Origin of the sequence: Corynebacterium sp. KPL1814 (genome assembly GCF_000478175.1) — a bacterium.
In the GTDB taxonomy this organism is placed as follows: domain Bacteria; phylum Actinomycetota; class Actinomycetes; order Mycobacteriales; family Mycobacteriaceae; genus Corynebacterium.
Genome location: NZ_KI515777.1, coordinates 1 through 57,222, shown reverse-complemented (window position 1 = coordinate 57,222; position 57,222 = coordinate 1). Strand labels below are relative to the sequence as shown.

The following is a 57,222-nucleotide window of genomic DNA, read 5'->3' as shown; positions in this document are numbered from 1 at the left end:
CCGCTGGCTACCCTGCACCCGGAATACTCCCAGGTAGATGATCCAGAACGCATGGTGGAACTGGCCCGGGAGATCGCTGCCGAGCTCGTGGTCATCGGCCCTGAGGTGCCGCTGGTCGCCGGCGTGGCGGATGCGCTGCGCGCAGCAGGCATCGCCGTCTTTGGGCCGAATAAGGACGCGGCCCAAATTGAAGGCTCCAAGGCCTTTGCCAAGGAAGTCATGGAAGCCGCTGGGGTCAAGACGGCCCGCGCGGAGCAGCTGCGCCCAGGCGCTAGCGATACCGATATTGAGGCCGCGCTGGATAATTTTGGCCCGCAGTTCGTGGTCAAAGATGATGGGCTGGCAGGTGGCAAGGGCGTGGTAGTCACCGGCGAGCGCGCCGCCGCCCGCGCGCATGTAGATGCGGTCTTAGGCGCCGGCAATCCGGTGCTCTTGGAATCGTTCCTCGACGGCCCCGAGGTATCGCTATTTTGCCTTGTCGATGGCGAGACCGTCGTGCCGCTGTTGCCCGCCCAGGACCACAAGCGCGCCTACGATAACGACGAAGGCCCCAATACCGGCGGCATGGGCGCGTACACACCGCTGCCGTGGCTGGGCAAGGACGACGTGCAGCGCATCGTCGACGAGGTATGTACCCCGGTTGCCAAGGAAATGGTGCGCCGCGGCACCCCCTATTCCGGCCTGCTCTATGCCGGGCTAGCTTGGGGCGACGAGGGCCCAGCGGTGGTGGAATTTAACTGTCGCTTTGGTGACCCAGAAACCCAAGCGGTGCTCTCGCTCCTACAGTCCCCGCTGGCGCAAGCGCTCAACGCCACTGCCACCGGCACGCTGGCAGAACTCGAGCCCCTTCAGTGGGAAGATGGCTATGCCATCACCGTGGTCATGGCAGCCGAGGGATACCCCGCCTCGCCCCGCAAGGGCGATGCCATCACGGGCGAGGGCCTCGAGGATCCAGAGCGCGTGCTGCACGCCGGCACGAAACGCTCCAATGGGGTATTCCAAAGCAATGGTGGCCGCGTGCTCAACGTGCTGGGCAAGGGAGACACGCTAGATGCCGCGCGCGAGAATGCCTACGCCACCGCTCAGGGCATTGAATTTGCGGGAGGGTTTGTCCGTGGGGACATTGGCAAGCGTGCGGCAGCCGGTGAAATTTCTATCTAGCAAGTAGCCACGGGGGAGGGCAGGCATGGAATAATAAGCCACGTGGCTGAGAAGAAGAATATCCCCAACGTCCTGTCCTCCCGTTATGCTTCTGCGGAGCTTGCCAATATTTGGAGCGCGGAGCATAAAATCATCCTCGAGCGCAAGCTGTGGATCGCCGTGATGCACGCCCAGAAGAACCTGGGCGTGGACATCCCCGCCAAGGCCATTAGCGCGTATGAAGCCGTTATCGAGGACGTGAACCTCGAATCCATTGCTGAGCGCGAGCGCGTCACCCGCCACGATGTGAAGGCCCGCATCGAAGAATTCAATGCGCTGGCCGGCTACGAGCACATCCACAAGGGCATGACCAGCCGCGATCTCACCGAGAACGTGGAGCAGCTGCAGATCCACACCTCGCTGGAAATCATCCGGGATAAGGCCATCGCCGTGGTCTCGCGCATCGGCCGCCACGCCGCCGAGTACCAATCCCTGGTCATGGCCGGGCGCTCGCACAACGTGGCCGCGCAGGCCACCACGCTGGGCAAGCGCTTTGCCACCGCCGGCGATGAAATGCTGCTGGCCATCGAGCGCGTGGAAGACCTGCTGTCGCACTACCCGCTGCGCGGCATCAAGGGCCCCATGGGTACCTCGCAGGACATGCTGGATCTCATGGGCGGTTCCGAGGATAAGCTCGCCTCCCTAGAGACCAATATTGCGGATTACCTGGGCTTCCGCCGCATCTTCAACTCCGTGGGCCAGGTGTACCCGCGCTCGCTGGATTTCGATGCCATCTCCTGCCTCGTCTCCCTGGGCACCGCCCCGGCATCGCTTGCCACCACCATCCGCCTGATGGCCGGCAACGAGACCGTCACCGAGGGCTTCAAGGAAGGCCAGGTGGGCTCGTCCGCCATGCCGCATAAGATGAACGCCCGCTCCTGCGAGCGCGTGACCGGCCTGCAGGTCATCCTGCGTGGCTACCTCACCATGGCCGCAGACCTCGCCGGCAGCCAGTGGAACGAGGGCGATGTCTCCTGCTCGGTGGTGCGACGCGTGGCGCTTCCCGATGCCTTCTTTGCCATCGACGGCCAATTCGAAACCTTCCTTACCGTGCTCGATGAATTCGGAGCCTTCCCCGCCATGATCGACCGCGAGCTGGAGCGCTACCTGCCCTTCCTCGCCACCACCCGCATCCTCATGGCGGCGGTGCGCGCCGGGGTGGGCCGCGAGACCGCCCACGAGGTCATCAAGGAAAACGCCGTGGCCGTGGCCCTGAATATGCGCGAAAACGGCGGCAACCAGGACTTGGTCCAGCGCCTTGCCGCAGATGACCGCCTGCCCATGGACGAGGCCGAGCTCGAAAGGGTCCTCGAGGATAAGCACGCCTTCATCGGCGCCGCCGAATCCCAAGTCTCCCAGGTCCTAAACCGCATCAAGGCCCTTGTGGGCGAGCACCCCAAGGCCGCGGCTTATACACCGGGCGAAATCCTTTAGCGCTGTGCGCGGGCTTACGTTCCCGCGCACGCCCGCGCGTTATGATGAAGACCATGCGTCCTGAGCTTTCTTCTTATACCCATGTAGCCTCCGGTAAAGTCCGCGATATTTACGATGTGGATGACACCACCCTGCTGATGGTGGTCTCTGACCGCATCTCCGCCTACGACTTTGCCTTGGAACCGGCCATCCCTGATAAGGGCCGAGTTCTCACGGCTACCTCGAAGTTCTTCTTCGATGCCATCGACTTTCCCAACCACCTCGCCGGGCCCCTCGATGATGAGCGCATTCCGGAAGAATGCTTGGGTCGCGCCATGGTGGTCAAGAAGCTAGACATGCTGCCCTTCGAGTGCGTGGCGCGCGGTTTCCTTACCGGCTCCGGCTTGAAGGAATACCAGGCAGACGGCACCGTCTGTGGCATCGAGCTGCCCGCAGGCCTTGTCGAGGCCTCCCGCCTGCCCGAACCCATTTTCACCCCTGCTACGAAGGCGGAGCAGGGCGATCACGATGAGAACGTCTCTTTCGAACACGTGGCAGATAAGCTCGGCCGCGAGCGCTCCGAGGAGCTACGCGCGGCTACCTTGCGCATTTACGCCAAGGCAGCCCAGCTGGCGGAGGAGAAGGGCATCATCTTGGCCGATACCAAATTCGAGTTCGGCCTCGATGCGGATGGCACGCTCGTGCTTGCCGATGAAGTCCTCACCCCCGATTCCTCCCGCTACTGGCCCGCAGATTCCTACGTGGAAGGCGAGGTCCAGCCCTCCTTTGATAAGCAGTACGTGCGCGATTGGCTGACTTCTGATGCCTCCGGCTGGGATAAGTCCTCTGAGACCACCCCGCCCGCGCTTCCCGATGACGTCGTTTCCGCCACCCGCCTGCGCTATATCGAGGCCTACGAAAAGCTATCGGGTGAGCGCTTCGCGGACTTCCTTGCGCCGCGTTCCTAGCCGCCCAGGCCGGTCTAGGCCGGATAGGGCAACCGCGCGTTAGCTGGTTGCCCACGGCTGTTGCCCGCCGCTGGGGCATAACCGGTGACGCGTACAGTGGTAGGGCATGAGTGATGAAAAGACGACCGCACCGGTAGCCCCAGTCCACCCCGTAAAGCGCGAATTTCACGGCCGCGAATTCGTGGATAATTACGAGTGGCTACGCGATAAGCAATCGCAGGAAACCCTGGATTACCTCAATGCCGAAAACGATTACACGGCGGCGCATACCGGGCACTTGGATGCGATGACGGAGAATATCTTCCAAGAGATTAAATCCCGCATTAAACAAACCGATATGTCCGTGCCAGCCCGCCGCGGTAAGTACTGGTACTACGGCCGCTCCGAGGAGGGCAAGAACTACGGCTATTCCTGCCGCATCCCGGTAGAAGAAGGCAGCGATCCCTGGACCGCACCGGTGATTCCGGAAGAAGGAAGCCCAGAAGGCGAAGAAATTATCTTGGACGCCAATGCCCTGGCAGAGGGAAGGGACTTCTTCGCCCTTGGTGCGGCCTCCATCTCAGATTCCGGCCGCTACTTGGCCTATTCCGTGGACTTCGCTGGCGATGAGCGCTTTGAACTGTCCATTAAGGACCTCGATACCGGAGAGCTGCTGGACGATCACCTCACCGGCATTTTCTACGGCGCTACCTGGGCAGGCGACGGCTATATCTTTTACTCCACGGTGGATGATGCCTGGCGCCCGGATGCGGTGTGGCGCCATAAGGTAGGCACCGAGCAATCCGCGGATGTGCGCGTCTTCCATGAGGAGGATGAGCACTTTAACGTGGGCATCGGCAGTGCCCGCTCCGATAAATACCTCTTCATTGGGGTGGGGTCGAAGATTACCTCGGAAGCCTGGGTGCTAGATACGGACAACCCAGAAGGCGAATTCCGCCCGCTGTGGACGCGCGAGACCGGCGTTGACTACGACGTAGACCATGCCGTGGTGGGCGGCGAAGACTACTGGATTGTCACCCACAATGCCACCGGCCCGAACTTCGCGGTGGGCTATGCCAAGGTCGATGAGGATCTTCCCGCCCTGCGCGAACTGCCGGAGCTTTTGGCACACGATGACACCACCCGAATCGAGGGCGTGGACACCTACCGCGACCACATGGTGGTGGGCTACCGCCGCGGTGGCATCGGCCGCGCCGCCATCATGCGCGTTGGCGATGACTTCGGGGAATTCGAAGAACTCAACTTCAACGAGGAACTCTTTACCGTCGCCGTGGACGGCAACCCGGAATGGGACGCGCCGGTAGTCCGCGTGAACTACGTGTCCTATATCCAGCCCGCGCAGCTTTTTGATTACCGCGTGGATACCGGCGAGTACACGCTGCTAAAGGAACAGGAAGTCCCCGGCGGCTATGTTCCGGATGATTACGTGGCCTACCGCATCTGGTCGACCGCCAGCGATGGCACCAAGATCCCAGTCTCCGTGGTGCACCGTTCTGACTTGGACCGCACCAAACCCAATCCGACGCTGCTGTATGGCTACGGCTCCTACGAGGCCAGCATGGACCCGTACTTCTCCGCGACCCGGCTATCGCTCATGGACCGCGGCATGATTTATGCGGTTGCCCACGTGCGCGGCGGCGGCGAGATGGGCCGTCAGTGGTACGACGACGGCAAGATGCTGCAGAAGAAAAACACCTTCACCGATTTCATCGCTGTGGCTGATGACCTCATCGAGCGCCGCGTGACCACCCCGGACCAAATGGTGGCCGAAGGTGGATCCGCCGGCGGCATGCTCATGGGCGCCGTGGCGAATATGGCACCTGACCGCTTTACCGCTATCCAAGCCGTGGTCCCCTTCGTGGACCCGCTGACCTCGATGCTCATGCCAGAGCTTCCCCTTACCGTTCCCGAGTGGGAAGAGTGGGGCGATCCGTACCACGATCCGGAATACTACGACTACATGAAGTCCTACTCTCCCTACGAGAATGTTGAGGCCAAGGACTATCCGGACATCTTGGCTATCACCTCGCTGAATGATACCCGCGTGCTGTATGTGGAACCGGCGAAGTGGATTGCGCAGCTGCGCGCTACCGCCACCGGCGGCGAGTTCCTGCTCAAGACGGAAATGGCCGCCGGGCATGGTGGCGTATCCGGCCGCTACGATAAGTGGCGCCAAAACGCCTTCGAATACGCCTGGACCATCAATAAGGCCACCGGTCTTACGGAATAACCGCGCAGCACGGTCACGCGCTGGCCGGCACCCTGGCCTGCGTTCTGGCCAGCGCGCGGATCTGGCGGTACTGTGCGATAATTTGAGCTATGACTAGCCACCTTCTGGTTTCTATCTCCAGTATTTTTGAGGACACTCGGAAGCAGGCTACAAGCTTCCTGTCGGTTCTGGACCGGGAGGAAATTCCCGTCTCCCTGCTCATCGCCCCGCACATTGATGGCAATTGGCACCTGGCCAAGGACAAGGACACTCAACAGTGGCTGAAGGATCAGGCGGCCGCGGGCCGTCCGCTTATCCTCAATGGTTTTGACCAGGCAGTCCAAGGCCGCCGCGCGGAGTTTGCCAACCTCAATTCGCATGAGGCGAAGCTGCGCCTAGCCGGTGCGACCCGGCAGATGGCGCAGATTGGTTTCGAACCTACCATCTTCGCGCCCCCGCGCTGGCGCATGTCTCCCGGAACGTTGCAGGTCCTGCCCAAATTCCCCTTTGAGGCGGCGGCTTCTACCCGCGGCATCCTGGAGGTGCCCACCGGCAAATTCCACCAAGCCCGCAACCTTTCTTTTGGTGAGGGCTTCGGTTCCGCCAAGTGGTGGCGTAAAAACATCATCCGCGCGGCCGAGCGCTCCGCCGAGCGCGGCAATACCGTGCGTCTTTCCGTCTCCGCCCGCAACCTAGATGACCGCAAGGTCATCAAGGACTTTGTAAAGGCAGCCCGCCGCGCCCTCGACGCGGGCGCTACTCCCGCTGATTACAGCATTTACCTGCCGCGTTAGTCCGGTGGAGGCCTCATAGTAGATCACATGAAACGAACAGATGAACTAACAACGCAACAGGCGGCAGACCTTCTGAATGTCTCTCGGCCGCGAGTCATCGAGCTCATGGACGAAGGAGCCCTGGAGGGACATACAGAATACGCCCACCGGCATCTGTATGCCTCCAGCGTGCAGGGCTATAAACGCCAGAGAGACCTTGAGCAGCGTGCTGCTGCAGACGAGCTCGCGGTGCTTTCTGACGAGATGGGCTTATACGAGTAGGCGCTCCTACTTGCTCAGGCCGTTGATGAAGTCCTTCGCCTGCTGGGGGAGCATGCCCCAGATACCAGCGGGGATGATCTTCTGCAGGTTGCCGGTGGCCGCCATGAAGCCGGGGATAGCGAGCAGGCCGGCCAGGATGGCAAAGCCGATAATGGCGCCGGTGCCCCAGGAGCTAGAGCCGAACCCGAAGCCTGGGCCATCGGTGTTGTCGTCCTGGTTGGCATCGTTGCCCTGATCGCCGTCGTCGGTGGATTCATCCTCGCCGAGCGTGAAGCCGACCTTGACGGGGTCGTGGTCAGAGGCACGGAAGGGGGAATCGTCGTAGAAATCTACGGCGTTGTAGTTGCGGCGGGAGTACTCAAAGGCGACGGGCTCGTCGGCGTTGATGTTCCACACTTGGGCATCGTCAAGCGCGCCCGAAGCAACCTCATTGGCTAGGACGTGGTCCAAGGTGCCGAGCAGGCCGCCGAACTGGTAGGAGGTATCGGCGCCGTACTTTTCGGCAGGCACGGTAAAGCCATCATTGCGGAAGACATCGAGCGCGGTTTCATGGGTGTAGGTATTGAAATCACCCAGAGCGAAAAGCGGCTTATCTTTCCAATCGTCCTGCTTGTGCAGGGCATCGAGCACGGCCTGGGCTTGGGCATTGCGGACGTTGGGGTTATTGCCCTGGCCATCGCCGGAATCCTCGTCGCCCTTGGCCACCGAGCCCTTGGACTTGAAGTGGTTGGCCACGGCGACGAAGGACTCGTCATCGCTATTGAGCGGCTGGAATTCCTGGGCCAGCGGCTCGCGGGCGGTGCCGGAAAAGCGCGGATCCTGGAAGATGCGGGATTCGCCCACGGGCTTGACCACGTCCTTGTGATAAATGAACGCAGTGCGGATGACATCGGGGTGCTCAGGGACCTGTTCCTTGGACGGGGAGGGCACGAAGGCCCACTTCTCGGAGCCCGCGGCCTCGTTGAGTTTTTCGGTCAGGCGTTTCAGTGCCTTATCGCGCTGGTTAAAGTCCCCGGTGACGGCGTAGCCATCTTCGATTTCGGAAAGGCCGATGACATCGGCATCGAGGCCATTGATGGCGGCGACGATCTTGCGCTCTTGGTCCTTTAAGGCGGATTCGGTATAGGCGCCGCGGGTCTTGCCGCGGTTGACGGTGACCTTATTTCCTTCGCGGTCGGTATAGGCGCTGCCGCCGAATTCCTCGCCCAGGGAGGTGAAGTAATTCAGCACGTTGAAGGCGCCGATGGTGTATTCGCCCTTGACGTCATCAACGGCGTGCAGCTCCGCATCGCGGGATTCTTCCCAGGAGATGGGGAGATCGGTGCCGGCGGTCTCACCTGTGACCGGCTCGGTGGGCTGGAAGCGCCACTGATCGTGGGAGTAGCCCACGATGACTGGGTGCTGGAATTCCACGGTATCGGTGGTGCGCAGGGACTTGATGGTCTTGCCGCCATCTTGGGCGATATAGGGCAGTGGGGTGTCCTTATCGGTCCTTAAATAATCGCGGGTGCGGCCATCATCTAAGGTAACGAGCTTTTCCGCGTTGTCCTTGGCCAGTTTTTGCAGATCGGAATTGGGGTCGGTGGAAGGGGAGTGGACATCGGAAGGCTGGCGGAAGGCCTCATCGCCCGGGGCGAGGCCGACCTCGCCGTATTGGTTGAGCGAGTAGTTATTGGTCACGGTGTGCGTGCCGGGCTGGATGAGCATGTGCTCAAAGGACTCGCGGGCGCTGTCGCCCTGGAGCAGCTCATCCACGGCGAGCGGGGTGACCTCCTCCAGCGCGGTATCGAGCTGCTTGAGGGAAGAAGCGCTGACCTGGGTGGCGCCGTAATACTCGGAAACCTGGCCGGTGACCTCTACGGAATCACCGATGCTGGGGTATTTATCGGCGCCCTTTTTACCCATGTGGACAAATAGCGCCTGGGAGGCATCGGTGGCTTCTTTGCCGGTGCCGCCGGTCTGGATGGTAAAGCCGTTGAGCCCGCCCTCGCTCCACACGCCGGTGACAACGCCCTGGGTAGCAACGTTTTGGCCCTCGAGCGGGGAGGTATCGCCGGGGCCTTGGATTTCCGCAATCGGGGTTATGCCTTCGGGCGCGGGAAGATTCTCAGAACCTGCGGAATTATCGGAGCCACCCGGCTGCGGGGCCGGGGACTCGTTGCCAGAGTTGGTAGGAGACGGTGCACCGATGGTGAAGTCTGCGGAGTTGTCATCGGTATCGGCGCCCGCCGCGTTGCGGGAAGCAGAGGTGTCATTAGACAGCGAGCCGGTGGCAGCTCCTTCAGACTTGGAGGCGGCGCCGTAACCTACTAGGTCAATGGTGTTGCCGGTGGCATCGGCAAGCTGCACCGAGCCCTTCGTGCCGGACATATTGACCTTGCCTTGCGCATCCGGGGTGGGAAGAGCCTGGGCCTGACCATTGCCGGCCGCACCCTGCACCAGGTAGTAACCGTGGGGAGCAATGGTGCCAGACAGGGTTATCTTGCCGCCGCTACTGCCGTTGGAGGCGAAGTACTCCACGGACCAGCCGGTGAGATCGATTGCAGCATCGGTGGGGTTATAAAGCTCGATGAAATCATTGGAAAAGCTCGCACCCCTTATTTCCGCCACCGCCGTAGACCTCAGAGATGACCGCGGTGGAATTATCCGGGGCGGCCAAGGCGGTAGGCACCGCGACGGATAGGGAGAGGGTGGAGAAACTGGCAGCGAGGGCTACCCTGCCAAGGCGGCGAAGAGCCATAGAAGTCACCTTAATCATAGAGAAAGTTGTCATGGACGCCTTTTATTTTTACTCGCTGAACAATCGGTGTACCCAGGGTCGCAATCGGTGGGGTGTGCGCGAGCAGGCGGTGAAACCTGGGTGCCGCGCAAAATTCGTTTTCCTGTTGGTCGTGATTTACGCGGAGTTTGCATTACCGGGGTGAAAACCCTGCAGTGGGGGTATATCTAGGGATTGGGCGGGGGTATGACTACACTGAATCGGGCAGACCTAAGCCCCATACAGTAAGGCAAAAATTTCATGGCTCGTGTAGTTGTCAATGTCATGCCCAAGGCGGAAATTCTGGATCCGCAGGGCCAAGCTGTCGTCCGCGCATTGGGTCGCATCGGAGTATCCGGTGTCAGCGATGTGCGCCAAGGAAAGCGCTTCGAACTCGAGGTAGATGATTCCGTTACCGCAGAGGAACTGGATAAGGTGGCAGAAACGCTGCTGGCTAATACCGTCATCGAGGACTACGAGGTTACGCAGCTGGAGGTCAAGTAAGTGACCGCAAAAATCGGAGTAATCACCTTCCCCGGCACCCTGGATGATGTGGATGCCGCCCGCGCGGCCCGCACCGCCGGCGCCGAGGTCATTAACCTCTGGCACGCAGATGCTGATCTGCACGGCGTGGACGCGGTAGTCGTGCCGGGCGGTTTTTCCTATGGTGACTACCTGCGCTCGGGCGCTATTTCGGCGCTCGCCCCCGTCATGCGCAGCGTCATCGACCGCGCCAAGGCGGGAATGCCGGTGCTCGGCATTTGCAATGGTTTCCAAATCTTGACTGAAGCAGGCCTCTTACCGGGCGCATTGACCCGGAATAAGGGCCTGCATTTTCATTGCACCGATACTTACCTGGAGGTGGAGCACTCCACCACGGCCTGGACCAGCGAGTTTGAAAAGGGCCAAAAGATTTTGGTGCCCGCCAAGCACGGTGAGGGCCGCTTCCAAGCAGGCGATGACGATATCGCCCGCATCGAGGGCGAAGGCCGCGTGGTCTTCCGCTATACCGATAATTACAACGGCTCCATCAATGGCATTGCTGGGGTAAGCGATGAGACCGGCCGGATTGTGGGCCTCATGCCGCACCCCGAGCACGCCATTGACCCGCTGACCGGCCCATCCACCGACGGATTGGGACTATTCGTATCCGCCATCAAGGCCGTCGCGGAAGCGCCGGCGGTTTAAGGAGGCCACCTACATGACCGTTTCTAATGACACCGTAGACAAGGCGCAGTCCACCCCGGATGAGCAGCAGCCGTACGTTGAGCTCGGCCTGAAGGATGACGAATACCAGCGCATCCACGATATTCTGGGCCGGCGCCCCACCGACGCGGAGCTGACCATGTACTCCGTGATGTGGTCCGAGCACTGCTCCTATAAGTCCTCCAAGACGCACCTGCGCTACTTTGGTGAGACCATGACGGAGGAGATGGGGGAGAAGATCCTCGCCGGCATTGGTGAAAACGCCGGCGTGGTGGACATCGGCGATGGCAATGCGGTGACCTTCCGCGTGGAATCGCACAACCACCCCTCCTACGTGGAGCCCTACCAAGGCGCGGCCACCGGCGTGGGCGGCATCGTCCGCGACATCATGGCCATGGGTGCGCGCCCGATTGCCGTGATGGATCAGCTGCGCTTTGGGCCTGCCGATGCCCCCGATACCAAGCGCGTGCTACCCGGCGTCGTCTCCGGCGTGGGCGGCTACGGCAACTCCTTGGGCCTGCCCAATATTGGCGGAGAAACCGTCTTTGATGAAACCTATGCGGGAAACCCGCTGGTCAATGCCCTGTGTGTGGGCACGCTCAAGGTCGATGACCTCAAGCTCGCCTTCGCCTCCGGCACTGGCAATAAGGTCATGCTCTTCGGTTCCCGCACCGGCCTGGATGGCATCGGCGGCGTATCCGTACTGGCCTCCGATACCTTTGAAGACGGCGCGGAGCGCAAGCTTCCTGCCGTGCAGGTGGGCGACCCCTTCGCGGAAAAGGTGCTTATCGAATGCTGCCTGGACCTCTACCACGCCGGTGTTGTGGTGGGCATCCAGGACTTGGGCGGTGCCGGCCTGGCGTGTGCCACCTCTGAGCTGGCCGCGTCCGGCGATGGCGGCATGGAGGTCAACCTCGATGCCGTGCCGCTGCGCGCGGAAAACATGACCGCCGCGGAAATCCTCGCCTCCGAGTCCCAGGAGCGCATGTGCGCCGTCGTGGCACCGGAAAACGTGGAGAAGTTCCGCGAAATCTGTGAGCACTGGGAGGTCACCTGTGCCGAAATCGGTGAGGTTAGTGAGGGTGACCACCTGGTCATTCGCCACCAGGGCGAGGTCGTCGTCGATGCCCCAGCTGGCACCATCGCAGATGAAGCGCCCGTCTACGAGCGCCCCTACGCCCGCCCCGAGTGGCAGGATGAGCTGCAGAAATACCAGGGCACGGACAAGCGCGGCCTGGTGGAATCCCTGCAGAAGCTCGTCTCTTCGCCTTCGCTGTGCTCGCGCGATTTCATCATGAATCAGTACGACCGCTACGTGCGCGGCAATACCGTCCAGTCCCATCACGCGGACGCGGGCGTGCTGCGCATCGATGAGGAGACCGGCCGCGGCGTCGCCGTTTCCGCCGATGCTTCTGGCCGCTACACCAAGCTGGACCCGAACATGGGCGCGCGCCTGGCCCTGGCGGAGGCCTACCGCAACGTCGCGGTCACCGGCGCCAAGCCCGTCGCGATTACCAATTGCCTGAACTACGGTTCGCCGGAAAACCCGGACGTGATGTGGCAATTCCGCGAATCCGTGCATGGGCTTGCCGATGCCGCCGTGGAACTGTCCATCCCCGTCTCCGGCGGCAACGTCTCCTTCTACAACCAGACCGGCTCCGAGCCCATCCTGCCCACCCCGGTCGTAGGCGTGCTTGGCGTTATCGACGATGTGCACCAGGCCATTGGCAATAACCTGGGCACCGTCAATGAGAAGGAAGTCCTCATCGCCTTGGGCGAGACCAAGGATGAGTTCGGCGGTTCCATCTGGCAGCTGGTGAGCGCCGAGGGCGCCGACAAGGACAACCTCAACGGCCTGCCACCCCAGGTGGACATGGCCAATGAGAAGCGCCTCGCGGACTTCTTCCACGGCAACGATCTGCTCACCGCCGCACACGATGTCTCCGAGGGTGGCCTTGCCGTCGCCGCCTTTGAGATGGCCAAGCGCGCCGGTGCGCTTGCCGATGCCGCCGGCCTCGGCCTCGACCTCGATCTCACCGCCGTGCACGAGGACGCCTTCACCGCGGCCTTCTCCGAGTCCGCTTCCCGCGCGCTCGTGGCCACCACCGCTGACCGCGCCGATAAGGTGCTTGCCCGTGCGGCAGAGCTCGGCATCCCCGCGGCCATCGTGGGCGAGACCACCGAAACCGGTGCCCTTACCCTGGGCGGCGAATCCGTGGCCATCTCCCAGCTGGTTGAGGCATGGTCTGCCACCTTGCCTGACCTCTTCGGTCACGCCGTGGGTGCCAACTCCGTTGTGGAGTAAGCCAGCCCCTGTCACCGCTTAGCTCAAGCCCGGCTTTGGCCGGGCTTGAGGAGCATTTAGACTATCTTCGGTGATCGGGGCCGTTGCCCAATGAGCATCGCCCTTTCTCTCTGTCTCGAATCGAAATTTTTATATTAGGAGTCCCATGAGCGCGCATTCCCGCCATCAAGCCTCCGCGCCCGCATCAACAGTGCTGCGGTGGTATCACCATTGTATTGGGTTGGTGTTTGGCCTCGTGGTTGCCGTAATTTCTGCCGGAAAACTGAATTACGGTGACTGGGGTGCGCTATGGATTGCTGGATTGCTCGTTCGCGATGGAAATCGGGAGCATTTATATAGAATCGATGAACGCGATTTCGCACTGCCACGTGGTGATGTGTGGTTAGACACCATCGCCCACTCTGATGTCACTGAGTTCCCGCACCCTTATGTTCACATCCCATTTCTCGCGGATGTGATGAGCTTGGTCGTGCGGGTCATGAGTTTTGATGTCTCCGTGATATTGCTCGCGATTGCTTCCGGTTGGGCGTTGGTGGTGCTGATAGTCTCCGCCTGGTTCTTGTGGTTTGAAGAAGAGATACCAACCATGGCCTTGCTTTTTGGAATCCTCTTGGGCTGGGCATCGGTAGCTTTTCAATCATCGTTGCTACTTGGCCAGACGAGCCCGCTGATTTTTGCGGGAGTTGCCTACGGCCTTGCTGCTGCTCGCGTGCACCCAGTGCGCGCGGGAATTGCACTAGGACTTGTATCTGCAGTGAAGCTAACCCCCATTATCCTCGTGCTCATCTGCGTGGTTTTCCCGCGGGCGCGCAAAACGGGAGTGGTAGCACTCGGGACAGGAGCCGTTGCTGTGCTCTACTCAATCGTCGTTTCTGGCTGGAACGTGTTTACCTCGTGGTGGGATACCCTTCAGGACATCAAGGCGGCAATAATGGTCGCTCCTGTCAACGGATCGATTGCTTCCCAATTGAGTACCAACCGCGTTGAAGATGACAGCATTCTTGTCACCATCGTCCATGATCCTTCACTGGCTGCCAGCCTTATTCCGCCTTTTGTAGCCCTGGCATTGATTGCGCTGGTTATTGTTACCGCTTTGCGGTCACAGGAGCCGTGGCGCATTGCTGCCGTCGGCATCTTTACGGTTCTTACGGCTACCGCCAATATCTTGTGGGACCATTACGTCTTGTGTGCCGTATTGCCACTGCTAGGCGTTCTGGCCCGCGGGCAGAATCGTATCATTTATGTTGTGCCGGTCTTGGGGCTCTTCTTCTTCCCACCACTGGCCAAGGCAGATTCTGATATGTGGTTGTCGTGGTCCTCGTTGATCGTCTTGGTGGGTTTTGTCATCGCACTGTGTATCGCGGAGCTAAGCCGGAAGGACGCCCTGCCTCTGCGGGACCGCCGCCTTTCCTTCAAAAAGGCGAGTTAGTAGGCGGCTTTTCTCCACTAAATCCGCCACCACGCACCTCCGGAACCGAGGACTTGAAGATCGTTGCCCGGCTGCTCTCCGCCCGATGATGGTGGCACCCACTCAGTGATGGTGTATGTCCGCGGCGGTCAGGCGGTGCTGAATGCGCTTGCCGATGCCGCCGGCCTCGGCCTCGATCTCTCCGCCGTGGACGAGGATGCCTCCATCGCGGCCATCGTGGGTGAGACTTCTGAAACCGAGGCGCTTTCCTTAGGCAGCGAATCCGTGGCCATCTCCCAGCTGGTTGAGGCATGGTTCTCCACCTTGCGTGAGCTCTTCGGCTACGCCGTCGTGGGCGCTAATTCTGTTGTGGGGTAAGCCGGCCTCTAGCATCGCCTAGCTCAAGCCTGGCTTTAAGCCGGGCTTTTTGCTTTCAAGCCTGTGCAACGTAGGTACTCAATCCGTCTTTACTTGTATCCCTCTGGTTGATACAAGTAAAGAAAGAGGCCAAGGGTAGAGGGGTTCGGTGCCGAAATGAAAGCTGTAGAAATTCTGGCGTGGCTAGAATCCTTAGCGGCAAATCAGTGGGGCATTATCACTACGGCTCAGGCTCAACGCGAAGGTATTTCTCGCCTCCACATAAATCGCTTGGCAGGGAGCGAGATCCTAACGCGCGCACGCAGAGGCATCTACCTTCTTCCCTCAGTTCAGCTTGGTCCATTAACGGATGTCAGGGAAGCTTGGATATCCCTTGAACCAAATCTATTTGCGGTAGAACGTATAGAAGCCGACAATAAGATCGTTGTGTCTCATGAGTCCGCAGCACTTATCCATAGCATTGGTGATTTGATTCCGAATACACAGACTTTCTCGGCTTCTTTGCGGAAACAAACCAGTCAGAATGATATCCACATTTATGACGATCGTGAAATAGGGGTCGGGGATATAGAAAATATCGACGGATTGCTCGTAACCTCAGTAGAAAAGACGGTGGAGGACCTGGCCTCCCAAATAATGGAATTCAATTATTTGGCGACTCTCGTCGTAGACTCCTTGCGAAAAGAAGGCGTTCGATTAAAGAGCTTGGCAAAGCGGCTTGAACCAGTGTCAGCAGCCTATGGATTCAATTCTGGTAACGATCTTTTGGCTGCGTGTTGGGAAGAAGCAGGGGCTGACGAAGATAATGAAGAGTTCCGAGATCGCTTCTTCATCAGCGCGGGCACTGGTGTGGAGACAAGGAGTTTTAGAGACTCTCGTTAGCCGCAGAGTGCAGTGAAACGGCATAGAAGAAAATGCGCCCACTGGAGCTGCAATCACCACCACGAATTCCCAGAAACGAGGACTAACGTTGCCGGTATGAAGATCGTTGCCCGGTTGCTGTCCGTCCCGCTTGCGCTTGTCGCTTTCCTCGCACTGTGGCTTGCGGTGGCGCCGTTTACGCCGCATATTCCCTATTGGGGCGCGGGTGCGCTCATCGGCCCGCAGTATGTCGGTCCGGTTGTTATCTTTTCCCTATTTCTCCTAGTCCTTGCGGTGCTAGGAAGGTTCGGCTCCCGCAGCTTCTACGTGCCAGGCGCGTTTGCGGCGGTTGCGTTCATTGCAGGCATAGCGCTTTTTGGGACGCAGATTCACGCCGCGAAGGAGCAGGGGACCGACGTAGATATTCGCGCTGCGTTGAGTTGGGCTGGTGTAGAAAGCACCGACGAGGGTCCTGATCACACGGTGGCCTACGATTCTTTCCACGGCGAGGACCTGGATATGGATATTTATAAGCCCAATGATGGCGGCACCCACCCCGTCATGATGTATGTCCACGGCGGCGGCTGGGATCAGATGAACAAGCACTCCCAGGCGTTCAATATGCGGCAGATGGCGCAACGCGGCTACCTCGTATTATCCATCGATTACACGCTGTCCAGCTGGGATCAGCCCACGTGGAAGGTGGCAGCGGGGCAGGTGGGATGCGCGATGAATTGGGCCCACGCCCACGCAGTGGATTATGACGGCGACCCGGAGCGCTTCTTTATGTACGGCGAATCCGCCGGCGGCCAGTTGGTGCTGAATGCGACTGCCGATGCCGCCGCGCACCCCAACCAGCTGCCTTCCGCCGATTGCCCCGGCACGCCGGCCGTTCCCCGCGCCGTGTATGTGGATTCACCGGCCCTCGATGTCCGCCACATCTATGATTCTGACGATCCCTATGCCGCGCAGGGTTCCCGCGATACCGTGCAGAAATACCTGGGTGGAACGCCCGAGGAATATCCAGACCGCGCGGATTTCGTTACCTCGGCTACGCACCTTACTTCGGACATGCCGCCCATCAAGATTGTCCGCAGTGACAACGATCGCCTCGTCCCGCCGGAAAGCTATGACGACTTTCGCCGCATAGCGCATGAAAAGAACATCGACCTGAGCGAGTACGTGCGTCCTCACGCTGACCACGCATCCGCCCTCAGCGCCCACGGAGTGTGGAATCAGCACTTGCTCCAAGCGATGCCCCAATTCTTCGCCGAGCACGATCCGCAAGCTTCTTAGGCTCCCGAAACCCCTGGGGTTATGCGTGGCTTACTTGACTGACCTTGAAGTGCTCGGAAGCGGTTTTGACGGCTCCAAAAGCAGCCCAAGTGACGTGGAGGAGAAGCAAAACAAGCAAGGCGGCGCTGACAGTATCCATCCAGCCCAGGCCCCACGCCAGCGCCGCGGGCTGCGTGGACAGGGTGTGAGTGCCGAGGCAGCAGGTGCCCACGGGGAAGGTGCTGGCCCACCAGCTGGGGTTAAAAGACATTGGGGTGTTTCCAAGAGCGGTACCCCAATGCTTGGCGATGGCATAGACCGACAGCGGCACGCCGAAGCTCAGCATCACTACACCATAGATCATGGCGCGGAAATGCCATTGGTCACCGGCGAGTAGCTGTGCTGCCGCGGTGGACTGGCCGACCAACCCCAGTGGAATCCAAGCGGTGGCGGCGAAGTTAATGGGAACCTTGGGGAAAGTACGCCGGTAAACGAAGGCGAATATCGGCATTCCCGTAACCCAAGCCAAGACGAAGCAGAACACGCCGATGCCGTGGATGACCGAGCTCCACTCGCCAGCGTGCGTTGCCAGCTGTGCCGAAGCAGTGGCGGAAACCATAGGTGCCACCAGCGGAAGCCCTAAGGCAAAGGCGGGATTAGTGGGATGATTGAAGAGAAGATACTTTACATACTTTAAGCAGGTAATCACGCTGAGGACGGTTCCCACGGCCCAACACACAGCGTGAATTGACCAGGCATCAAAGATGAGGGAGTAGGCGCTGCCCAAGGCAAGGATGCCCATGGAAACCATGCCCCATGCAGGCATGTCGTCGGAATGAAAACCTGGATTTCGGTACTTAATGAATCCCGCCGTGAGCGCCAAGAAGACAAGAGTCGCCACGCCGAGCATGATTTCGGCAGGGAGGCGCCCAATCACCGGGCTTAAGTGCGTATCGATGAGGGATGAGGAGATCGATAGTCCCATGAGTCCTCCCGCCCAGGCAGGCCCTAGCGGAGGAATTTTCATGTCATTCCGAACTTTTAACATTTCAGGTTATTTGCTTCCTCATGCTCGTGGGAGACTGCGCAATCCGAACGGAATTCCAATGAATAAATATACTCCTACAAGGGTCGATGATGGAGATCGGGCTTTACCCATGCGTTAATGGAAACCATGTGGCTCGTAGATGGGATGGATTCTGGCGAAGAGGATTAGATTCTCCTTTTCCTTGAAGCTCTTTACTCCCCTCAGTAGACTTATGGTAACGTAACTTAGCTCTGGTGGGAGAAAGAAGTATCGCTGTGGCTCAGATACACGCTGAAGGAACAAAAGAGGCGGGGGAGCATCCCTTGAAAGAAGGCTTGGTGCAGCGCACCTATTGGATGGCGGATCGCGGCGAGCGGCCGCTGACCCGTGGATGGGGTCATGCGCTGGCGGCGTTGCTATCGGTGATCGCCTCCACCGTTCTCATCACGTATGCGTGGATGACGCTGCACTGGTGGCAGGGTCTAGGCGTTACCGTCTATGGCCTAGGATTGGTAGGGCTTTTTGGCGTCTCGGCGCTGTACCACCGCTATCCGTGGCCTAGCCCCCGAGCGGTGCAATGGTGGCGGCGGGCGGACCACGCCACGATTGCGGTATTCATTGCCGCCACATACACCCCGTTGTGTTTGATTGCGTTATCCCCAGCGCAGGCAGCATGGATGCTCGCCATTGCGTGGGCGGGCGCGATCTTGGGCGTGATTTTGAACCTAGTGTGGATTGAGCACCCGCGGTGGCTCGATGTTGTGGTGTACCTAGCGCTGGGCTGGTTGGTGCTGCCGCTACTACCCACGCTGTGGAGTGATGCCGGCGCAGCAGTGGTCTGGCTATTGCTGGCCGGCGGCGTGGTTTACTCCGTAGGTGCGCTGGTCTATGGCTTTAAGTGGCCTGGGCGCAATGCGCGCTACTACGGCTATCACGAGCACTTCCACACCGCGACCATCGCGGCGGCAGTGGTGCACCTCGTGGCGGTATGGCAAGTGGTCGTTGGCGCTGCCTAGACCGTAATTGCCGTGTTATTGAACAGGGCGGCATGCGCCAGGATGATCAATCCTTGCCGCAAATCCGTCTGGTTAACGGTCAGCGAGAATCCGGAAAGTCTCCCACCAGTCTTGTTCGATTTCCTTGGCCTGTGGTGTGGCTAAAACTTCATCCACATCCCCGTTGAGGTCAACATTAGGCAAAAGAACTTCTGCTGGTTGTAGCGGAGGTCGCGGGGTGGGCTCGCCGGAGATCATCGCCTGGGAGAACTCTTGGAGGAGCTCGTTCCAGGCAAGGCCATGACTCAAGTCAGAAAGCCGGGTCGATTCAACTCCGCCGTAAAACGCGATGATGCTATCTACTACTGCACGTTCGTATGTGCTGAGATTGTCGGACAGGCCACCGGGAACATAGGGGACCGGCCAGGGCTCTTTGGTCCCTGCTACCTGCCAGGTTTGAGTGCGCAGTTCGCGGGAAACAGGGCCATGTCGCCACGCTTGAAACTCCGGCTGGAATAATGGGCGACCCGTCCACGCCAGATGCCAGCCTTGGGAGAAGTAGCACAGCTTGTACAGCTTGAGCTTGTCCACATTGGGAATGCGCTCAGTAATGTACTGTCCAACGTCGAAAATTTCTGCCATGCTCTCCTCCTTTCAGTGTCGCGCTAAAGTATACGGCCTCATTCTGCAGTGGGAAAGAGCTTCTGTGCATCCGTTCCCGTGGCAACTGCGGCTGCGAGCAGCATGCGGGCTTGGGGTGCGCGGAGGTTGCCGGAGGGGATGACGCCGGCATCGGCAAGCGTGGCACCGCCACCGGCGCCGCCGTAGATGCCCTCAACGGGCCCGTGATCCACGCGGGTAGTAAGCACGACGGGAACGGACTTGGCGGCTTCCACGGCGGCATTAGCCAGATCGGGGCCGATATTTCCTGAACCCATGCCCTCAATGACGATGGCCTGTGCGCCCTTGGCCAAGGATTGCTCAATGAGATCCGCTGGGGCGCCGGGGTAGGCGGCGATGATGTCCACGCGGACATCGCCAAGCGGAGCGTACTTCAGCGGATCGGGGCGTTCTGGGAATTTCTCCTGGCTGTTGGTAGCAAAGCCATCGGCCTTTTCCGTATCAGATTTGAACGCGCCGCGGGCGGGGATAACCTTGCCGCCAAAGGCGATGAATGCGCCGTGGCCGGCATAGTCCGGGTTGGTGACAGTCTCTACCGCGGTAGCGAGGTTTTCTGGGCCGTCTGGATCATCGTCATCGAACGGGCGCATTGCGCCGGTGAGTACGACGGGTTTATCGCTGTCGTGGAAAGTATCGAGCGCAATGGCGGTTTCTTCCATGGAATCGGTGCCGTGGGTGACGATTACGCCATCGACGTCATCGCGCTCTAGCTGCTCTTGTACGGCGGTGATGATTTTATCGGTATCGGCCAAGGTCATCGCGGAAGAATCCAGGTTGGCAATGTCTTTGACCTCAAGTTCCAACTTGTCTTTGTTGAACTCGGAGTACAGCGGGTCCACCAAGTCAGAGCCCTTGACGGTGGGCACCACCGCGCCCTTGTCATCGTGGGTGCTGGCGATGGTGCCGCCGGTAGAAAGCACCACCACATGCCCCTCGATTTCGGAGCGCTGCTTGGCGTGGGAGCCGCTTGATTTGGTGGAAGTGGTGGAAGAGCTTGTGGCGGAGCTGCTGGCGCTGCTGGAGCTGGTAGCGGAACTAGAACTCGATGCCGTGGAAGATGCTTCTGAGGTCTTTTCCGCGGAGGTAGAAGAAGAGGTAGTCGTCGGCGTAGCCGAAGCCTCATCTTTATCCTCCTGGTTGGCCGGGTTCTGGCAGGAGGCCAGCAGCAGTGCGGAGGCAACTAAAGCGGCGGAGTACTGCACCTTGCGGCGCAGGCGTGGGTTAGACATATCAACTCATTTCTCTAGCGTGGTCTCTGTAACCAATTTAATACCACGCTGGTGCGCGGGCGCCGCGCAAAAGAAAATGTGCTGAAAAATTAATCCACGTGCTGGTAGTGCGGTGCCACGATGAGCGGCTTCGGGGAATATTCGCCGCGCAGCTCGCGCAAGATATTGGCGTGCTCGGCCAAGCGGATATCTTCTTCCGTCTGTGGGGTAAAGGTGCGCGCGGTCAGCGGCTGCCCGTCGCGGTCCAGGGCAATATAGGCCACGGTGGCGTGAATGGCGGTGTTGAGGTTATCGCGGCCGCCGCGGGGATCGCCGGCGCGGACGTGGATGGACATCTGCATGGAGCGGCGGTCCGTGCGCATCATGCGGGCATCGACCTCAATGAGATCGCCGATGGAAATGGGCTTATAAAAGCGGATGCCACCGGCATAGACGGCGACGGTGCGCTCGCCGGACCACTCCATGGTGCAGGCGGTGCCGGCCTCGTCGATCCACTGCATCGCGGTGCCGCCATGCACCTTGCCGCCCCAGTTGACGTCGGTGGGCTTGGCCAAAAAGCGGTTGACCATGCGCGGGGCATCGGAAGGCCCATCGTAGGTCTGCTTATCCATCTCGAGCTCGATGGCCTTGCGCAGCTCGATGCGGGATTTCGCGGCCTCGGCCACGCGCAGGTGCTCATCGGTATCGGGCACGAAGGTGGGCACCGGGGTGGTCTTATCGCTTTCGGGGTCCTTGGCCACGAAGATGACTAGGCAATCGCAAGCGCGGGTGAAAATGCCCTCGCGGGGATCAGCAGACAGCACTTCGTTGATGATGTGCATGGAGGACCGGCCGGTCATCGCGATGCGCGAGCGCACCTCCACGATGTGCCCGGAGGGAATGGGCCGGGTGAAGTGGATATGGCCCACATAGGCGGTCACGCAGTACTGCCCGGACCACTGCACGGCGCAGGCGTAGGCGGCCTTATCGATCCACTCCAGCACGCGTCCGCCATTGATGCCGGGGGCGCCGGCCATGGTGACATCGGTTGGCGATGCCATAAAGCGCAGCGTCAGGGTAGGGGACTTTTGGGTTTCCGCAGCAGCGTCAGTAGGTGACATAAACAATAAGATAACAGTAGCTATGCTGTGGCTATGCCTAAACCCGTAGATCCCGCCGCCACGCGCGCGGCCGTCATCGCCATCAAGGACTGGATTCAGGACCCGGACGGGCAACAAAAGCCAGGCAGGGCCCTGCTTGCCGATGCCGTCCGTCGCACCGCCCGCACCCTCGAGGCCGACGCGCCGGGGCATTCGGTGGAGCTGCGCGTACCCCCATTTGTTGCGGTGCAGTGCATTGAAGGCCCCCGTCACACGCGCGGCACCCCACCCAATGTGGTGGAAATGGATGCGGAGACCTGGCTGCGTTTGGCCACCGGTGTCACGGACTGGGACGAGGTCAAAAACACAGGTCGCGTTGATGCTTCCGGGTCGCGTTCAGGGGAGATTGCACAGTGGCTGCCGATTATTCCGTTAGTTTTCGACGGCCCAACGCGCTAATATAAACGCCGTGGTAGAAGTACATACTCCTAGTATCACTGACCTTGACGATCGTAACGAGGAGGAACCCCGCGAAGAGTGTGGCGTCTTTGGCGTCTGGGCTCCCGGGGAGGAAGTCTCCAAACTTACCTACTTTGGCCTTTTTGCTCTCCAGCACCGCGGCCAAGAAGCCGCCGGCATTGCGGTGGGCGATGATGACCGCATCGTCGTCTTCAAAGACATGGGCCTAGTGGCCAATATTTTCGATGAATCGACCCTTTCTGCCTTAAACGGCAATGTGGCGGTGGGCCATACGCGCTATTCCACGGCCGGTGGCAAGGAATGGTCCAACGTGCAGCCAATGTTTTCCACCTCCTCTACGGGCGTGGATATTGCCTTGGGCCACAACGGCAACCTGGTCAATTACCTCGAGCTGCGCGCAGAGGCCGTCGAGCGCGGCCTGATTAAGCCGCACGAGGAATCGGTTTCTGACTCGATGTGCTTGTCCATGCTGCTTGCCGATGGCGTCGATGACACCACCTCCGTCTTCGACTCCGCCCGCGAGCTCCTGCCGCGGGTGAAGGGCGCATTCTGCTTGACCTTTACCGATGGCCACACCATGTACGCCGCGCGCGACCCGCAAGGCGTGCGCCCGCTGGTGCTGGGCCGACTGGCCAAGGGCTGGGTCGTTGCCTCCGAAACCTGCGCGTTGGATATCTGTGGCGCGCAATTTATTCGCGAAATCGAGCCGGGCGAGCTCGTCGCCATCGATGAGGCGGGCATCCGCTCTGAAAACTTCGCGCCCGTCAAGCGCAGCGGCTGCGTTTTCGAGTACGTGTACTTGGCCCGCCCGGATAGCGATATCAAGGGCCGCTCCGTCAACGCCTCCCGCGTGGAGATCGGCCGCCGCCTGGCCCGCGAATACCCGGTTGAGGATGCAGACCTGGTCATCCCCGTACCGGAATCCGGCAACCCGGCCGCGGTGGGCTACGCCCGCGAATCCGGCATCACCTTCGCCCACGGCTTGGTGAAAAACGCGTATGTGGGCCGCACCTTTATTCAGCCCACGCAGACCCTGCGCCAGCTGGGTATCCGGCTAAAGCTCAACCCGTTGCGCGAGGTCATCGACGGCAAAAAGCTCGTCGTGGTGGATGATTCCATCGTGCGAGGCAATACCCAGCACGCGCTTATCCGCATGCTGCGCGAGGCCGGCGCCGCCGAGGTCCACGTGCGGATTGCCTCCCCGCCGGTGAAGTGGCCGTGCTTTTACGGCATCGACTTCGCTTCGCCCGGCGAGCTCATTGCCAACGCCAGTCCGTCCGATGACCCGGAAGAGATTTGCTCCACCATCTGCGAGACCATCGGCGCTGACTCTTTGGGCTTTGTCTCCATCGATGAAATGGTCGCCGCCACAGAGCAGCCTCGCTCCGAGCTGTGCACCGCCTGCTTCTCCGGCGATTACCCCCTTGGCCTTCCCGCCGGAAACCCCAATGCCGATGCCGTGCGCACCCTGCTCGGAACCCAATAAAAACACTTAAGGAACTTTCAAAAACATGAGTGACAACACCTACGCCGCAGCCGGCGTCAATATCGAAGAAGGCGACCGCGCGGTAAGCCTATTTGCCCCACACGCCAAGCGCGCCACCCGCCCGGAGGTCATGGGCGGCCTCGGCGGCTTTGCGGGGCTCTTCAAGCTGGGCGATTACAAGGAACCCATCCTCGCCGCTGGCTCCGATGGCGTGGGCACCAAGCTCGCCGTTGCGCAGGCCATGGATAAGCACGACACCATCGGCATCGATCTGGTGGCCATGTGCGTCGATGACCTAGTCGTCTGCGGCGCCGAGCCACTATTCCTGCAGGACTACATCGCCGTGGGCAAGGTCGTGCCGGAAAAGGTAGCCGAGGTAGTTAAGGGCATTGCCGAGGGCTGCGTGCAGGCAGGCGCTGCGCTGCTCGGCGGCGAGACCGCCGAACACCCAGGCATGATGGGGGAGAACGAATACGACGTCTCCGCTACCGCCGTCGGCGTGGTTGAGGCCGATGGCGTGTTGGGCCCAGACAACGTGCGCGAGGGCGATGTACTCATCGCCATGGGCTCGTCTGGGCTGCACTCCAATGGCTACTCGCTCGCGCGCCACGTCTTGCTGGAGCAGGCGGGCATGCCGCTAGACGGGTACGTGGAAGAGCTCGGCCGCCCGCTAGGGGAGGAGCTTTTGGAACCCACTCGCATCTACGCCAAGGAATGCTTGGCGCTGGCGCAGGAATGCTCCGTATCCACCTTCTGCCACGTCACCGGCGGCGGGTTGGCCGGCAATCTGGAGCGCGTTATTCCAGAGGGCCTGAGCGCTGAGGTCAACCGCTCCACGTGGAATCCGGGCCAGATCTTTAAGCTCATCTCGTCCATGGGCAAGGTCGAGCTGGCGGAGATGGAAAAGACCTTCAACATGGGCGTGGGCATGATTGCCGTGGTCAATCCGGAGGACCGTGACCGCGCCTTGGCCATGCTCACCGCCCGCCACATCGACGCGTGGGAGCTGGGCAGCGTCCGCGAAGCAGACGGCGAAGAACCGCGCGTTATCATGCAGGGCGAACACTCAAACTTCTAGGTACAAGAGGAAGGCCTTAGGTTAAAAACCTAAGGCCTTTTGTGGATTTATCCGGCGAGCGGAAGATTAGCGCTCGTCGTCGTTGTCCTCATCCCATTCGTCGACATACTCGGCGTAGGGATCATCCTCTTCGTAGTCGTGGGAGTCACCCTCCTGCTGAGCAGCGAGTTCCCGCTGAAGGGACTCGATATCCATCTCGGGTGAGTTGTACTTGAGCTGGCGTGCAACTTTGGTCTGCTTTGCCTTAGCGCGTCCGCGTCCCATGTGCATGACCCCCTTGGGCTAGTAGGGCGCTCCAGGGATTCTTGGGCGCCCCATCGGCTTGTCAATTGTGTATCTTCCTGTAAGACACAATAGCGCGTGTGACGAAAAAATTCCGCACCGGCCCCCCGATGAGTGGAAAATCTACCGCCCGCGCAGCCGGTTTACCGCCTCGCGCCCGGCCTTGGGGCCCTCATCTTCGGGGATGGAGGATGCATCAATCGACGCCGCGGTATCGCCGATTTCCAATGTGCCTGCATCCAGCGCAGAACGCTTTACTAGACCCAAGGCGATGGGGCCGAAGTCGCAGTCATCCACGATGGTTCCAATGCGACCTACCTTACGGCCATTGAATGTAATGTCATCGCCCACATTCGGCCTCTCCGGCGCGGATCCGTCCAAGTGGAGGAGCACCAAGAGGCGAGGAGAGCGGCCCAGGTTCTCCACGCGGGCCACGGTTTCCTGGCCGCGGTAGCAGCCCTTATTCAGGTGTACGTGGGCGGGGTTAGCATCGCTGCGGCTAATCCACTGCGGAACCTCGTGCGGGATGGATTTCTTATCCAAATCTGCGGCGAGCTCCGGCTCGCGGGCGCGCACGCGCTCGGCGGTAAAGGCCATGAGCCCGGCAAGCCGCGCGCCCTCTGCCTCTAGGGCGGCCATGGATTCCACCAACTGTTCGCGCGGAATGCCCAGGTCAATGCGCCTGATTCCCGGCCACTGCACCTCGCGGGAAAAGACTACGGTGGGTGGGGTGGGAATATCGGGTTCACCCAGCAATGTCACGATCGCGATATCTGCTTCTTCGACCGTGACCTCGGACCAAAAGACCATCTTGGTTAAAAAGTCTTGGGCAGACTCGAACTGCGCGGCGGGCAGGTCGAGGTAGAAGTCCTCGCCCGCGCGGGTGATATCCATGTGGTGCAAAATGTGGCCTTGGATATCCAGGTCGAGGGCACCGGCGGAGAAGCCGGAGGGGGCATCGTCAAGCTTCTGCGAGAGCAGGTTATTAAGAAACCCCGGCGCATCAGCACCGCTGACGCGCAGCACGCGGCGCTGCGAGCGGTCGATGGCTATGGTCTCGGTCTCGGCCGCACGCTGTTCCCCGAGGGGATTGCCATAGTGCCAGGCCACACCTTGGGCATCGAGTACAGTCGCGTCCTGGTGCTCGGCGGCACCGGCGCGTTGAAGAAGTGGCGAAGAATAACTCACATCTACCGATGGTAGGGCATAATCGAATCTATGAAACCCTCCCCGCGAAAAGAGCCGGTCATCTACGTCGTGGAACCTTTTGGTGGGTCGGTGCGCAAGCATTCGCCCTCCCTGCCGCTGGTCTATGCTGATGATGCCGCCGTGACCCGCGGCGATGGCATCTTTGAATCGCTTTTGGTTCGCGGCGGTAAGGCGGCCAACCTTGCCCGCCACGCGCAGCGCTTCCGCGATTCGGCGCGGGCGCTCGACTTACCGGAGCCGCCGATGGATAAGTGGGAAGAGGCGACCCGGCTGGCGATTGCGGATTATTGCGGCGCCGATGCCGAGCTTCCCGATGCCAAATGCACCTGGACCTATACCCGCGGCCGGGCTTCGACCGGCGTGCCCACAGCGTGGGTGACGGTGCAGCCGCTTGGCGATGCCCCTCTTCGCCAACGCACCACCGGCGTCACCGTCATGACGAGCCCGCGCCTGTGGCACGTGGCCGAAGAGCTACCGGCCAAGACGCTCAACTACGCCGCGACGATGGCGATGCTGCGCATGGCCAAGGACAAGGGGTACGATGATCTCATCCTGACGGATCCGGATACCGGCGAAATCTTAGAGGGCGCTACCTCTACCGTGGTGGCGGTGCGGGGAAAGAAGCTGCGCACTGCCGCCGGCCGCGGCATTTTGCCCGGCACCACGCAGGCAGCGCTCTTTGATTACGCCCAGGATCGCGGCTATCGCTGCAAGGCCAAGCCGCTGACGGTGGAGTACTTAGAAAAATCCGACTCGGTGTGGTTGGTCTCTTCCGTGCGCGTAGCGGTGCGGGTGACCAAGCTGAATGAAAAAACGTTAAAAGCCCCGGATAATGAGGAAGAAATCCGGGGGCTTATTGATGCCGCGCTAGGGGCCTAGCCAGCTGCTTAGCCTGCGATGCGGGTGAGCTCGGCGGACATATAGGGGCGCATCTCGCCATCGACCATGCGCTCGTCTACCCAACCCAGGTTGTTATTGGGCATGAGTCCGTACATGCGCTTGCCGGGGCCCAGGTTCTTCGGGCCGGTCTCGGTGACCATGGTGGAGGCGGATTCGAGCTGCCAAGCGCGCTCGTTGAAGGGCTCGCCGTAGAAGATTTCCACGATGCCGGTAGAAGAGGTGTAGGTGACCTCGATTTCATCCTTGGCGGAGATGCGCCAGAAACCGGTCTCGCGGGTAGACGGGCCCTGCGGCTTGCCCTCGGTATCGATCTTCCAGGTGCGCGAGCTAAAGGTCAGGTAATTCTCGCCGTCGTGGGCGACGACCAGCTGCTGGCCAAAGGTGTATTCGCTGCCATCGGTGTCGTGGGCTTGGCCCTCGCCCTGCCAGACGCCGACGAGGGGGAGGAGTCCTAGCAATCCATCGTGCAGCGACGGGCCCTGGCGCAGGTTGGCGGTATCGGCGGGAACGGGGGCATCGCCAAGCTCGATGGCGGGGATATTGTGGCTGGCCGCATCCTTCCACTGCTCGGCGGCCTGATTGACCGCATCATTGCCATTGAGCGCGCCGGAGGTGTTTTCCGGGTGGGACGCAGCGGCGGTCTCGACGTTCGGGGTATTGGTATTCTCGTTATTTTCGCTCATGGGCGTCCAGCCTAGTCGTGCCGGGGGTGCTTTAACTACTAGACTGGTCCGTTGTGCATGCGCTGATGATTTCCAATCCCAATTCGACCTCGCAATCCAACGGGCTCTTTCGCCAGATCGTGCCCGCCCTGCGGGCCGTAGAAGGCATGCACCTATTGGTGAAATTCACCCATTACCCAGGGCATGCAGAAGACATCGTTCGGGGGATAACCAGGGATGATTATGATGTCATCATTGCCGTGGGCGGCGATGGCACCGTCAACGAGATTGTCAATGGCCTGCTGGGCCCAGCCGGTGAAGATATCCCCAGCCCGCACGAGGTGCCGGCGCTCGCCGTCATCCCCACCGGGTCCGCGAATGTCTTCGTCCGTGCCCTCGGCTTTCCCAATACGCCGGTCGAGGCCACCCACGTTTTGGCCCGCATGCTAGAGCGCGATCTGCGCCGCACCATTTACCTGGGCACCTGGAACGAACGCTGGTTTGCCGTCAACGCCGGTTTTGGCATGGATGCGGACGTCCTCGCGCGCGTGGACCGCGCCCGTGAACAAGGCTTTTCCGCCACCCCGCTGCGCTACCTCAACGTGGCCATTCGGGCTTGGTTGCGGGCTCGCCGCAACCCGCCACAGATCACGGTGCACGCGGAATCCCGCTTGGGGCAGACGCTTCATAAGAAGGATTTCCCACTCTTGTTTACGTCTAATACCAACCCCTGGACTTTCTTGGGCCCCTTGCCGGTGGTGACCAACCCGCGCAATTCCTTTGATGAGGGGCTGGCGCTTTTCGGCCTAGAAAAGCTCAGTGGCGTGCGTGGGGTCATCGGCCTGCTGCACCTCTTTGGTGCCGATAAGCACGGCTGGCTCAAGCGGCTGGTGAAGGAGAAGACCCTAGGCTTTGATGATGCCAAGCGCGTCGAACTCGATTGCCACTCCCCGCAGCGCTTCCAGGCCGATGGCGAATCCGAGGGGACCTTCCGCCACGTGACGCTGACCTCTGTGGCCGATGCCATCGAGGTCTACGCGCCGCAAGACAGGCGGCAGGTGGCCCAGCGCTCCGTGCAGGAAGTGCTGCGGGACTTTATTCGCCTTCGTTAGGATTCGTCCTCATCTGGGGCAGGACCTACCTTATTGGCGGTATCGGCCGCCTTCTTTTCGGCCTCTTCAACGGCCCGTTGCTCCGAACCCTCGATTTCCAGCGGGGATAGCTGAGCCATCTGGACCTTGATATTGCGGCGCTGGACCTCAAAGTAAAGGGTTCCGCCCTGCAGCCTTACCATCGTGGCCTGCGCCGGCAGCGGGAGCTCGCGCGTATCGAAGTTGAGGGAAAACGCCTCCTTGAGGCGCGGATCATCGGTGCCGTAGACCTCCATGCGAAACTCCGGGCCCACTAGCCGCAGCGTGACCATCGCGGTGGACTTTTCCTTATCGCCGGGCAGGGTGCCGGTAAGCTCTGCCTCGGCAGAAACGCCGCCGGAGGGCGAAATATCATCCGGGTTGGCAATGGAGAGATCGGTAATGCCCAGAAGGCGCCCTAACGCCACGCCGTCCAGGGAAATGCCGCGCGAATATGTGGATACGGGCGCGCCTTCAATATCGCCGTTTACTACCTGCTCAGGGGTAACGGTGATATCGCGCAGCACGGTCGAGGCATTGACCATGCCCAGCTTGGGAACCTCCACGTCGAGCGCCTTGACCTGCAAGTAGGGGATTTCTTTAGAGCCTGCCGCCAACAGGTACGGGGTGCCGCCGATATACACCTGGGGGGAGTTTTCCAGCCGCGAGTTCTCCTTTACCTCCTGGGCAATCTTGTGCTCAGAATGCATGGCCACGCAGGCATCGGCCACCCATGCGGCAAAGACCACGCCCACCAGGATGAGGACGTGGACAATGCGCCGGTCGACTTTGACTACACTCACGCCTTCAAATTTAGCCTACGTATTATGGACACCATGAATATCACCGAAGAAAACCTCCCCGCCTCCCCAGAGCTGGCGGGCAGCCTGGAAGAACTGGCAGCGCACGCGGAAAAGGCCGATGGTATCGCCCCGCTTTCGGAGCAATTCCTCAACGGCCTGCGCGATGAGCGCCTGCACCATAAGCACTTGGTTGCCTGGCTGGACGGCGAACCCATTGGCGCATCGAGTCGCGAGGATTCCACCGCGGAACTTTTTATTGCCCCAGACTATCGCGGCACGGGCTATGGCACCGCGCTTTACGATGCCACCGCTAACGCCACCACCAATCTCGAGACCTGGGCACATGGCAATGGCAAACCGGCTCAAGCCTTGGCTGAATCCCGCGACTTGAATGTCACCCGCACCCTTGTGGTCATGGGCATCGATGGCAGCGATCTAGATAGCGCGGCGCACGTAGGCGAGCTGCCGCTGCAGGCCGCTAATTACAGCGAGGCGGTGGACAAGTGGGGCAAGGACACCGTGGAAAGCGAGTGGCTGCGCGTTAATAACGAGGCCTTTTCTTGGCACCCAGAGCAAGGCGGCTGGGATTTAGAGCGCCTGCACCGCGGCATGGAGGCCGAGTGGTTTGATCCCCGGGATGTCTTGTTCTTCTGGGACGAGAAAGAGCAGGGGCACCCGACCCTGGCCGGTTTCCACTGGACCAAGTGGCACGAGGAGGAAGATCCCGGTTTTGGCGAGGTCTACGTGGTGGGCCTTGCGGAGGCGTACCGCGGCCAAAAATTAGGCGGACCATTGCTGCAGATTGGCCTGCGCCGCATGGTAGAAAAGGGAGCTCAGCGGGTTATTTTGTACGTGGAAGCGGACAATGAACCGGCACTGAAGGCCTACAAGCGCCTAGGCTTTTCCGTTGATGAAGAGCATGTCGTCTGGGGCTAGTGTGATTAAGGTCATGTCAACTTTCTAGCTTGTTCATTAATTGTTTACCTCACGGCACCCTGCTGGTTAATTCCTCCGGTTAGCTTTACTGATTGTGAGAAAGCCGCACCTGCGCACCTGCACCCCGCTTCCGAAGAGCGGACGTGGGATGTAAGTTCCCCTTTTTTATGGGGATGCGGTTTCCTCGGACAATCAATCTCTGATCTGCACCGGAAAGGGTTTTCCCGTGATTCGCAACTTCAAGCGCTCTGCCGCTATCTTCGGCCTCGTGGTCGCTACCTCTACCGCTCTCGTAGCTTGTTCTGAGGACACCTCCTCTGACTCCTCGGGTTCCTCCGACGGCAGCGGCGTCGCTGGCGAGCTTGTTGGTGAGGGCGCATCCTCCCAGCAGAACGCAATGTCCTACTTCGGCACCGCCTTCGCAGAGGACAACCCAGACGCAAACCTGTCCTACACCGCTTCCGGTTCCGGTAAGGGTGTTGAGGCTTTCATCAACGGCCAGGCAGACTTCGCTGGTTCTGACTCCCCGTTGAAGGAAGACGACGGCCAGATTGAGGCCGCCAAGGAGCGTTGCGATGGCAACGACGCATGGCACCTGCCTTCCACCATCGGCCCGGTTGCCATTGCTTATAACCTGGGTGACCAAGAGATCAACCTCTCCACCGATACCATTGCCAAGATCTTCAAGGGCGAGATCAAGAAGTGGAACGACGAGGCCATCGCCGCTGATAACGAGGGCGCAGACCTGCCGGACACCGACATCCACGTCATCTTCCGCTCTGACGAGTCCGGTACCTCCGATAACTTCCAGAAGTTCCTGAACGCCTCCACCGGTAACTGGGACGGCGAAGGCAAGCAGTTCCCTGACGCTGTAGGTGAGGGCGCAAACGGTTCCTCCGGCGTTGCTGACCAGGTAGCAAACATCGAGGGTGCTATCACCTACGTTGAGGCCGGCTTCGCTGACCAGAAGGAAGCTGACGGCGTCAAGAAGGCCAAGATCGACTTTGGCAACGGCCCGGTTGAGCTGAATGACGACACCGTCAACAAGGCACTGGAGAACCTGGAGTTCAAGGACACCGCTTCTGAGAACGACATGGTCGTTGACTCCAAGGCTCTCTTCGCTTCCGATGTTGAGGGTGCATACCCGCTCATCCTGACCACCTACAACATCGTCTGCTCCGCTGGCTACGATGACGAGACCGCTGAATTGGTCAAGACCTTCTTCAACGACGTTCTGGATCACCAGGATGACCAGTTGGCAGAGCAGGGCTTCATCCCAGTTAAGGGTGACCACCTTGACCGCCTGAAGAGCGCTGTTGACGCACTGCAGTAACGCGTAAACCCCGCTTTACCTCGCGAAATCACATTCCGCCCGCCCCCACTGCCGCCCTCGAGACGCGCTTTGGGGGCGCAGGCATGTACATCGCATGTCCCTTTGTTCCACTTCAAATAAGGATTAATACGTCTCATGGCAGACAATAATCTCACCCAGGCATCGACCTCGGAGGCCCTTCCCGTCTCTGGCGCCGAACAGCCTCATACCCGTGGCGATAATGAGACTGACTTGGCTACCTCCAGCTCCGGTAGCTCCGTCAAGCGCCCCGGTGACCGCATTTTCGAATTCCTCTCCACGGCCTCTGCCACGCTGATTACCGTGATGATCGCGGCGATTGCCGCCTTCCTCATCTGGCGTGCCGTCCCCGCGCTCAGCGTGAACGAGAATGGCCTACTGGGCTTTTTCACCCACGGTGAACGCTGGGAGACCACCGATACTTCTGCGATGAAGTTCGGTATCCCGACCATGTTCGGCACCACCGTCCTCATCTCGGTATTCGCGCTGATTCTGGCCATGCCAGTCGCGCTTGCGATTGCCATCTTCTTGTCCAACTACGCCCCGGCCCGCTTGGTTAAGCCACTGGGTTTCTTGGTGGACATGCTGGCCGCAGTGCCGTCCATCGTCTACGGCCTGTGGGGTTGGCAGGTCCTTGGCCCAGCCCTGTCCAGTTTCTACACCTGGATGGAGTCCTGGGCCGGTGGGTTCTTCCTGTTTACTCATTACGATAATTCGCCCGCCTTTGCTACCGGCCGCAACCTCTTCACCGGTGGCATCGTGCTCGCCGTGATGATTTTGCCGATTATCGCCGCCACCGCCCGCGAGGTCTTCGTGCAAACGCCTCCGGGCCAGATCGAGTCCGCCTTGGCACTGGGCGCTACGCGCTGGGAAGTCATCCGCATGACCGTCCTGCCCTTCGGCATGTCCGGCTACGTCGCCGGCTCCATGCTGGGCTTGGGCCGCGCTCTGGGTGAGACCATGGCGCTGTACATGGTGGTCTCGCCCCTGGTGGACTTCCGCTTCTCGCTTTTCGATGGCGGTACCACTTTCGCCACGGCCATCGCCCTCGCGGCCGCCGAGTTCGGTAACGAGACGCGCGCCGGTGCCTATATCGCCGCCGGTTTGATGCTGTTCTTGCTGACGTTTGTCGTCAACGCCATTGCCCGCGCCATCGTGAAGAGCAAGTAAGGAAGGACAACAATGACTACTACGACAAATAACAAGCCCGCCTCCGCTGGTGGGGCAACCTTCCTGGACATCTCCGGTTCCCGCAAGGCGGCTAATAGCATTGCCACCGTCGTTGTATGGGGCGCTATGGCTTTGGCGATGGTCCCTCTGATCTGGGTGCTGTGGGAGCTCATTGCTCGCGGTAGCGGCGTGATTTTCTCCGCTGACTGGTGGACGCTGTCCCAGCGTGGCGTGATGAATAGCGCCGAAGGCGGCGGTGCCGCCCACGCCATCGTCGGTACCTTCGTGCAAACCGCCCTGGCTTCCATCCTCTCCATCCCGATCGGTATCTTCACCGCCATCTACTTGGTGGAATACTCTAAGGGTGGCTGGCTCGGCCGCATCACCACGTTCATGGTGGACATCCTGTCCGGCGTGCCCTCCATCGTGGCCGCGCTATTCATCTTCGCCATGTGGATCACGCTCTTCGGCTTTGGACGTTCCGGCTTTGCCGTCGCCCTGTCCTTGGTCCTATTGATGATCCCCATCGTGGTGCGCAATACCGAAGAGATGCTGCGCGTGGTTCCCATGGACCTTCGCGAGGCCTCCTATGCCCTCGGCGTGCCCAAGTGGAAGACCATTGCACGCATCGTGCTGCCGACAGCCCTGTCCGGCATCGTGACCGGCATCATGCTGGCCATTGCTCGCGTGATGGGTGAATCCTCGCCAGTGCTGGTCTTGGTTGGTTCCTCCTCGGTCATCAACTGGGATGCGTTTAAGGGCTCGCAGTCCTCACTGCCGCTGATGATGCTTGATATGTACAAGGCGGGCGCGCAGCCTGCCGTGCTGGATAAGCTGTGGGGCGCAGCGCTGACGCTGGTTATCCTCATCGCCATCCTCAATATTGCGGCGCGAGTAATTTCCGCGAAGTTCTCGGTCAAGAAATAGCCGCACACGATTCCGCCACTTTTACACCCCTCAAGAGGAGAAACCTCCACAATGTCTAAGCTCGAGCTCAATGACGTCGATATTTTCTACGGCGATTTTCACGCCGTACAGAACGTAAATATGCAGATCCCGGCACAGGCCGTGACCGCCTTCATCGGCCCGTCCGGCTGCGGTAAGTCCACCGTGCTGCGCACCTTGAACCGCATGCACGAGGTCATCCCTGGTGCATCCGTCAAGGGCGAGATCCTGCTCGATGGCACCAATATCTACGGGCCCAAGGTCGACCCAGTTTCCGTGCGCAATACCATCGGCATGGTATTCCAGAAGGCTAACCCATTTCCCACCATGTCCATCGAGGACAACGTGGTTGCTGGCCTGAAGCTGTCTGGTGAAAAGAATAAGAAGAAGCTCAAGGAAGTAGCCGAACAGTCCCTGCGCGGCGCTAACCTCTGGGACGAGGTCAAGGACCGCCTGGATAAGCCGGGCGGCGGCCTCTCCGGCGGTCAGCAGCAGCGCCTGTGCATCGCCCGCGCGATTGCCGTGGAACCAGAAGTGCTGCTGATGGACGAGCCCTGCTCTGCTCTGGACCCGATTTCCACCTTGGCCGTGGAGGATCTTATCCACGAGCTGAAGGAAAACTTCACGATCGTCATCGTGACCCACAACATGCAGCAGGCCGCCCGCGTGTCCGATAAGACCGGCTTCTTCTCCCTAGAAGCTACCGGCAAGCCGGGACACCTGGTGGAGTTCGATGAAACCACCCGAATCTTTGAGAACCCTTCCCAGAAGGAAACCGAAGACTACATCTCTGGCCGCTTCGGCTAAAGGTAGACTCTGATTGTCCGAAAAGGGCGGTACCTCCAGCGCAGGAAGGTACCGCCCTTGTGGCAGTTTTATTAGCGTTTATTAGCGGCGGAATTGGCGCTCTAATTCGCTCATGCGGGCCTCGAACTCGGCGTCCTTTTGGTCCTCTTGGAGCTTTCTTTCAAACTCTTCTGGCAATAGGCCGGTGGCAAAGTAAATGATGCGCCCAGCCACGGAGACGCAGTGGTCCGCGTAGCGCTCGTAGTAGCGGGTAATCTGCGCCGTCTCTACGGCCTGGCGCACTGTTCCTTCCCAGTCGCGCTGGGTGAGGATGCGCAGCAGGTGGTGGTTAATATCGTCCACCGCATCATCATCGGAACGCAGGTTGACGGAGAGCTCGGCATCAGGGGTGACCAAAATATCGTGCACCACCGAACCCATTTCCTGGGTCAGGCGGAACATCTCTTCCATGAATCCGAGGTATTCAGCGGGCACGACGGCCTCAGGGTGGCGGCGGCGCGCGGCATCGGCAATGTGCTGGGCTAGTTGGCCCATGCGGAAAAGATCCTCAACGATGTAGATGGAAGAGACCACCTGGCGCAGATCCTGGGCCATGGGATTTTCTAGAGCCAGAAGCTTTACCGCGCGTTCGGAGCAGCGGGAGCGAATCTCATCGAGTTCCTCGGTGAGGCTAAGCGCTTCCTCCGCGGGTTCCAGGGCGCAATCGAGCAGCGCCTGGGAGGCCTGATCCATGATGGTGCGGACGGTATCGCACATGACGATGAGATCGTGCGAGAAGTTGTCCAGATGTTCACGGTAGGCAGTACGCATGCAGGAAATGATAGCTCACAAACCGCGCAAATGCTTGCTGAGTCACACCAGTGTGGGTTTAGCCGCCGGAGTTATAAATATCAGCGCCGACCGGAACGAATTCATCCTCGGGGTCATCGAGCCAGCCATCGGGAAGCGCGACCTTGGAGGGCGAGCCCTGGCGCCCGCGCGCACCATCGGCATCGGCAGCCAAAGCATCAGAATCCGCCCAGGGAGCCAGCAATTTGCGCAGGCTCTCTAAGGAATCCACCTTGGCCAAGCCGGCGCGCACCTGCCCGCCGACGGGGAAGCCACGCAGGTACCAGCCAATGTGCTTGCGGATGTCCCTGGATGCGTGGTCCTCGCCCTCATGCTGCGCGAGCAGTTCCGCGTGGCGAAGAATAACCTGGGTGACTTCGCCCAAGGTGGGCTCGGCGGGGATCGACTCGCCGCGCAGGGCGGCGCCCAGCTCCGCGAAAAGCCACGGCCGGCCCAGGCAGCCGCGGCCCACCTGCACGCCATCACAGCCGGTGGCCTCCATCATGCGGCGGGCGTCATCGGCGCGGAAAATATCGCCATTGCCCAGCACCGGAACGCCGGTGTCCGCGAGGTGCTCCTTGAGCCGGGCGATCTCATCCCACCTAGCATCGCCGGAATAACGTTGCGCGGCCGTGCGCCCGTGCAAGGTAACGGCGGCGGCGCCGGAATCCACGGCAATGCGCCCGGCGTCGAGGTGCGTATGGTGCTCGTCATCAATGCCCACGCGCATCTTCACCGTGACGGGGATATTCGTGCCCTCGGTGGCCTTGACGGCGGCGGAGACGATATTGCCAAAGAGGCGGCGCTTATAAGGCAGGGCAGAGCCGCCGCCACGCCTGGTTACCTTGGGAACGGGGCAGCCAAAGTTCATGTCGATGTGGTCAGCCACATTCTCATCCACGATGATCTTGGCTGCTTTATAGGTGTATTCCGGATCCACCGTATAAATCTGCAGGGAACGCGGATCTTCCTCCGGGGCAAAGGTGGTCATGTGCATGGTTTTCTCGTTGCGCTCCACTAGGGCGCGCGCGGTGACCATCTCGCAGACATACAAGCCCGACACCGTTCCGGTGCGGGCCAGCTCCTGTTCCCGGCACAACGTGCGGAAGGCGACGTTGGTTACCCCCGCCATGGGGGCGAGGATGACGGGGGAGGAGAGGTCATAGTTTCCAATGCGCAAATTCACGCCCTAATTGTGCTCGTTAACGGCGGAATTTAGCAACTAGCAGCAAGGTGGTGGTTACCGAGGATTCCCATGATTGGGGTGAATGTCACAAAATGATGGTGGCGAAAACGTTAATTTTCGCTACTGTGGTCTGTGTAACTAAATTGGGTGGGCCGTAGCACCGGTCTACTCGTATATGAAGGAGGATGACAGTTGTCCGATAGAATCGCATACGCCCCGTTTGAGAAGCTCGTAGTTTCTGCAGAGGAGGCTGCGAAGTACGTCAACAATGGTGACCGCGTAGGAATCTCCGGCTTCACCGGTGCAGGTTACCCCAAGGGTTTGCCTACCGCCATTGCAGATAAGGCGAAGGCGCTGCACGACAAGGGCGAAGAGTTCAAGATTGACCTCTTCTCCGGTGCTTCTACCGCCCCTGACTGCGACGGTGTTTTGGCAGAGGCAGAGGCCATTAACTTCCGCTCCCCATATAACTCCGACCCGCTGCTGCGTAAGCAATTCAACGACGGCACCGCGCTCTACCAGGATATTCACCTGTCCCACCTGGGCCAGCAGGTAGAAGAGGGCTTCTATGGTGACTTCCAGGTAGCCATCATCGAGGCCGTACGCATTACTGAGGAAGGCAATATCGTGCCGTCCTCCGCAGTGGGCAATAACCTCGAGTTCGTCGAGGCTGCAGACAAGATCATCATTGAGATCAACGAGTGGCAGTCCGAGAACCTCGAAGGCATGCACGACATCTACCGCATCGACAAGCTGCCTAACCGCCAGCCCATCCCGATTAACAAGCCGGGCGACCGCATTGGTACCACCTACATGGAGATCCCGGAGGAGAAGGTCGTGGCAGTTGTCAAGACCAACTCGGCCGACCGTAACGCTCCATTCCGCGAGCCGGACGAGACCTCTGAGAAGATCGCCGCTAACTTCATCGAGTTCTTGGAGGGCGAGGTTGCCGCAGGCCGCCTCGAGTACGACAAGTTCATCATGCAGTCCGGCGTGGGTAACGTGCCGAACGCCGTGATGGCGGGCCTTCTGGACTCCAAGTTCGAAAACATTCAGGCATATACCGAGGTTATCCAGGACGGCATGCTGGACCTTATCGATGCCGGCAAGATGACCGTGGCTTCTGCAACCTCCTTCGCGCTGTCGCCGGAGTACGCAGAAAAGATGAACGCGGAAGCAGACCGCTACCGCAACCACATCATCCTGCGCCCGCAGCAGATTTCTAACCACCCTGAGGTCATCCGCCGCGTCGGCTTGATTTCTTCCAACGGCATGATCGAGGGAGATATCTACGGCAACATTAACTCCACCAACGTGTCCGGTTCCCGCATCATGAACGGCACCGGTGGCTCTGGTGACTTCACCCGTAACGCGTACATCTCCACCTTCGTGTCCCCGTCCATCGCGAAGGATGGCGCCATCTCCGCTCTGGTTCCGTTCGTATCCCACACGGACCACACCGAGCACGACACCATGGTCATCATCACCGAATACGGTGTGGCTGACCTGCGTGGCTTGGCTCCAAAGCAGCGCGTAGAGAAGATCATCGCCGTGGCTCACCCGGACTACCGTCCGCTGTTGGAGGAGTATTACGAGCGTGCGAAGGAAAACAAGTTCCAGCACACCCCGCACGACTTGAAGACTGCCTTCGACTTCCAGGTTAACTTCATGGAAAAGGGTGACATGCGCGGTTAATCTCCACCGCCATGGCAAAGGAGGGCCTCCCGGCTGGGAAGCCCTCCTTCTGCTTTGTTTGGATACTCTCAGGCGAGGGGTGAATTAGGAGATCTAAAAGTCAACACGCTAATATAGAGCGACGTTGGGCCTTTAGCTCAGTTGGTAGAGCTACGGACTTTTAATCCGCAGGTCGTGGGTTCGATCCCCACAGGGCCCACTAGTACTTTTCGTGTACACTGCTTTGCTTTCATCGTTCACGGTGTTCTCCTTGAGCGGTGTTAGCGCCCCAAACCCGAGCCTTGATTAACATTTGGGTGGCTGCAGCCCACCCTGTGGGTGGGCTGTCGCCTTGCGTACGCCGTGCCATTGCGCGACGTCCGGTCTCTCCGCGTTCGGCTTCGCCTCTTGCGTCGAGCACGGCTACAGGGGGACAACATTGCTGATTCAAGACTCGTTCCTCGGGCGCGTTAAGCGATGGGAAAAATATCTCTACTCTCCGCAGCAGACAGCGCAGCTGTGACGAGGGTCGATGCAGTGGCATCTGCAGCGAGATAGTGGCGCATGGTTACTGTGGTGTCAGAGTGTCCTAGATGCTGAGAAGCCGCGGCGATAGGCACACCCGAAGAAGCCAACAGTGAAGCACAGGAGGCACGAAGGTCGTGGGGCCGAATTCGCTGGATACCAGCCCGGTCGCAGGCCGGTGTGAGAACCCGCGCTTGCCAATTACCTCGGTGTATTGGTGTTTCTACCTTAGAGGCGAACATCAGATCGTGATGGGCGCGGCTTCGTGCCCACTGCTGTAAATCGGTGAGCAGTCCAGGAGGTAAATTGACTTGGCGTCTTTGATGACTTTTCGTGTCGCCCCATAGCCAGCCGCCTCCGTGACGTGCTTGGACAGAACGATGAACCGATAGGCCGACGCCGGTGACATCATGTGGCGATAGGGCTGCAGTTTCACCAAACCGTAATCCACCGTAGGCTAGAACTCCGGTAACTAGCCGGTCGCGTTCTGTCGGCATCGAGTAGATGAGTCGTTGGATCTCCGCTGCGGTGAGGACACGAGGGTGCCCACGGGGTGGTGTACGAAGACGGAGACGAGCTGCAGGGTTTCGGTCAATGAGACCATCGTCTTCGGCCAGTTCAAAGATGCCTCGGAAAATAACGCGGCAGCGCCTAGCTTGGTGCGGTGCCCTAACCCAGAGTTCAGTAAACCATACGCGCAGGTCCGAGGCCTTAACGTCCTCTAAATCTACATCTGCCCAGGTAGGAAGGATCAGTGACCGAAGCAGGATCCGATAGTCCTGGGCTGTACGGGCGTTGATAATGCGTGAGCGGATGAAGAGGTCCGCGTAATCTTCGAATTTCGTCATTGTGATCATAAGTGGGAAAGGCCGGGGAAGACAGTGCGGGTGGTCTGGAAAATGGGCCCCGCAGTCAGCTGGACGTGGGAGCATAAGCGGCGGCGCACCGGGCGGTGTAGTGGCTGTAATCCATTGACGGCATGGTTACGAATTGGGGTTTAGCCCCAGCCTCAATGACGAGGGCTCGGCCAGGTGGCAGGTCAAGCACCTGGCCCCACATGTCTTCTGGTGCGGTCTCGCACACCATCTTCACGGAGTCACGATTATCAAGGCGATGCGTGACCCGGCGGGCATATTGTGCGCGGTCATGCAACAAAGTTGCTTCGGGACGCTGAATGATCGTGAGCACCGTGATCCCCGACTTAGCGCCTTCGCGAAGGAGGCGACCAACGATACGAACAGCATCCTTATGCTTCTTGCCATTGCCTTCAAGGGCAGATAGGAGCCCGGCATATTCTTCGAGGACCACCAGGTAGGCGGGATCTTTTCGCGAGATAGGCGTCTTGTCGATACCCATGGGTATTAGGGACTTGATCCGGGCATCCATGAGCCTCTCAAGTTCGCCGAGGATAGCGAGGATACGGTCAAGATCGTCTGGTGAGGTGCCCGTTGCTATCAGCGAGCCGCCGGGGCCTAGGCGATGAGGTGACAGCAACAAACCGGATGGGTCAATGCCGCAAATTAAGACGTCGTCGCGCTTTGCGAGTTGTGACAGGACTCCATAGCTAGTGACTGATTTTCCGCTGCGGGTAGCGCCGCTGATAACGGTGTGTGGGCCGGGGGTTGACCACCTATAGACGTCACCCTCAAAGGTCTTACCCACTACGGGGTCCAAGTCATTCAAATTTGTACGGGGGAGTGTCTGGAGTTTCCACCGAGGCTTGTGGAGAGGTTTGCCCGTAACGGCTTTGATGACGATGCAGACCATGCAGTTAATCAGGACACCGGCGGCAATGACCATGGTGAGGGTGATAATGAGCTTAATGAGTTCGAGTATGAGGTCCATGGTGTGCAACCTTTCGTGTTGGGGCTCCCGCCCAAGCCAAGGCTTGGTTGGGAACATCTGGGTTAATCGAGGATGTGCGGGTCGACGTCTGCTTCGCCGGGCGTGCGGGTATGTGCGATGACACGGACGGCACCCGGCTCGGGCGTAGCGGTGAGCATGCCGCCAACAAGGTCGCGGTGGAATCGACGACGTAGCTCAGGCAGCCAGCGTGTTTCGATCTGGTCAGCGAGGTCGTCGGCGTGTTGGCCATAAGCAGGATTGATCAACACGCCAGGACCCTCTGGTTCCATGAAGGGCTTCCCGCCACGCCTGGCTAGCAGGTACTTCGGTTTCGGGTCGTCCTCGGTGGGCTCATGGTGCGGGTCGGGTATGCCGAGCTTGTGGCGTCGGGCCGTATCACCGAAAAGTTGGAGCCGGGTCAATATGCGGTGCTCAGCCTTGGACGCAGGTACGGAGCTGACTAACAGGCGGGCAAGGCTGTACTTCGTGAGCCTCCATCCGAGGGCTGCAAGCATGGTAACGACGATGATCGTGATGAACCACGACGTCATAAATGGTGCCCACGCCATTCTGTAGAAATCGGTGTTGGCCAGGAAGTCCTGAATACTGGTGGGGATCGGGGGCCAAGTGGTGGAGGGTATTATCCACTGCATTTTTGATATCTCCTTAGGAGTGATTGGTTGTGCCCCGGGGGGTGGCCCCGGGAGCATTGGATATGGGGGATGGGTTAGGCGTCGTCGTCGTTGAAACGGTTCTGTGCCGTGGAGGAGGTCAGGGCCTCGAAAGCATTGCCAACGATTTCCCAGCTCCTCGCGGAGATGGTCACCATCAGCGGCACGAAGTCGGTGTTGGAGCTTCGTCCGCGAACATTGATGGTGACATCGGAAGATGGTCGAAGGACCGACCCTGCGGGGATGGTGAGTTCCTCACCCATTTGGAGCTTTGCGGTGATGCCGACGCCACCGACACTGGCCTGAGCCTCACTGACTTGGAAGATCGGCCAGCCTTCAGCGTGGGTGCGAATGTCATCGGTCTTTTTGCCGTCCACGTATTCGAATCCGGGCCGTGCGGTCTCGGCACCGGCGACGACGACATGGATGAGGTTGGAGGGGTAAGGGATAGAGAGGAAGGGGGTGGACATGATGCGGTCCTTTCAAGGTATGTAAGGTTTGACATCGATTGGCAGATGATCTGACACCCGCGTGTTCCAGACTAGCATCTTTATGGTCAAATGCAAGAAAATATGTCAAAAAAAGAAAATCGGTCACTTGCTTTAGTAAAATCCCAGGTCAGTGCATTGCAATATTTTTTGTCGCGTGTCCTTGAAGCGCGACATCGCAGGTGATCTGCTATGTTAAGGGGTATGGACAAACCTGATTTCTCGAAACCCGCGCAGAACACGCCCCTTGTGCAAGCTCTTGAAGTCTCCTGGCGCACGCTCACTTCTGCCCAGAAGACGCTCAATCTACTTCGTAAATGGTTGAAGGATTCCGAAGATGATGGGTTTGACCAAGAGTTCTGGGACACAGTTCTCGGGCTCTCCGCGGCACTAGCTGATGAAACGGACGAGAGCATGCGAGCTCTGATTGTTGCTGCCGTGGAAAGCGGAGTTCTGTCTAAACGTGCAGTTGGCAGAGCTTCGAAGCTCTCGGGTACACATGTAGGTGAGATCTACGATAAATGGCAGCCTTAGATAGGTGGATTGACCTCACCTGTCGGGATAAACGCGATGGCGTGTTCATCGCAAAACTTCGCCAACTCCCCAGCCTCCGTAGCCTCAATGGGGTTGCCCGCAAATCGTGGACACGTAGTGGAGCTACCTAGTGGTTAGGCAGCTATTTCTTTTCTGCTGGTGGTTAGGCTGGTGTGGTTCTCGAAATCGACGGGGCTGACCATCCCGAGTGCGGAGTGCCGGCGCCGACGGTTGTAGACGGCTTCAATCCAGTAGGCAACGGCCTGACGCGCAGCATCGCGGGTTGGCCAGCGCTTCCGGTCGTAGAACTCGGTCTTAAGCGTCGACCAGAACGACTCAGCCATCGCATTATCGAAACACACCCCAGTACGCCCCACAGACTGAGCAACACCTAGGTTGCGGCACACCTCCCAGAGCTGCTCGCTGGTAAATTGTGTTCCCCGGTCGGCGTGAAACACCAGCCCGTCAGGAACGTCACCACGCAGTGTATGTGCCATCCGCAGTGCTCGTTCGACCAGGAATGTATCTTGCACGCTATCCATAGCCCAGCCCAGCACCCTGCGGGAATGACCATCGCGAACTGCGCATAAGTACAACCAACCCTCGCCGGTTCGCAGGTAGGTAATGTCTGACATCCATACTCGATTGAGCTCGCCGGTATCAAACATGCGCTTTACCAGGTCAGGAAGACTCGACTTACGTTTAGATTGAATCGTTGTCGCTGGGACGAAGGCACGCGGTGAAATTCCTTCAATTCCCATCAGGCGCATCCGCTTAGCCACAGTCTTGCGGTTAAGAACAATCTGGTAGCGCTCACCTAGTTCTGCGGTGATTCGCGGGGCACCGTAGACCTCGTTGGAGTCTTTCCAGATCTGATGAATCTTGCGATCAACATCATCGTAAAATGCTGCACGATCATCCTTACCGGATAAGCGTTGCTGCTGCATATGGGCCCATTTGTAGTATCCAGACCGAGATACCTTCAAAAGGCGTGCCATGCGCTTGATACTGAAATTCGCCTTCTCCTGCTGCATTAATTCGAACTTTTCTGATCGCGTTGCTTTGCGGCGAAGAAGGCTGTCGCTTTTGACAAAAACTCGTTATCCATCTTGGCTTCTGCCAGCTCACGACGCAGACGAGCGTTCTCAGCACGAAGATCAGCCTCGCTTAGCCCATCAGAGGATCCTCGGCGTTGACGCTCATTTTTCACCCACCGACCTAAAAGGCCAGGTGCGACACCAATTTCTTTCGCTACATGAGCAATCGGGCGTTCTGACTCGATTACTAGGTTTGCGGCTTCACGCCGGTACTCCGGCGTGTATTTCTGGCGTTGTTGACTCACAATGAACATCCTCTCTTACGGACACAAGATCCGCACTAATCGGGTGTCCACTAAACGAGGGTAACCTCATCAAGCAGGCCAACCGCCACCTCGGGGGAGAGCGTTACCCAGGTGTTCATTGAAATTTCGCCGACAAGGTCCCCGTCATACCCAACATCGACAATGTCCTGATCAGTACGTACACGACCACGAGCGGCGAGACACTCTGTCCAGAACTTGTCCAGCTCGGTGACGCACTTCTTCTTCTGATGTGACCAAAGGATCTGGCGCCGCCCGGCGGAGACGCTCTCAAACTCGAGCCATGTCCTCCACAGTCGCGGTGTCGGGTACTCACGAATCTCACCGTCGGTGAGATTGGCGACGTTAAGAACGGCACCCTCCCACCATGTCTCATGCACTTTCGGTCGATCCCACCAGAACGATTGTTCAGACTTGACAATGGTGTCCAACAGTCCAAAAGGCGTGAGGTTTGAGACGGTGCGAGTATCCTTGGTGTTCATTGAAGCGGCGACCTCAGCGCCGAGTTTAGCGGCGACGTCGTAGGTGCTTTTCGTCAGATAATTACCGATGAATGATGCGCCTTCGTCAGTGATCTCACGCAAATCAAATCCAGCCCACGAGGTGGACATCCCCGCTTTCCTAACGCCCTTCTCCCAGCGTTCATAGAGACGGATACCTAAGGCAGAGAGCGCACAAGCCCGCTCAAATTGCGCAGGCATAGGTGCTCCACAGATTAACGCGAGCTTGGCAGAGTCAATGCTGGAAGAAGGGTCATTGGCGAAGATGAGAAGAACATGCAAGTGAACATGCCAACCGGAGCCGCCAGTCTTGGGGTCGCCATAAGTAACTTCTGTTGACCTAATCGTTCCAGCAATGCCGAATTGTTTCCGATCACCTGGCTCGGCCTGGAAAAAATACTCCCTACCAGCTTTTTTCTTAATATAGGCCTTGCGGCCTACCCAGCCGTAACCACCGGTGACGGAGCGCCAACCAGCGCTGACAGCGTTCCAGACCTCCTCCAGAGGGTCAGCACCCGTGTGACGAACAGTCAAAGTAAGGAGAGCGCTCCGGCCACCGTTAATATGGGCATACCGCAGTGCCCCTGCGATCTCCTTTGATCTTTCCAAAGCGATTTGAGAACTACAACGAGGACAAGCCCATACGCTGGCACATCGGTTGAGGCCCCTAAATCCTGCTGGCCGGTCGTCACTCGCTGTAACAAGCCCGATCATGTCACCACCAGAACGGCCATCACGATCGTCACCCGGTCGAGTCACACGTGGAAGCCTCCCGCACGCGCGAACACCAGCCCTCGAGCTTGCCTTCCATAATGCACCCCGAGCAGCCCACCGGCGCCGACGACGATCTGAATACTGAACGGATAAACTCGCAGGTAAAGCAAGTTCGCAGCACTTACTCTTTTTACTATCAAGGGTGCTGCAGCCCGTAGTGTCCTCCGCCCCAGTTTCGCCCGCGCGGCACGCTTCTCCCTCCCTACCGCTTCGCTTCGCCGCGCTTCCCCTTTCGTTCCCTCCCGCTTCCGCTTCGTCGAGCATGCGGCACATCGCGCCGGTCTCTCCTTGCGCGCTTCCGGTCACGACGGGGCCGCTTGCTTCGCTTGCGTACGGTCGTGAGTTCGCGGTGCTTGCGGTCTCACTTGGGGAGATTTCGGTTACCCTATTTTGGGTGGGATTTGTGAGCTCATTACTTTTAATCCGCAGGTCGTGGGTTCGATCCCCACAGGGCCCACATCAGGAGCCGCCTTCGGGCGGCTCCTTTTCTAGTTTTTCACGAGCTTCTTAATGGCGTGCATAGCCTCCGCTAGCTTCTCCTTAGCCACCTCGCCGTCCTCGGCCGCTGCACCGGCCACACAGTGCTCTATGTGGTCTTCTAAGAGCGCGAGAGAGACGTTCTCTAGCGCGGATGTCACCGCCGAGATTTGGGTGATGATATCGATGCAGTATTGGTCCTCATCGACCATGCGATGAATCCCGCGCGCCTGGCCTTCGATGCGCTTCAGGCGCGCCAGATAACGCGCTTTGCTCTTACTATCGGCGTTGTATCCGTGGATATCCGGCTCGTGGCAGGAACAGGTTTTCTGCTGCTCAGACATGGTTAAAACTCCTTCTGGGGGAGCGATTTTGTTTCTTGGTGATGTCTCCAGTATATTTCTAGAAGTCGCCAAGAAGCGACTGGCCCCCATCGTCTAGCGGCCTAGGACACTGCCCTTTCACGGCAGCGGCACGGGTTCGAATCCCGTTGGGGGTACCAACACCTTTGTGTTGGTACGAAATAATTTCTCATTTGGCCTTGTGGCGCAGTTGGTTAGCGCGCCGCCCTGTCACGGCGGAGGTCGCGGGTTCAAGTCCCGTCAAGGTCGCATTCTGAACAGTACACGCTTCGGCGGGTACTGTTCTTTTTTGGTTTTGCAGGCTGCTTGCTGATGCCACCTCAGCATCACTGGGGCATCAGCAAGCGGCGGAAAAACGGCGTTGTAGTGCTGATTTGTGTTGTTTCTAGGCGCCTGTGTAAAGTAATTACCCGTGCCCAAGGGGCACACAAAACTGAAAATGGCCTTGTGGCGCAGTTGGTTAGCGCGCCGCCCTGTCACGGCGGAGGTCGCGGGTTCAAGTCCCGTCAAGGTCGCGGAAACCTTCGGGTTTCTGGCCAGATAGCTCAGTCGGTAGAGCACACGCCTGAAAAGTGTGGGGTCGCCAGTTCGATCCTGGCTCTGGCCACAACTATGGTCCCTCCTTATTATCAAGGAGGGGCCATTTTTGGTTTAATGGGGGACATGGAAAAAGCAATTTCTCATCAAACCGATTTGTCCCGTTTCGTGCTTACCGTTGATGGTGTGGAAGCGGGAATCTGCGAATACGTAGATTCCGGCGATACCCGCGAGTTCAACCACACGGTCATCGGGGACGACTTCCGCGGTCAGGGCTTGTCCTCCCCGCTGATTAAGGAGGCCCTCGATGAAACCCGGGCTGCCGGCATGAAGGTCATCGCCACCTGCTCTGCCGTGGCGCACTTTATGGACAAGAACCCCGAATACCAGGATCTGCTGCGCGGTTAAGCACAGCAAAAAGCGGCCCACACAAGACTGTGGGCCGCTTTTAGTCTATTTAGATGTAGTAGTCCGGATCCACGAGCTTGACCCGCTCATGCCTATTTGAAGGCCGATTCTTGGCGGGGATGCCCACGGCGATGTGATCGGCCGGTACATCCTTCGTGACAACGGCATTGGCACCGATGGCGGAACCGGCCCCGATGGTGATGGGGCCTAAGACCTTGGCGCCCGCGCCGATGGTGACGTTATCTTCCACCGTGGGGTGGCGCTTGGTCTGGGTGAGCACCTGACCGCCGAGCGTCACGCCGTGGTAGAGCATGACGCCATCGCCAATTTCCGCGGTTTCGCCGATGACAATGCCCATCCCGTGGTCGATGAAGAAGCAGCGCCCGATGGTGGCGCCTGGGTGGATCTCGATGCCGGTAAAAAAGCGATTAATTTGGGCCAGGATGCGCGCAGGGCCCCGCAGGCCGCGCTTCCACAGCCAGTGGGACACGCGGTGCGACCAGATGGCGTGCAGGCCGGAATAGACGATCGCGTTTTCAACGTCGCCACGGGCAGCTGGGTCATGGTCGCGGGCATTGGCTAAATCTTCGCGGATATATTTAATAATGCTCATGCGGACTATAATACTGGTCACAAAAAGGCACCCGCCAAGCTTGACGGGTGCCTTTTATTCATGGACTAGGTTGCGGGGCTAGTTATGCCTCGCGGATGTCCTCGAAAAGAACGGTGGAAACGTAGCGCTCACCAAAGTCCGGCAGGACAACGACGATGGTCTTGCCCTCGAACTCGGGGCGCTCAGCCAGCTTCAGCGCGGCGGAGAGGTTTGCACCGGCGGAAATGCCAACCAGCAGGCCTTCCTCGGTAGCAAGGTCGCGGGAAAGCTTGATGGACTCCTCGAGGGAAGCGGTCAGGACCTCATCCAGCTGCTCGCGGTCGAGCACGTCCGGCACGAAGTTGGCGCCTAGGCCCTGGATCTTGTGCGGACCTGCCTGGCCTTCAGACAGCACAGGGGAGTCAGCCGGCTCAACGGCTGCGAGGTAAACGTCTGGGTTCTTGGACTTTAGGTAGCGACCTGCACCGGTGATGGTGCCGCCAGTGCCGACGCCTGCGACGAAGGCATCGACATTGCCCTCGGCGTCGTCCCAGATCTCCGGGCCGGTGGTGGCCTCGTGGATCTTGGGGTTGGCCTCGTTAGCGAACTGGGAAGCCAAGATGGCGTTGTCGCGCTCGGCGACGATCTCGTTGGCCTTATCAACCGCACCCTGCATTCCGGCAGCGCCCGGGGTCAGGATGATTTCTGCACCGTATGCGCGAAGCAGGACCTTGCGCTCATTGGACATGGTCTCTGGCATGGTGAGGACAACGTCGTAGCCCAAGGTTGCGCCGGCCAGTGCTAGGGCAATGCCGGTATTACCGGAGGTAGCTTCAACGATGGTGCCGCCCGGCTTCAGGTCACCGGATTCCTCAGCGGCCTTGATGATGGCGAGGCCGATGCGGTCCTTCACGGAGTTACCAGGGTTAAAGGACTCCACCTTGGCCAGCACGGTGGCACCCTTACCCTCAGCCAAGCGGTTGATGCGGATAAGTGGGGTACCGCCGATGGTCTCTAGGACATTGTTGTAAATAGCCATTTATTAGGACTCCTTTGGGAATCATATTCGTGGTCAAATCAGGTACAAGCGCAAGGATACACTATTTAAGTAGACAGAGTGGTATATTTATTACAGACAACCCATTCGGGCATGGAATGTGGGATTCACGGCCGCGGAGACGAAGGGACGATTTCGAATTACCCCCACTTGCTGTCTATAATTCCACGTAGTTACCCGCTGCTCCCCAAGTTTTCGGGGATATCGGGTGCACCTACTTGGTTACCCCCGACGAGGAAAGAGTCTCATGGAGTCGCATCGCCTCAAAGATGATGAAGAATCTGTACGCGCGGCACTGTCGTCTCTCAAAACCGCCACCGGAATCCCAGTGACGATGTACGCAACATTATTGGCGGATAATCGCCTGCAAATTACCCAGTGGGTGGGCCTGCGTACGCCGGCGCTGCAGAATCTGCTTATCGATGCCGGCGTGGGCGTCGGCGGGCGCGTCATCACCACCCGCCGCGCGGTGGGCGTATCGGACTACACGCGTGCCACCACCATTTCCCACGAGAACGACAGCGTAATCCAAGACGAAGGCCTGCACTCGATCGTGGCCGTACCCGTTACCGTGCAGCGTGAAATCCGGGGAGTGCTTTACGTTGGCGTACATTCCCCTGTGCGCTTGGGGGATAAGGTCATCGAGGAAGTAACGATGACGGCCCGGACCCTAGAGCAAGATCTCGCGGTCAACTCCGCGATGCGCCGCGCCGATGGTGGAAAGGGAGGTGCGTCCCGCGGCCATGCGATGAACGGTGCGGAATGGGAACAGGTTCGTTCCACCCACTCCAAGCTGCGCATGCTGGCCAACCGCGTCGAGGACGAGGAGTTGCGCAAGGAACTCGAGGCGCTCTGCGATCAGATGGTCTCTCCCGTGCGCGTGAAGCAATCAACCAAGCTTTCCGCCCGCGAGCTCGACGTCCTCTCCTGCGTGGCACTCGGCCACACCAACGTGGAAGCGGCGGAAGAAATGGGAATTGGCGCCGAAACCGTCAAGTCCTACCTACGCTCCGTGATGCGCAAGTTGGGGGCGCACACTCGCTACGAAGCCGTCAATGCCGCCCGCCGGATCGGCGCGTTGCCCTGATAACCGGTAGCGTAGAAAGCTGTGAAAGATCAGTTTATTGTTTCCGGCGGTGCCCGTCTTGCAGGCACCGTCAAAGTAGATGGCGCCAAAAACAGCGTCCTTAAGCTCATGGCCGCCGCGTTGCTGGCGGAGGGGACGACGACGCTGACCAATTGCCCAGAGATTCTGGACGTACCTTTGATGAAAAAGGTACTCGAAGGCTTGGGCTGCGAGGTGACAATCGATGGCAGCACCGTCCGCATTACTACCCCTGCGACGCCGCAATCGAACGCGGACTTTGATGCGGTTCGCCAATTTAGGGCATCGGTATGCGTCTTAGGCCCACTAACCTCGCGCTGCGGGCATGCAAAGGTTGCGCTGCCCGGTGGTGACGCCATTGGCTCTCGCCCGCTTGATATGCACCAGACCGGCTTGGAAAAACTCGGCGCCACCACCCGCATTGAACACGGCGCCGTGGTCGCTGAGGCCTCCGAGCTTCGCGGTTCCACCATCCGTTTGGACTTTCCTTCCGTTGGTGCAACGGAAAACATTTTGACCGCCGCCGTCTTGGCTGAGGGCACCACCGTCCTCCACAACGCCGCCCGCGAGCCCGAGATCGTTGACCTGTGCGAGATGATGAAATCCATGGGCGCCAATATCGAAGGCGAAGGCACCTCCGAGGTCACCATCCACGGCGTGGACCGGCTTAACCCAACGGAGCACGAGGTCATCGGTGACCGCATCGTGGCAGGCACCTGGGCTTATGCCGCAGCCATGACACAAGGCGATATCACAGTCGGCGGCATTGCTCCGCGCCACTTGCACCTTCCGCTGGAAAAGCTGAAGTCCGCCGGTGCAGAGATTGAAACCTATGAAAACGGCTTCCGCGTGCGTATGGATAAGCGCCCTACCGCTGTGGATTACCAGACGTTGCCTTTCCCAGGCTTTCCGACGGACCTCCAGCCCATGGCCATCGGCATTTCCTCCATCGCCGAAGGGACCACCGTGATCACGGAGAACGTCTTTGAATCCCGGTTCCGCTTCGTCGACGAAATGCTGCGCTTGGGTGCCGATGCCCAAGTAGACGGTCATCATGTGGTGGTGCGCGGAAAGGAGCATCTTTCCTCTACGCATGTGTGGAGCTCCGATATCCGCGCAGGAGCTGGCCTGGTGCTTTCCGCACTCTGCGCCGACGAAGCCACGACCGTTCACGATGTCTTCCATATCGACCGCGGCTATCCCCACTTTGTGGAGAACCTTTCACGGCTTGGAGCCACCATCGAAAGGACGCAGGAAGAAGAAATCTTCTAATTAACCTTCCCCCAGTATGCATTTTTGCGGTGTATGCTGGGGATTTGTGTGTTTTCTGGAGTGGGGTGTAACTTTATCGAAGTCGCCGAAAGGTAGCCGGTTGGTTACTTGTGAGTGACTTTTTGTACTGGCTTGGTCCGAGGATTTGACTTGGTTCAGGTTGTTGGGTAAGTTGGTACGAGCCGCCAACGAGAGGTTAACGTTTGGTTAATTTTCTTGTGGTGTGTGGATGTTGTTTGAGAACTCAATAGTGTGCCAATGTACTTATTTTTTTATTTTTGTGTGCATGGTTGTGTGTTGATTGGTCTGTTGACCAGCGAGCCTATGGTGGTTTGTTGGTTGGTGTGTGCCGGTAAGGTGTTGGAATACGCACCTTTTTGAATACTGTTTAGTGTTTCGGCTGCATTGATGGATTGGTTGGCATGTGATTGTGTTCAACTTTTTTTCTCCCCTTTTTGTGCCCCGTCGGGTTGGGGAGGCAGTTTATTTTTCTTTGTAGTAATTTTTGGACGCCAGCATGGACTGCTTTTGTGTGGTTTGTGGTGGTTTGTTCTTTTGGTTAGGTTTGGGCTTTTCACGGCCTTGATTTTGGAATGTTGTTCTGAAATTCTTTTTGTGGAGAGTTTGATCCTGGCTCAGGACGAACGCTGGCGGCGTGCTTAACACATGCAAGTCGAACGGAAAGGCCCTGCTTGCAGGGTACTCGAGTGGCGAACGGGTGAGTAACACGTGGGTGATCTGCCCTGCACTTCGGGATAAGCTTGGGAAACTGGGTCTAATACCGGATAGGAGCCATCTTTAGTGTGGTGGTTGGAAAGTTTTTTCGGTGTAGGATGAGCTCGCGGCCTATCAGCTTGTTGGTGGGGTAATGGCCTACCAAGGCGGCGACGGGTAGCCGGCCTGAGAGGGTGTACGGCCACATTGGGACTGAGATACGGCCCAGACTCCTACGGGAGGCAGCAGTGGGGAATATTGCACAATGGGCGCAAGCCTGATGCAGCGACGCCGCGTGGGGGATGAAGGCCTTCGGGTTGTAAACTCCTTTCGCTAGGGACGAAGCTTTGTTGTGACGGTACCTAGATAAGAAGCACCGGCTAACTACGTGCCAGCAGCCGCGGTAATACGTAGGGTGCGAGCGTTGTCCGGAATTACTGGGCGTAAAGGGCTCGTAGGTGGTTTGTCGCGTCGTCTGTGAAATTCTGGGGCTTAACTCCGGGCGTGCAGGCGATACGGGCATAACTTGAGTGCTGTAGGGGTAACTGGAATTCCTGGTGTAGCGGTGAAATGCGCAGATATCAGGAGGAACACCGATGGCGAAGGCAGGTTACTGGGCAGTTACTGACGCTGAGGAGCGAAAGCATGGGTAGCGAACAGGATTAGATACCCTGGTAGTCCATGCCGTAAACGGTGGGCGCTAGGTGTGAGGGTCTTTCTACGACTTTCGTGCCGTAGCTAACGCATTAAGCGCCCCGCCTGGGGAGTACGGCCGCAAGGCTAAAACTCAAAGGAATTGACGGGGGCCCGCACAAGCGGCGGAGCATGTGGATTAATTCGATGCAACGCGAAGAACCTTACCTGGGCTTGACATACATCAGATCGCTGCAGAGATGTAGTTTCCCTTTGTGGTTGGTGTACAGGTGGTGCATGGTTGTCGTCAGCTCGTGTCGTGAGATGTTGGGTTAAGTCCCGCAACGAGCGCAACCCTTGTCTTATGTTGCCAGCATTTGGTTGGGGACTCATGAGAGACTGCCGGGGTTAACTCGGAGGAAGGTGGGGATGACGTCAAATCATCATGCCCCTTATGTCCAGGGCTTCACACATGCTACAATGGTCGGTACAACGCGTTGCGACACTGTGAGGTGGAGCGAATCGCTGAAAGCCGGCCTTAGTTCGGATTGGGGTCTGCAACTCGACCCCATGAAGTCGGAGTCGCTAGTAATCGCAGATCAGCAATGCTGCGGTGAATACGTTCCCGGGCCTTGTACACACCGCCCGTCACGTCATGAAAGTTGGTAACACCCGAAGCCGGTGGCCTAAACGTGTTAGGGAGCCGTCGAAGGTGGGATCGGCGATTGGGACGAAGTCGTAACAAGGTACCCGTACCGGAAGGTGCGGGTGGATCACCTCCTTTCTAAGGAGCTTTTATTATTGGGCTGCAGTTGCAGCCAGAACCCATAGTTGTGGGTTGCCCACTGTTGTTTGATGGTGGGTTGGTGGTTGAGTAGGCGAGTGTTCTGCTGCCACCGAATTTGGAAATTCCGGGTAGGAGACACACCTTAATCAGCAGTATCAAGTGTTGAGACAGTGCTTTGTGACATGCGTAAAAGTGTCCATGTATACAAAAATGAGTGTTGATTGTACGTTGGTGCATTGTTGGGTGTCTGGGGCATTATCCCCTTTTTTGTGTGCCTGACTGGTTGATGGATGCCATTCATTGTGGTGGTGTTTGTTGCTGGTTCGGGGTGTTGTGTGAGAACTGTATAGTGGACGCGAGCATCTGCATGATGCCACTTACACGTTGTGTTTGTGGTGTCTTGTGTGTGTGATGTGATTTTTCTTTTTGTTTATTTTGTCAAGTTCACTTGTTACCACCACATGCTGGTTGCATGGCTTTTGTTGGTTGTGTGGTTTGTGTGTGGTGGTTGGTGTGTTCGTTATTTAGGGCGCATGGTGGATGCCTTGGCATGCTGAGCCGATGAAGGACGTGTAAGGCTGCGTTAAGCCTCGGGGAGTTGTCAATAAAGCCTTGATCCGAGGATGTCCGAATGGGGAAACCTGGCCCTGGTTATGTGGGGTTACCCTTCAGTGAATTCATAGCTGTTGTGGGGGTTACGCGGGGAAGTGAAACATCTCAGTACCCGTAGGAGGAGAAAATAATAATGATTCTGCTAGTAGTGGCGAACGAACGTGGATGAGGCTAAACCGTGTGCATGTGATACCTGGTAGGGGTTGTGTGTGCGGTGTTGTGGGGCCTGATTGTGTGTCATCTACCAGTGGCACGCCCTTTTTGCATTGTTGTTAGGTGAAGTGGTTTGGAATGATCTGCCGGAGTAGGTGAGAGTCCTGTAGCTGAAGATGATGATGTGGGGGTTGTTGGGTTCCCGAGTAGCAACGGGCTCGTGGAATCTGTTGTGAATCTGCCGGGACCACCCGGTAAGCCTAAATACTCAGTGTGACCGATAGTGGATAGTACCGTGAGGGAATGGTGAAAAGTACCCCGGGAGGGGAGTGAAATAGTTCCTGAAACCATGTGCTTACAATCCGTCAGAGCACTTTTTATGGTGTGATGGCGTGCCTTTTGAAGAATGAGCCTGCGAGTCAGCGGCATGTCGCGAGGTTAACCCGTGTGGGGTAGCCGTAGGGAAACCGAATCCTAATGGGGTGGTAAGTGGCATGTCCTGGACCCGAAGCGGGGTGATCTACCCATGGCCAGTGTGAAGCAGCTGTAAGAGGTTGTGGAGGCGCGAACCCACGTAGGTTGAAAACTGCGGGGATGAGCTGTGGGTAGGGGTGAAAGGCCAATCAAACTCCGTGATAGCTGGTTCTCCCCGAAATGCATTTAGGTGCAGCGTCGCATTTAGCTTGGTGGAGGTAGAGCGACTGGTTGGTTGAGCGGGACTACAATCTTAGCAATGTCAGCCAAACTCCGAATGCCATCAATTGTGTTGTGCGGCAGTGAGACTGTGGGGGATAAGCTTCATAGTCGAGAGGGAAACAGCCCAGATCGCCGGTTAAGGCCCCTAAGGGTGTACTAAGTGGAAAAGGATGTGGGATCGCGAAGACAGCCAGGAGGTTGGCTTAGAAGCAGCCATCCTTGAAAGAGTGCGTAATAGCTCACTGGTCGAGTGGTTCTGCGCCGACAATGTAGTGGGGCTCAAGTACACCGCCGAAGCCGCGGCAAGCAACAATTTTTTGTTGTTTGGGTAGGGGAGCGTCGTGCATGGGTGGAAGCGTTACCGTGAGGAGGCGTGGACTGTGTGCGAGTGAGAATGCAGGCATGAGTAACGAATTGTAAGGTGAGAATCCTTACCGCCGGATGACTAAGGGTTCCTGGGTCAAGTTCGTCTTCCCAGGGTGAGTCGGGACCTAAGGCGAGGCCGACAGGCGTAGTCGATGGATAACCAGTTGATATTCTGGTACCCGTACATGTGCGCCCATGATAAAGCACGGATACTAACCACTGCGGATACGCTACCTAGCATTCTTTGAGTGTTGGTGGTGTTGATGTCGTGGGGCCTGATGTGTGGTTCAAGTGATGGGGTGACGCAGTGAGGTAGCCGCGCCACTTACTGGATTGGTGGTGTAAGCGTGTAGGCCGTGTGGTAGGTAAATCCGCCACACATATAGGTTGAGGCGTGATGCGTAGACCCTACAAGGGTTGATGGTGGTGATCCTGTACTGTCGAGAAAAGCCTCTAGCGAGTGTGTGTATGGCCCGTACCCTAAACCGACACAGGTGGTCAGGTTGAAGATACTAAGGCGTTCGGGTGAACTGTGGTTAAGGAATTCGGCAAAATGCCCCCGTAACTTCGGGAGAAGGGGGGCCCTGTGACGTGAAGACCCTTGCGGTTGGAGTGTTGTGGGGTCGCAGAGAATAGAGGGAAGCGACTGTTTATCAAAAACACAGGTCCATGCGAAGACGTTAAGTTGATGTATATGGACTGACGCCTGCCCGGTGCTGGAAGGTTAAGAGGACCGGTTAGTAACCTTTGTGGTTGCGAAGCTGAGAATTTAAGCCCCAGTAAACGGCGGTGGTAACTATAACCATCCTAAGGTAGCGAAATTCCTTGTCGGGTAAGTTCCGACCTGCACGAATGGCGTAACGACTTCTCTGCTGTCTCGACCACAGGCCCGGTGAAATTGCATTACGAGTAAAGATGCTCGTTACGCGCGGCAGGACGAAAAGACCCCGGGACCTTCACTATAGCTTGGTATTGGTGTTTGGTTCGGTTTGTGTAGGATAGGTGGGAGACTGTGAAGCTATCACGCTAGTGGTGGTGGAGTCGTTGTTGAAATACCACTCTGATCGGATTGAGCATCTAACCTTGGCCCATGATCTGGGTTGGGGACAGTGCCTGGTGGGTAGTTTAACTGGGGCGGTTGCCTCCCAAAATGTAACGGAGGCGCCCAAAGGTTCCCTCAGCCTGGTTGGCAATCAGGTGGTGAGTGTAAGTGCACAAGGGAGCTTGACTGTGAGACAGACATGTCGAGCAGGGACGAAAGTCGGGACTAGTGATCCGGCACCTACTTGTGGATGTGGTGTCGCTCAACGGATAAAAGGTACCCCGGGGATAACAGGCTGATCTTCCCCATGAGTCCATATCGACGGGATGGTTTGGCACCTCGATGTCGGCTCGTCGCATCCTGGGGCTGGAGTAGGTCCCAAGGGTTGGGCTGTTCGCCCATTAAAGCGGCACGCGAGCTGGGTTCAGAACGTCGTGAGACAGTTCGGTCTCTATCCGCCGCGCGCGTTGAAACTTGAAGAAGGCTGTCCCTAGTACGAGAGGACCGGGACGGACGTACCTCTAGTGTGCCAGTTATCCCGCCAGGGGTAGTGCTGGTTGGCTACGTACGGAAGGGATAACCGCTGAAAGCATCTAAGCGGGAAGCCTGTTTTAAGATGAGGTTTCTTTTGAGGTCCCCTAAAGACTATGGGGTAGATAGGCCAGACTTGGAAGCACTGTAAGGTGTGAAGGCTACTGGTACTAATTGACCAAAACAAACACACCACAACAACCCCAA

The 57,222-nt window shown here is 58.7% G+C and carries 50 protein-coding genes, 5 tRNA genes and 2 rRNA genes (1 of these 57 only partly in view); 36 read left to right on the top strand and 21 right to left on the bottom strand.

Features of this window, described 5'->3' with window-relative positions; genetic code table 11:
* The 6 genes from purD to HMPREF1257_RS08335 all read left to right on the top strand — a co-directional run.
* Positions 1-1,161: the 3' portion of a phosphoribosylamine--glycine ligase gene (gene purD, locus HMPREF1257_RS08360; RefSeq protein WP_034659601.1), read on the top strand. The gene continues 114 nt to the left of window position 1, outside the view; 1,161 of the gene's 1,275 nt are visible here — the last part of the coding sequence; its start codon lies off the left edge, out of view; its stop codon occupies positions 1,159-1,161.
* 33 nt (positions 1,162-1,194) lie between these two features.
* On the top strand, positions 1,195-2,634 hold the full coding sequence (gene purB, locus HMPREF1257_RS08355) for an adenylosuccinate lyase (protein WP_198010518.1): 1,440 nt from the start codon (positions 1,195-1,197) through the stop codon (positions 2,632-2,634).
* 53 nt (positions 2,635-2,687) lie between these two features.
* Positions 2,688-3,581, top strand: coding sequence for a phosphoribosylaminoimidazolesuccinocarboxamide synthase (locus tag HMPREF1257_RS08350; protein WP_198010514.1), 894 nt, complete (start codon positions 2,688-2,690; stop codon positions 3,579-3,581).
* A 106-nt stretch (positions 3,582-3,687) separates the two neighbouring features.
* Positions 3,688-5,811 carry a S9 family peptidase gene (locus HMPREF1257_RS08345; protein WP_023023864.1) on the top strand — a complete coding sequence of 708 codons (2,124 nt, stop codon included), beginning with the start codon at positions 3,688-3,690 and terminating at the stop codon, positions 5,809-5,811.
* An 89-nt stretch (positions 5,812-5,900) separates the two neighbouring features.
* Positions 5,901-6,584 carry a DUF2334 domain-containing protein gene (locus HMPREF1257_RS08340; RefSeq protein ID WP_023023862.1) on the top strand — a complete coding sequence of 228 codons (684 nt, stop codon included), beginning with the start codon at positions 5,901-5,903 and terminating at the stop codon, positions 6,582-6,584.
* Between the two features lie 27 nt (positions 6,585-6,611).
* Entirely contained in the window at positions 6,612-6,845 is a 234-nt protein-coding gene (locus tag HMPREF1257_RS08335) for a helix-turn-helix domain-containing protein (protein WP_023023861.1), read from the top strand.
* 6 nt (positions 6,846-6,851) lie between these two features.
* Here the strand turns inward: HMPREF1257_RS08335 and HMPREF1257_RS08330 are convergent, their stop codons facing one another.
* Entirely contained in the window at positions 6,852-9,455 is a 2,604-nt protein-coding gene (locus HMPREF1257_RS08330; protein ID WP_023023859.1) for an ExeM/NucH family extracellular endonuclease, read from the bottom strand.
* Entirely contained in the window at positions 9,421-9,618 is a 198-nt protein-coding gene (locus HMPREF1257_RS12675) for a hypothetical protein (protein WP_023023857.1), read from the bottom strand. Before HMPREF1257_RS12675 ends, HMPREF1257_RS08330 begins: the two co-directional genes overlap by 35 nt.
* Before the next feature lie 246 nt (positions 9,619-9,864).
* Between HMPREF1257_RS12675 and purS the strand changes: the two genes are divergently transcribed.
* The 7 genes from purS (at position 9,865) to HMPREF1257_RS08295 (ending at position 17,057) form a co-directional block, all read left to right on the top strand.
* Positions 9,865-10,107: a phosphoribosylformylglycinamidine synthase subunit PurS gene (purS, locus tag HMPREF1257_RS08325; protein ID WP_005279580.1), complete on the top strand. Its 243-nt coding sequence runs from the start codon at positions 9,865-9,867 to the stop codon at positions 10,105-10,107.
* Positions 10,108-10,791 (top strand): phosphoribosylformylglycinamidine synthase subunit PurQ, encoded by a 684-nt coding sequence (gene purQ / locus HMPREF1257_RS08320; RefSeq protein ID WP_023023855.1) that lies wholly within the window; start codon positions 10,108-10,110, stop codon positions 10,789-10,791.
* Between the two features lie 13 nt (positions 10,792-10,804).
* Complete coding sequence (gene purL / locus HMPREF1257_RS08315; RefSeq protein WP_023023852.1) at positions 10,805-13,114, top strand: phosphoribosylformylglycinamidine synthase subunit PurL; 2,310 nt, start codon at positions 10,805-10,807, stop codon at positions 13,112-13,114.
* A 145-nt stretch (positions 13,115-13,259) separates the two neighbouring features.
* On the top strand, positions 13,260-14,543 hold the full coding sequence (locus HMPREF1257_RS08310; RefSeq protein ID WP_023023850.1) for a glycosyltransferase family 87 protein: 1,284 nt from the start codon (positions 13,260-13,262) through the stop codon (positions 14,541-14,543).
* A gap of 105 nt (positions 14,544-14,648) precedes the next feature.
* Positions 14,649-14,900: a hypothetical protein gene (locus HMPREF1257_RS08305; protein WP_156904628.1), complete on the top strand. Its 252-nt coding sequence runs from the start codon at positions 14,649-14,651 to the stop codon at positions 14,898-14,900.
* A 156-nt stretch (positions 14,901-15,056) separates the two neighbouring features.
* Complete coding sequence (locus HMPREF1257_RS08300; RefSeq protein WP_023023847.1) at positions 15,057-15,782, top strand: type IV toxin-antitoxin system AbiEi family antitoxin domain-containing protein; 726 nt, start codon at positions 15,057-15,059, stop codon at positions 15,780-15,782.
* A 96-nt stretch (positions 15,783-15,878) separates the two neighbouring features.
* Complete coding sequence (locus HMPREF1257_RS08295) at positions 15,879-17,057, top strand: alpha/beta hydrolase (RefSeq protein WP_023023846.1); 1,179 nt, start codon at positions 15,879-15,881, stop codon at positions 17,055-17,057.
* A 19-nt stretch (positions 17,058-17,076) separates the two neighbouring features.
* On the opposite strand, the gene HMPREF1257_RS08290 is transcribed toward HMPREF1257_RS08295, so the two are convergent.
* A complete protein-coding gene (locus HMPREF1257_RS08290) occupies positions 17,077-18,063 on the bottom strand; it encodes a TDT family transporter (protein ID WP_255342574.1) in 987 nt (328 codons plus the stop codon).
* A gap of 356 nt (positions 18,064-18,419) precedes the next feature.
* Between HMPREF1257_RS08290 and HMPREF1257_RS08285 the strand changes: the two genes are divergently transcribed.
* Positions 18,420-19,079, top strand: a complete 660-nt coding sequence (locus HMPREF1257_RS08285; protein WP_232208563.1) for a hemolysin III family protein — start codon at positions 18,420-18,422, stop codon at positions 19,077-19,079.
* Between the two features lie 72 nt (positions 19,080-19,151).
* Here HMPREF1257_RS08285 and HMPREF1257_RS08280 read toward each other — a convergent pair whose 3' ends face one another.
* The 3 genes from HMPREF1257_RS08280 to HMPREF1257_RS08270 all read right to left on the bottom strand — a co-directional run bounded on the left by HMPREF1257_RS08280 (position 19,152) and on the right by HMPREF1257_RS08270 (position 22,068).
* Positions 19,152-19,700 carry a Panacea domain-containing protein gene (locus HMPREF1257_RS08280; protein WP_023023841.1) on the bottom strand — a complete coding sequence of 183 codons (549 nt, stop codon included), beginning with the start codon at positions 19,698-19,700 and terminating at the stop codon, positions 19,152-19,154.
* Between the two features lie 38 nt (positions 19,701-19,738).
* A complete protein-coding gene (locus tag HMPREF1257_RS08275; RefSeq protein ID WP_023023840.1) occupies positions 19,739-20,968 on the bottom strand; it encodes an asparaginase in 1,230 nt (409 codons plus the stop codon).
* An 89-nt stretch (positions 20,969-21,057) separates the two neighbouring features.
* Positions 21,058-22,068, bottom strand: coding sequence for an acyl-CoA thioesterase (locus HMPREF1257_RS08270; RefSeq protein ID WP_023023838.1), 1,011 nt, complete (start codon positions 22,066-22,068; stop codon positions 21,058-21,060).
* A 33-nt stretch (positions 22,069-22,101) separates the two neighbouring features.
* On the opposite strand from HMPREF1257_RS08270, the gene HMPREF1257_RS08265 reads away from it, so the two are divergent.
* Genes HMPREF1257_RS08265 through purM form a run of 3 tightly spaced genes read left to right on the top strand, consistent with a single transcriptional unit; the run spans position 22,102 to position 25,091 of the window.
* Positions 22,102-22,506 carry a sterol carrier family protein gene (locus tag HMPREF1257_RS08265; protein WP_023023837.1) on the top strand — a complete coding sequence of 135 codons (405 nt, stop codon included), beginning with the start codon at positions 22,102-22,104 and terminating at the stop codon, positions 22,504-22,506.
* A 10-nt stretch (positions 22,507-22,516) separates the two neighbouring features.
* Positions 22,517-24,013, top strand: a complete 1,497-nt coding sequence (gene purF / locus HMPREF1257_RS08260; protein WP_023023835.1) for an amidophosphoribosyltransferase — start codon at positions 22,517-22,519, stop codon at positions 24,011-24,013.
* A gap of 25 nt (positions 24,014-24,038) precedes the next feature.
* Positions 24,039-25,091, top strand: coding sequence for a phosphoribosylformylglycinamidine cyclo-ligase (gene purM / locus HMPREF1257_RS08255; RefSeq protein WP_023023832.1), 1,053 nt, complete (start codon positions 24,039-24,041; stop codon positions 25,089-25,091).
* Positions 25,092-25,157: 66 nt separating this feature from the next.
* Here purM and HMPREF1257_RS08250 read toward each other — a convergent pair whose 3' ends face one another.
* Both HMPREF1257_RS08250 and HMPREF1257_RS08245 read right to left on the bottom strand, forming a co-directional pair.
* The gene (locus HMPREF1257_RS08250; RefSeq protein WP_023023830.1) at positions 25,158-25,355 is read right to left on the bottom strand and encodes a DUF3073 domain-containing protein; all 198 of its coding nucleotides are present in this window, start codon (positions 25,353-25,355) and stop codon (positions 25,158-25,160) included.
* 141 nt (positions 25,356-25,496) lie between these two features.
* Complete coding sequence (locus HMPREF1257_RS08245) at positions 25,497-26,561, bottom strand: folate-binding protein YgfZ (protein WP_023023828.1); 1,065 nt, start codon at positions 26,559-26,561, stop codon at positions 25,497-25,499.
* Positions 26,562-26,591: 30 nt separating this feature from the next.
* Between HMPREF1257_RS08245 and HMPREF1257_RS08240 the strand changes: the two genes are divergently transcribed.
* The gene (locus HMPREF1257_RS08240; RefSeq protein ID WP_023023826.1) at positions 26,592-27,461 is read left to right on the top strand and encodes an aminodeoxychorismate lyase; all 870 of its coding nucleotides are present in this window, start codon (positions 26,592-26,594) and stop codon (positions 27,459-27,461) included.
* A gap of 8 nt (positions 27,462-27,469) precedes the next feature.
* On the opposite strand, the gene HMPREF1257_RS08235 is transcribed toward HMPREF1257_RS08240, so the two are convergent.
* Positions 27,470-28,165, bottom strand: a complete 696-nt coding sequence (locus HMPREF1257_RS08235; RefSeq protein WP_023023824.1) for an FABP family protein — start codon at positions 28,163-28,165, stop codon at positions 27,470-27,472.
* Positions 28,166-28,218: 53 nt separating this feature from the next.
* On the opposite strand from HMPREF1257_RS08235, the gene HMPREF1257_RS08230 reads away from it, so the two are divergent.
* On the top strand, positions 28,219-29,256 hold the full coding sequence (locus HMPREF1257_RS08230) for a diacylglycerol kinase family protein (protein WP_156904627.1): 1,038 nt from the start codon (positions 28,219-28,221) through the stop codon (positions 29,254-29,256).
* Here the strand turns inward: HMPREF1257_RS08230 and HMPREF1257_RS08225 are convergent.
* Positions 29,253-30,077, bottom strand: a complete 825-nt coding sequence (locus HMPREF1257_RS08225; protein ID WP_023023819.1) for a DUF2993 domain-containing protein — start codon at positions 30,075-30,077, stop codon at positions 29,253-29,255. The genes HMPREF1257_RS08230 and HMPREF1257_RS08225 overlap by 4 nt on opposite strands.
* A 33-nt stretch (positions 30,078-30,110) precedes the next feature.
* On the opposite strand from HMPREF1257_RS08225, the gene mshD reads away from it, so the two are divergent.
* From mshD to pstB, 5 genes are all read left to right on the top strand, one after another.
* Positions 30,111-31,013, top strand: coding sequence for a mycothiol synthase (gene mshD / locus HMPREF1257_RS08220; RefSeq protein WP_034659565.1), 903 nt, complete (start codon positions 30,111-30,113; stop codon positions 31,011-31,013).
* A gap of 226 nt (positions 31,014-31,239) precedes the next feature.
* Positions 31,240-32,346: a phosphate ABC transporter substrate-binding protein PstS gene (pstS, locus tag HMPREF1257_RS08215; protein ID WP_023023815.1), complete on the top strand. Its 1,107-nt coding sequence runs from the start codon at positions 31,240-31,242 to the stop codon at positions 32,344-32,346.
* Positions 32,347-32,481: 135 nt separating this feature from the next.
* A complete protein-coding gene (gene pstC / locus HMPREF1257_RS08210) occupies positions 32,482-33,534 on the top strand; it encodes a phosphate ABC transporter permease subunit PstC (protein ID WP_023023813.1) in 1,053 nt (350 codons plus the stop codon).
* A 12-nt stretch (positions 33,535-33,546) separates the two neighbouring features.
* Complete coding sequence (gene pstA / locus HMPREF1257_RS08205) at positions 33,547-34,461, top strand: phosphate ABC transporter permease PstA (RefSeq protein ID WP_023023811.1); 915 nt, start codon at positions 33,547-33,549, stop codon at positions 34,459-34,461.
* A 51-nt stretch (positions 34,462-34,512) separates the two neighbouring features.
* Complete coding sequence (gene pstB / locus HMPREF1257_RS08200) at positions 34,513-35,286, top strand: phosphate ABC transporter ATP-binding protein PstB (RefSeq protein WP_005279626.1); 774 nt, start codon at positions 34,513-34,515, stop codon at positions 35,284-35,286.
* An 81-nt stretch (positions 35,287-35,367) separates the two neighbouring features.
* On the opposite strand, the gene phoU is transcribed toward pstB, so the two are convergent.
* Positions 35,368-36,096 (bottom strand): phosphate signaling complex protein PhoU, encoded by a 729-nt coding sequence (gene phoU / locus HMPREF1257_RS08195; protein ID WP_023023809.1) that lies wholly within the window; start codon positions 36,094-36,096, stop codon positions 35,368-35,370.
* A gap of 58 nt (positions 36,097-36,154) precedes the next feature.
* On the bottom strand, positions 36,155-37,300 hold the full coding sequence (gene dusB / locus HMPREF1257_RS08190) for a tRNA dihydrouridine synthase DusB (RefSeq protein ID WP_023023807.1): 1,146 nt from the start codon (positions 37,298-37,300) through the stop codon (positions 36,155-36,157).
* Between the two features lie 192 nt (positions 37,301-37,492).
* On the opposite strand from dusB, the gene HMPREF1257_RS08185 reads away from it, so the two are divergent.
* A complete protein-coding gene (locus HMPREF1257_RS08185; protein WP_023023806.1) occupies positions 37,493-38,995 on the top strand; it encodes an acetyl-CoA hydrolase/transferase family protein in 1,503 nt (500 codons plus the stop codon).
* 126 nt (positions 38,996-39,121) lie between these two features.
* A tRNA-Lys gene (locus tag HMPREF1257_RS08180) sits at positions 39,122-39,194 on the top strand.
* Positions 39,195-39,444: 250 nt separating this feature from the next.
* Here HMPREF1257_RS08180 and HMPREF1257_RS12670 read toward each other — a convergent pair.
* The 4 genes from HMPREF1257_RS12670 to HMPREF1257_RS08160 all read right to left on the bottom strand — a co-directional run bounded on the left by HMPREF1257_RS12670 (position 39,445) and on the right by HMPREF1257_RS08160 (position 42,485).
* Entirely contained in the window at positions 39,445-40,347 is a 903-nt protein-coding gene (locus tag HMPREF1257_RS12670; RefSeq protein WP_198010513.1) for a site-specific integrase, read from the bottom strand.
* A gap of 64 nt (positions 40,348-40,411) precedes the next feature.
* A complete protein-coding gene (locus HMPREF1257_RS08170) occupies positions 40,412-41,344 on the bottom strand; it encodes a hypothetical protein (protein ID WP_023023802.1) in 933 nt (310 codons plus the stop codon).
* 62 nt (positions 41,345-41,406) lie between these two features.
* Positions 41,407-41,913, bottom strand: a complete 507-nt coding sequence (locus HMPREF1257_RS08165; protein WP_156904626.1) for a hypothetical protein — start codon at positions 41,911-41,913, stop codon at positions 41,407-41,409.
* Positions 41,914-42,071: 158 nt separating this feature from the next.
* Entirely contained in the window at positions 42,072-42,485 is a 414-nt protein-coding gene (locus tag HMPREF1257_RS08160) for a hypothetical protein (RefSeq protein ID WP_023023798.1), read from the bottom strand.
* 222 nt (positions 42,486-42,707) lie between these two features.
* On the opposite strand from HMPREF1257_RS08160, the gene HMPREF1257_RS08155 reads away from it, so the two are divergent.
* On the top strand, positions 42,708-43,037 hold the full coding sequence (locus HMPREF1257_RS08155; protein ID WP_156904625.1) for a hypothetical protein: 330 nt from the start codon (positions 42,708-42,710) through the stop codon (positions 43,035-43,037).
* Positions 43,038-43,171: 134 nt separating this feature from the next.
* Here HMPREF1257_RS08155 and HMPREF1257_RS08150 read toward each other — a convergent pair.
* From HMPREF1257_RS08150 to HMPREF1257_RS08135, 3 genes are all read right to left on the bottom strand, one after another.
* Positions 43,172-44,388, bottom strand: a protein-coding gene (locus HMPREF1257_RS08150; RefSeq protein ID WP_156904624.1) for an IS3 family transposase whose coding sequence is annotated in 2 segments (ribosomal slippage) — positions 43,172-44,127 and positions 44,127-44,388 — 1,218 coding nt in all. Because the reading frame shifts where the segments join, the coding sequence is not laid out codon by codon here.
* Between the two features lie 41 nt (positions 44,389-44,429).
* Positions 44,430-45,431 carry a hypothetical protein gene (locus HMPREF1257_RS11645; RefSeq protein WP_156904623.1) on the bottom strand — a complete coding sequence of 334 codons (1,002 nt, stop codon included), beginning with the start codon at positions 45,429-45,431 and terminating at the stop codon, positions 44,430-44,432.
* A gap of 728 nt (positions 45,432-46,159) precedes the next feature.
* Positions 46,160-46,492, bottom strand: a complete 333-nt coding sequence (locus tag HMPREF1257_RS08135; RefSeq protein ID WP_023023790.1) for a metal-sensitive transcriptional regulator — start codon at positions 46,490-46,492, stop codon at positions 46,160-46,162.
* 82 nt (positions 46,493-46,574) lie between these two features.
* Between HMPREF1257_RS08135 and HMPREF1257_RS08130 the strand changes: the two genes are divergently transcribed.
* From HMPREF1257_RS08130 to HMPREF1257_RS08110, 5 genes are all read left to right on the top strand, one after another.
* A tRNA-Glu gene (locus tag HMPREF1257_RS08130) sits at positions 46,575-46,650 on the top strand.
* Between the two features lie 35 nt (positions 46,651-46,685).
* Positions 46,686-46,759: transfer RNA gene (locus HMPREF1257_RS08125), tRNA-Asp, on the top strand.
* Positions 46,760-46,951: 192 nt separating this feature from the next.
* Positions 46,952-47,025 (top strand) — tRNA-Asp (locus tag HMPREF1257_RS08120).
* 19 nt (positions 47,026-47,044) lie between these two features.
* A tRNA-Phe gene (locus HMPREF1257_RS08115) sits at positions 47,045-47,117 on the top strand.
* A 56-nt stretch (positions 47,118-47,173) separates the two neighbouring features.
* Positions 47,174-47,455 carry a GNAT family N-acetyltransferase gene (locus tag HMPREF1257_RS08110; protein ID WP_198010512.1) on the top strand — a complete coding sequence of 94 codons (282 nt, stop codon included), beginning with the start codon at positions 47,174-47,176 and terminating at the stop codon, positions 47,453-47,455.
* A gap of 49 nt (positions 47,456-47,504) precedes the next feature.
* On the opposite strand, the gene epsC is transcribed toward HMPREF1257_RS08110, so the two are convergent.
* Both epsC and cysK read right to left on the bottom strand, forming a co-directional pair.
* On the bottom strand, positions 47,505-48,068 hold the full coding sequence (gene epsC, locus HMPREF1257_RS08105; RefSeq protein ID WP_034659567.1) for a serine O-acetyltransferase EpsC: 564 nt from the start codon (positions 48,066-48,068) through the stop codon (positions 47,505-47,507).
* Positions 48,069-48,150: 82 nt separating this feature from the next.
* The gene (gene cysK, locus HMPREF1257_RS08100) at positions 48,151-49,086 is read right to left on the bottom strand and encodes a cysteine synthase A (protein ID WP_023023783.1); all 936 of its coding nucleotides are present in this window, start codon (positions 49,084-49,086) and stop codon (positions 48,151-48,153) included.
* Positions 49,087-49,351: 265 nt separating this feature from the next.
* Between cysK and ramA the strand changes: the two genes are divergently transcribed.
* From ramA to HMPREF1257_RS08080, 4 genes are all read left to right on the top strand, one after another.
* Positions 49,352-50,191: an acetate metabolism transcriptional regulator RamA gene (gene ramA / locus HMPREF1257_RS08095; protein WP_005279642.1), complete on the top strand. Its 840-nt coding sequence runs from the start codon at positions 49,352-49,354 to the stop codon at positions 50,189-50,191.
* A 21-nt stretch (positions 50,192-50,212) separates the two neighbouring features.
* Complete coding sequence (gene murA, locus HMPREF1257_RS08090) at positions 50,213-51,481, top strand: UDP-N-acetylglucosamine 1-carboxyvinyltransferase (RefSeq protein ID WP_023023781.1); 1,269 nt, start codon at positions 50,213-50,215, stop codon at positions 51,479-51,481.
* Between the two features lie 612 nt (positions 51,482-52,093).
* A 16S ribosomal RNA gene (locus tag HMPREF1257_RS08085) occupies positions 52,094-53,612 on the top strand.
* 516 nt (positions 53,613-54,128) lie between these two features.
* Positions 54,129-57,208, top strand: a 23S ribosomal RNA gene (locus tag HMPREF1257_RS08080).
* The 16S and 23S rRNA genes sit together here, the layout of an rRNA operon.
* Positions 57,209-57,222: the final 14 nt, after the last annotated feature.

What these genes read in the sequence shown, in the direction of transcription:
- HMPREF1257_RS08240 (WP_023023826.1), top strand. Translation starts at nt 26,592, where the DNA reads ATGAAACCCTCCCCGCGAAAAGAGCCGGTCATCTACGTCGTGGAACCT.
- HMPREF1257_RS08285 (WP_232208563.1), top strand. Translation starts at nt 18,420, where the DNA reads ATGGCGGATCGCGGCGAGCGGCCGCTGACCCGTGGATGGGGTCATGCG.
- HMPREF1257_RS08295 (WP_023023846.1), top strand. Translation starts at nt 15,879, where the DNA reads ATGAAGATCGTTGCCCGGTTGCTGTCCGTCCCGCTTGCGCTTGTCGCT.
- HMPREF1257_RS08135 (WP_023023790.1), bottom strand. Translation starts at nt 46,492, where the DNA reads ATGTCTGAGCAGCAGAAAACCTGTTCCTGCCACGAGCCGGATATCCAC.
- HMPREF1257_RS12675 (WP_023023857.1), bottom strand. Translation starts at nt 9,618, where the DNA reads ATGACAACTTTCTCTATGATTAAGGTGACTTCTATGGCTCTTCGCCGC.
- HMPREF1257_RS08275 (WP_023023840.1), bottom strand. Translation starts at nt 20,968, where the DNA reads ATGTCTAACCCACGCCTGCGCCGCAAGGTGCAGTACTCCGCCGCTTTA.
- epsC (WP_034659567.1), bottom strand. Translation starts at nt 48,068, where the DNA reads ATGAGCATTATTAAATATATCCGCGAAGATTTAGCCAATGCCCGCGAC.
- HMPREF1257_RS08345 (WP_023023864.1), top strand. Translation starts at nt 3,688, where the DNA reads ATGAGTGATGAAAAGACGACCGCACCGGTAGCCCCAGTCCACCCCGTA.
- HMPREF1257_RS08265 (WP_023023837.1), top strand. Translation starts at nt 22,102, where the DNA reads ATGCCTAAACCCGTAGATCCCGCCGCCACGCGCGCGGCCGTCATCGCC.
- purL (WP_023023852.1), top strand. Translation starts at nt 10,805, where the DNA reads ATGACCGTTTCTAATGACACCGTAGACAAGGCGCAGTCCACCCCGGAT.
- HMPREF1257_RS08310 (WP_023023850.1), top strand. Translation starts at nt 13,260, where the DNA reads ATGAGCGCGCATTCCCGCCATCAAGCCTCCGCGCCCGCATCAACAGTG.
- phoU (WP_023023809.1), bottom strand. Translation starts at nt 36,096, where the DNA reads ATGCGTACTGCCTACCGTGAACATCTGGACAACTTCTCGCACGATCTC.
- pstA (WP_023023811.1), top strand. Translation starts at nt 33,547, where the DNA reads ATGACTACTACGACAAATAACAAGCCCGCCTCCGCTGGTGGGGCAACC.
- HMPREF1257_RS08350 (WP_198010514.1), top strand. Translation starts at nt 2,688, where the DNA reads ATGCGTCCTGAGCTTTCTTCTTATACCCATGTAGCCTCCGGTAAAGTC.
- HMPREF1257_RS08335 (WP_023023861.1), top strand. Translation starts at nt 6,612, where the DNA reads ATGAAACGAACAGATGAACTAACAACGCAACAGGCGGCAGACCTTCTG.
- pstB (WP_005279626.1), top strand. Translation starts at nt 34,513, where the DNA reads ATGTCTAAGCTCGAGCTCAATGACGTCGATATTTTCTACGGCGATTTT.
- HMPREF1257_RS08280 (WP_023023841.1), bottom strand. Translation starts at nt 19,700, where the DNA reads ATGGCAGAAATTTTCGACGTTGGACAGTACATTACTGAGCGCATTCCC.
- ramA (WP_005279642.1), top strand. Translation starts at nt 49,352, where the DNA reads ATGGAGTCGCATCGCCTCAAAGATGATGAAGAATCTGTACGCGCGGCA.
- HMPREF1257_RS08110 (WP_198010512.1), top strand. Translation starts at nt 47,174, where the DNA reads ATGGAAAAAGCAATTTCTCATCAAACCGATTTGTCCCGTTTCGTGCTT.
- HMPREF1257_RS08340 (WP_023023862.1), top strand. Translation starts at nt 5,901, where the DNA reads ATGACTAGCCACCTTCTGGTTTCTATCTCCAGTATTTTTGAGGACACT.
- purM (WP_023023832.1), top strand. Translation starts at nt 24,039, where the DNA reads ATGAGTGACAACACCTACGCCGCAGCCGGCGTCAATATCGAAGAAGGC.
- cysK (WP_023023783.1), bottom strand. Translation starts at nt 49,086, where the DNA reads ATGGCTATTTACAACAATGTCCTAGAGACCATCGGCGGTACCCCACTT.
- purS (WP_005279580.1), top strand. Translation starts at nt 9,865, where the DNA reads ATGGCTCGTGTAGTTGTCAATGTCATGCCCAAGGCGGAAATTCTGGAT.
- HMPREF1257_RS08235 (WP_023023824.1), bottom strand. Translation starts at nt 28,165, where the DNA reads ATGAGCGAAAATAACGAGAATACCAATACCCCGAACGTCGAGACCGCC.
- HMPREF1257_RS08155 (WP_156904625.1), top strand. Translation starts at nt 42,708, where the DNA reads ATGGACAAACCTGATTTCTCGAAACCCGCGCAGAACACGCCCCTTGTG.
- HMPREF1257_RS12670 (WP_198010513.1), bottom strand. Translation starts at nt 40,347, where the DNA reads ATGACGAAATTCGAAGATTACGCGGACCTCTTCATCCGCTCACGCATT.
- HMPREF1257_RS08165 (WP_156904626.1), bottom strand. Translation starts at nt 41,913, where the DNA reads ATGGCGTGGGCACCATTTATGACGTCGTGGTTCATCACGATCATCGTC.
- HMPREF1257_RS08290 (WP_255342574.1), bottom strand. Translation starts at nt 18,063, where the DNA reads ATGAAAATTCCTCCGCTAGGGCCTGCCTGGGCGGGAGGACTCATGGGA.
- HMPREF1257_RS08160 (WP_023023798.1), bottom strand. Translation starts at nt 42,485, where the DNA reads ATGTCCACCCCCTTCCTCTCTATCCCTTACCCCTCCAACCTCATCCAT.
- HMPREF1257_RS08270 (WP_023023838.1), bottom strand. Translation starts at nt 22,068, where the DNA reads ATGTCACCTACTGACGCTGCTGCGGAAACCCAAAAGTCCCCTACCCTG.
- HMPREF1257_RS08170 (WP_023023802.1), bottom strand. Translation starts at nt 41,344, where the DNA reads ATGGACCTCATACTCGAACTCATTAAGCTCATTATCACCCTCACCATG.
- HMPREF1257_RS08300 (WP_023023847.1), top strand. Translation starts at nt 15,057, where the DNA reads ATGAAAGCTGTAGAAATTCTGGCGTGGCTAGAATCCTTAGCGGCAAAT.
- pstC (WP_023023813.1), top strand. Translation starts at nt 32,482, where the DNA reads ATGGCAGACAATAATCTCACCCAGGCATCGACCTCGGAGGCCCTTCCC.
- HMPREF1257_RS08250 (WP_023023830.1), bottom strand. Translation starts at nt 25,355, where the DNA reads ATGGGACGCGGACGCGCTAAGGCAAAGCAGACCAAAGTTGCACGCCAG.
- mshD (WP_034659565.1), top strand. Translation starts at nt 30,111, where the DNA reads ATGAATATCACCGAAGAAAACCTCCCCGCCTCCCCAGAGCTGGCGGGC.